This is a genomic window from Microvirga splendida (genome assembly GCF_016427565.1).
Lineage (GTDB): Bacteria > Pseudomonadota > Alphaproteobacteria > Rhizobiales > Beijerinckiaceae > Microvirga > Microvirga splendida.
On record NZ_JAELXT010000012.1, the window covers coordinates 1 to 56,216 of the forward strand.

At 65.9% G+C, this 56,216-nt stretch carries 53 protein-coding genes and 1 tRNA gene (1 of these 54 running past the window's edge); 23 read left to right on the top strand and 31 right to left on the bottom strand.

Going from position 1 to position 56,216, the window contains the following annotated elements; translation table 11 throughout:
- Positions 1 to 656 precede the first annotated feature (656 nt).
- From JAO75_RS12950 to JAO75_RS12975, 6 genes are all read left to right on the top strand, one after another.
- Positions 657 to 1,919 (top strand): GTP cyclohydrolase II, encoded by a 1,263-nt coding sequence (locus JAO75_RS12950; protein WP_199049563.1) that lies wholly within the window; start codon positions 657 to 659, stop codon positions 1,917 to 1,919.
- Between the two features lie 141 nt (positions 1,920 to 2,060).
- Complete coding sequence (locus JAO75_RS12955) at positions 2,061 to 3,314, top strand: DUF1688 family protein (RefSeq protein ID WP_199049564.1); 1,254 nt, start codon at positions 2,061 to 2,063, stop codon at positions 3,312 to 3,314.
- 36 nt (positions 3,315 to 3,350) lie between these two features.
- Entirely contained in the window at positions 3,351 to 3,980 is a 630-nt protein-coding gene (upp, locus tag JAO75_RS12960) for a uracil phosphoribosyltransferase (protein ID WP_199049671.1), read from the top strand.
- A 48-nt stretch (positions 3,981 to 4,028) separates the two neighbouring features.
- Positions 4,029 to 4,931 (top strand): 2-dehydro-3-deoxygalactonokinase, encoded by a 903-nt coding sequence (locus JAO75_RS12965; RefSeq protein WP_199049565.1) that lies wholly within the window; start codon positions 4,029 to 4,031, stop codon positions 4,929 to 4,931.
- Positions 4,932 to 4,996: 65 nt separating this feature from the next.
- A complete protein-coding gene (locus tag JAO75_RS12970; protein WP_199049566.1) occupies positions 4,997 to 6,379 on the top strand; it encodes a leucyl aminopeptidase family protein in 1,383 nt (460 codons plus the stop codon).
- A 235-nt stretch (positions 6,380 to 6,614) separates the two neighbouring features.
- A complete protein-coding gene (locus tag JAO75_RS12975; RefSeq protein ID WP_199049567.1) occupies positions 6,615 to 7,463 on the top strand; it encodes a C40 family peptidase in 849 nt (282 codons plus the stop codon).
- Positions 7,464 to 7,481: 18 nt separating this feature from the next.
- On the opposite strand, the gene JAO75_RS12980 is transcribed toward JAO75_RS12975, so the two are convergent.
- The 11 genes from JAO75_RS12980 to JAO75_RS13030 all read right to left on the bottom strand — a co-directional run bounded on the left by JAO75_RS12980 (position 7,482) and on the right by JAO75_RS13030 (position 17,318).
- Entirely contained in the window at positions 7,482 to 7,898 is a 417-nt protein-coding gene (locus JAO75_RS12980; RefSeq protein WP_199049568.1) for a GFA family protein, read from the bottom strand.
- Positions 7,899 to 7,926: 28 nt separating this feature from the next.
- Positions 7,927 to 8,868, bottom strand: a complete 942-nt coding sequence (locus JAO75_RS12985) for a 2-hydroxyacid dehydrogenase (protein WP_199049569.1) — start codon at positions 8,866 to 8,868, stop codon at positions 7,927 to 7,929.
- Complete coding sequence (deoA, locus tag JAO75_RS12990) at positions 8,865 to 10,187, bottom strand: thymidine phosphorylase (protein WP_199049570.1); 1,323 nt, start codon at positions 10,185 to 10,187, stop codon at positions 8,865 to 8,867. Before deoA ends, JAO75_RS12985 begins: the two co-directional genes overlap by 4 nt.
- 1 nt (position 10,188) lies before the next feature.
- Complete coding sequence (gene deoC / locus JAO75_RS12995) at positions 10,189 to 10,950, bottom strand: deoxyribose-phosphate aldolase (RefSeq protein WP_199049571.1); 762 nt, start codon at positions 10,948 to 10,950, stop codon at positions 10,189 to 10,191.
- On the bottom strand, positions 10,943 to 11,764 hold the full coding sequence (locus tag JAO75_RS13000; protein WP_281433517.1) for a purine-nucleoside phosphorylase: 822 nt from the start codon (positions 11,762 to 11,764) through the stop codon (positions 10,943 to 10,945). The genes deoC and JAO75_RS13000 overlap by 8 nt, the downstream gene beginning before the upstream one ends.
- 45 nt (positions 11,765 to 11,809) lie before the next feature.
- A complete protein-coding gene (locus tag JAO75_RS13005) occupies positions 11,810 to 12,214 on the bottom strand; it encodes a cytidine deaminase (RefSeq protein ID WP_199049572.1) in 405 nt (134 codons plus the stop codon).
- A 2-nt stretch (positions 12,215 to 12,216) separates the two neighbouring features.
- Positions 12,217 to 13,122, bottom strand: coding sequence for an ABC transporter permease (locus JAO75_RS13010; protein WP_199049573.1), 906 nt, complete (start codon positions 13,120 to 13,122; stop codon positions 12,217 to 12,219).
- A 4-nt stretch (positions 13,123 to 13,126) separates the two neighbouring features.
- On the bottom strand, positions 13,127 to 14,230 hold the full coding sequence (locus tag JAO75_RS13015) for an ABC transporter permease subunit (protein ID WP_199049574.1): 1,104 nt from the start codon (positions 14,228 to 14,230) through the stop codon (positions 13,127 to 13,129).
- Complete coding sequence (locus JAO75_RS13020) at positions 14,227 to 14,661, bottom strand: VOC family protein (RefSeq protein ID WP_199049575.1); 435 nt, start codon at positions 14,659 to 14,661, stop codon at positions 14,227 to 14,229. Before JAO75_RS13020 ends, JAO75_RS13015 begins: the two co-directional genes overlap by 4 nt.
- On the bottom strand, positions 14,661 to 16,184 hold the full coding sequence (locus JAO75_RS13025) for an ABC transporter ATP-binding protein (protein WP_199049576.1): 1,524 nt from the start codon (positions 16,182 to 16,184) through the stop codon (positions 14,661 to 14,663). Before JAO75_RS13025 ends, JAO75_RS13020 begins: the two co-directional genes overlap by 1 nt.
- Before the next feature lie 129 nt (positions 16,185 to 16,313).
- A complete protein-coding gene (locus JAO75_RS13030; protein ID WP_199049577.1) occupies positions 16,314 to 17,318 on the bottom strand; it encodes a BMP family lipoprotein in 1,005 nt (334 codons plus the stop codon).
- 153 nt (positions 17,319 to 17,471) lie between these two features.
- Between JAO75_RS13030 and JAO75_RS13035 the strand changes: the two genes are divergently transcribed.
- Positions 17,472 to 18,251: a HesA/MoeB/ThiF family protein gene (locus JAO75_RS13035; protein WP_199049578.1), complete on the top strand. Its 780-nt coding sequence runs from the start codon at positions 17,472 to 17,474 to the stop codon at positions 18,249 to 18,251.
- Between the two features lie 195 nt (positions 18,252 to 18,446).
- Here JAO75_RS13035 and pheT read toward each other — a convergent pair whose 3' ends face one another.
- The 6 genes from pheT to JAO75_RS13065 form a co-directional block, all read right to left on the bottom strand.
- On the bottom strand, positions 18,447 to 20,870 hold the full coding sequence (pheT, locus tag JAO75_RS13040; protein WP_199049579.1) for a phenylalanine--tRNA ligase subunit beta: 2,424 nt from the start codon (positions 20,868 to 20,870) through the stop codon (positions 18,447 to 18,449).
- Between the two features lie 120 nt (positions 20,871 to 20,990).
- Complete coding sequence (pheS, locus tag JAO75_RS13045; RefSeq protein WP_199049580.1) at positions 20,991 to 22,073, bottom strand: phenylalanine--tRNA ligase subunit alpha; 1,083 nt, start codon at positions 22,071 to 22,073, stop codon at positions 20,991 to 20,993.
- Between the two features lie 193 nt (positions 22,074 to 22,266).
- Entirely contained in the window at positions 22,267 to 22,635 is a 369-nt protein-coding gene (rplT, locus tag JAO75_RS13050) for a 50S ribosomal protein L20 (protein ID WP_190843054.1), read from the bottom strand.
- Between the two features lie 42 nt (positions 22,636 to 22,677).
- Complete coding sequence (gene rpmI, locus JAO75_RS13055) at positions 22,678 to 22,878, bottom strand: 50S ribosomal protein L35 (RefSeq protein ID WP_091138934.1); 201 nt, start codon at positions 22,876 to 22,878, stop codon at positions 22,678 to 22,680.
- A 200-nt stretch (positions 22,879 to 23,078) separates the two neighbouring features.
- Positions 23,079 to 23,600, bottom strand: a complete 522-nt coding sequence (infC, locus tag JAO75_RS13060; protein WP_246742485.1) for a translation initiation factor IF-3 — start codon at positions 23,598 to 23,600, stop codon at positions 23,079 to 23,081.
- A 137-nt stretch (positions 23,601 to 23,737) separates the two neighbouring features.
- Complete coding sequence (locus JAO75_RS13065; RefSeq protein ID WP_199049582.1) at positions 23,738 to 24,952, bottom strand: glycosyltransferase family 4 protein; 1,215 nt, start codon at positions 24,950 to 24,952, stop codon at positions 23,738 to 23,740.
- Positions 24,953 to 25,064: 112 nt separating this feature from the next.
- On the opposite strand from JAO75_RS13065, the gene JAO75_RS13070 reads away from it, so the two are divergent.
- Positions 25,065 to 25,820, top strand: a complete 756-nt coding sequence (locus JAO75_RS13070) for an alpha/beta hydrolase (RefSeq protein ID WP_199049583.1) — start codon at positions 25,065 to 25,067, stop codon at positions 25,818 to 25,820.
- Positions 25,821 to 25,839: 19 nt separating this feature from the next.
- Here JAO75_RS13070 and JAO75_RS13075 read toward each other — a convergent pair whose 3' ends face one another.
- The 3 genes from JAO75_RS13075 to argH form a co-directional block, all read right to left on the bottom strand.
- On the bottom strand, positions 25,840 to 26,106 hold the full coding sequence (locus JAO75_RS13075; RefSeq protein WP_199049584.1) for a BQ00720 family protein: 267 nt from the start codon (positions 26,104 to 26,106) through the stop codon (positions 25,840 to 25,842).
- Between the two features lie 25 nt (positions 26,107 to 26,131).
- Positions 26,132 to 26,566, bottom strand: a complete 435-nt coding sequence (locus JAO75_RS13080) for an Hsp20 family protein (protein ID WP_199049585.1) — start codon at positions 26,564 to 26,566, stop codon at positions 26,132 to 26,134.
- A gap of 181 nt (positions 26,567 to 26,747) precedes the next feature.
- A complete protein-coding gene (gene argH / locus JAO75_RS13085) occupies positions 26,748 to 28,148 on the bottom strand; it encodes an argininosuccinate lyase (RefSeq protein ID WP_425523183.1) in 1,401 nt (466 codons plus the stop codon).
- Between the two features lie 261 nt (positions 28,149 to 28,409).
- Here argH and JAO75_RS13090 point away from each other — a divergent pair, with 261 nt between their 5' ends.
- The 6 genes from JAO75_RS13090 to JAO75_RS13115 are packed head-to-tail and all read left to right on the top strand — an operon-like array spanning position 28,410 to position 34,686.
- Positions 28,410 to 29,957, top strand: coding sequence for an ABC transporter substrate-binding protein (locus JAO75_RS13090; RefSeq protein WP_246742486.1), 1,548 nt, complete (start codon positions 28,410 to 28,412; stop codon positions 29,955 to 29,957).
- 7 nt (positions 29,958 to 29,964) lie between these two features.
- Positions 29,965 to 31,020: an ABC transporter permease gene (locus JAO75_RS13095; RefSeq protein ID WP_199049587.1), complete on the top strand. Its 1,056-nt coding sequence runs from the start codon at positions 29,965 to 29,967 to the stop codon at positions 31,018 to 31,020.
- Complete coding sequence (locus JAO75_RS13100; RefSeq protein ID WP_199049588.1) at positions 31,020 to 31,952, top strand: ABC transporter permease; 933 nt, start codon at positions 31,020 to 31,022, stop codon at positions 31,950 to 31,952. Before JAO75_RS13095 ends, JAO75_RS13100 begins: the two co-directional genes overlap by 1 nt.
- The gene (locus tag JAO75_RS13105) at positions 31,949 to 32,785 is read left to right on the top strand and encodes an ABC transporter ATP-binding protein (protein WP_199049589.1); all 837 of its coding nucleotides are present in this window, start codon (positions 31,949 to 31,951) and stop codon (positions 32,783 to 32,785) included. The genes JAO75_RS13100 and JAO75_RS13105 overlap by 4 nt, the downstream gene beginning before the upstream one ends.
- 16 nt (positions 32,786 to 32,801) lie before the next feature.
- A complete protein-coding gene (locus JAO75_RS13110; protein WP_199049590.1) occupies positions 32,802 to 33,581 on the top strand; it encodes an ABC transporter ATP-binding protein in 780 nt (259 codons plus the stop codon).
- A gap of 37 nt (positions 33,582 to 33,618) precedes the next feature.
- Positions 33,619 to 34,686, top strand: a complete 1,068-nt coding sequence (locus tag JAO75_RS13115) for a dipeptidase (RefSeq protein WP_199049591.1) — start codon at positions 33,619 to 33,621, stop codon at positions 34,684 to 34,686.
- A 377-nt stretch (positions 34,687 to 35,063) separates the two neighbouring features.
- Here the strand turns inward: JAO75_RS13115 and JAO75_RS13120 are convergent, their stop codons facing one another.
- From JAO75_RS13120 to JAO75_RS13135, 4 genes are all read right to left on the bottom strand, one after another.
- A complete protein-coding gene (locus JAO75_RS13120) occupies positions 35,064 to 35,903 on the bottom strand; it encodes an ABC transporter permease (RefSeq protein WP_199049592.1) in 840 nt (279 codons plus the stop codon).
- A gap of 5 nt (positions 35,904 to 35,908) precedes the next feature.
- Positions 35,909 to 36,778 (bottom strand): ABC transporter permease, encoded by an 870-nt coding sequence (locus JAO75_RS13125; RefSeq protein ID WP_199049593.1) that lies wholly within the window; start codon positions 36,776 to 36,778, stop codon positions 35,909 to 35,911.
- Positions 36,775 to 37,857: an ABC transporter ATP-binding protein gene (locus JAO75_RS13130; protein WP_199049594.1), complete on the bottom strand. Its 1,083-nt coding sequence runs from the start codon at positions 37,855 to 37,857 to the stop codon at positions 36,775 to 36,777. Before JAO75_RS13130 ends, JAO75_RS13125 begins: the two co-directional genes overlap by 4 nt.
- Positions 37,858 to 37,926: 69 nt before the next feature.
- Complete coding sequence (locus tag JAO75_RS13135) at positions 37,927 to 39,000, bottom strand: extracellular solute-binding protein (protein WP_199049595.1); 1,074 nt, start codon at positions 38,998 to 39,000, stop codon at positions 37,927 to 37,929.
- A gap of 168 nt (positions 39,001 to 39,168) precedes the next feature.
- On the opposite strand from JAO75_RS13135, the gene pip reads away from it, so the two are divergent.
- Complete coding sequence (gene pip / locus JAO75_RS13140; RefSeq protein WP_199049596.1) at positions 39,169 to 40,110, top strand: prolyl aminopeptidase; 942 nt, start codon at positions 39,169 to 39,171, stop codon at positions 40,108 to 40,110.
- Positions 40,111 to 40,172: 62 nt separating this feature from the next.
- On the opposite strand, the gene JAO75_RS13145 is transcribed toward pip, so the two are convergent.
- A complete protein-coding gene (locus JAO75_RS13145) occupies positions 40,173 to 40,958 on the bottom strand; it encodes a 3-hydroxybutyrate dehydrogenase (RefSeq protein WP_199049597.1) in 786 nt (261 codons plus the stop codon).
- Between the two features lie 193 nt (positions 40,959 to 41,151).
- Here JAO75_RS13145 and pxpB point away from each other — a divergent pair, with 193 nt between their 5' ends.
- A complete protein-coding gene (gene pxpB / locus JAO75_RS13150) occupies positions 41,152 to 41,901 on the top strand; it encodes a 5-oxoprolinase subunit PxpB (RefSeq protein ID WP_199049598.1) in 750 nt (249 codons plus the stop codon).
- Positions 41,898 to 42,923, top strand: a complete 1,026-nt coding sequence (locus tag JAO75_RS13155; RefSeq protein ID WP_199049599.1) for a 5-oxoprolinase subunit C family protein — start codon at positions 41,898 to 41,900, stop codon at positions 42,921 to 42,923. Before pxpB ends, JAO75_RS13155 begins: the two co-directional genes overlap by 4 nt.
- A 29-nt stretch (positions 42,924 to 42,952) precedes the next feature.
- Here the strand turns inward: JAO75_RS13155 and JAO75_RS13160 are convergent, their stop codons facing one another.
- The 3 genes from JAO75_RS13160 to JAO75_RS13170 form a co-directional block, all read right to left on the bottom strand.
- Complete coding sequence (locus JAO75_RS13160) at positions 42,953 to 45,154, bottom strand: malate synthase G (RefSeq protein WP_199049600.1); 2,202 nt, start codon at positions 45,152 to 45,154, stop codon at positions 42,953 to 42,955.
- 150 nt (positions 45,155 to 45,304) lie between these two features.
- Positions 45,305 to 45,380, bottom strand: a tRNA-Ala gene (locus tag JAO75_RS13165).
- Between the two features lie 59 nt (positions 45,381 to 45,439).
- A complete protein-coding gene (locus JAO75_RS13170; protein WP_199049601.1) occupies positions 45,440 to 45,826 on the bottom strand; it encodes a TIGR02300 family protein in 387 nt (128 codons plus the stop codon).
- Between the two features lie 180 nt (positions 45,827 to 46,006).
- On the opposite strand from JAO75_RS13170, the gene aroA reads away from it, so the two are divergent.
- The 5 genes from aroA (at position 46,007) to JAO75_RS13195 (ending at position 49,638) form a co-directional block, all read left to right on the top strand.
- Positions 46,007 to 47,356 carry a 3-phosphoshikimate 1-carboxyvinyltransferase gene (aroA, locus tag JAO75_RS13175; RefSeq protein ID WP_199049602.1) on the top strand — a complete coding sequence of 450 codons (1,350 nt, stop codon included), beginning with the start codon at positions 46,007 to 46,009 and terminating at the stop codon, positions 47,354 to 47,356.
- 8 nt (positions 47,357 to 47,364) lie between these two features.
- A complete protein-coding gene (cmk, locus tag JAO75_RS13180) occupies positions 47,365 to 47,991 on the top strand; it encodes a (d)CMP kinase (RefSeq protein ID WP_199049603.1) in 627 nt (208 codons plus the stop codon).
- Between the two features lie 89 nt (positions 47,992 to 48,080).
- Positions 48,081 to 48,884 carry a DUF1194 domain-containing protein gene (locus JAO75_RS13185; protein ID WP_199049604.1) on the top strand — a complete coding sequence of 268 codons (804 nt, stop codon included), beginning with the start codon at positions 48,081 to 48,083 and terminating at the stop codon, positions 48,882 to 48,884.
- A gap of 12 nt (positions 48,885 to 48,896) precedes the next feature.
- Positions 48,897 to 49,274, top strand: a complete 378-nt coding sequence (locus JAO75_RS13190; protein ID WP_199049605.1) for a methylglyoxal synthase — start codon at positions 48,897 to 48,899, stop codon at positions 49,272 to 49,274.
- Positions 49,275 to 49,347: 73 nt separating this feature from the next.
- Complete coding sequence (locus JAO75_RS13195) at positions 49,348 to 49,638, top strand: hypothetical protein (RefSeq protein WP_199049606.1); 291 nt, start codon at positions 49,348 to 49,350, stop codon at positions 49,636 to 49,638.
- A 30-nt stretch (positions 49,639 to 49,668) separates the two neighbouring features.
- On the opposite strand, the gene hrpB is transcribed toward JAO75_RS13195, so the two are convergent.
- The 3 genes from hrpB to JAO75_RS13210 form a co-directional block, all read right to left on the bottom strand.
- The gene (hrpB, locus tag JAO75_RS13200; protein ID WP_199049607.1) at positions 49,669 to 52,134 is read right to left on the bottom strand and encodes an ATP-dependent helicase HrpB; all 2,466 of its coding nucleotides are present in this window, start codon (positions 52,132 to 52,134) and stop codon (positions 49,669 to 49,671) included.
- A gap of 38 nt (positions 52,135 to 52,172) precedes the next feature.
- On the bottom strand, positions 52,173 to 52,784 hold the full coding sequence (locus JAO75_RS13205; RefSeq protein WP_199049608.1) for an HAD family hydrolase: 612 nt from the start codon (positions 52,782 to 52,784) through the stop codon (positions 52,173 to 52,175).
- A 104-nt stretch (positions 52,785 to 52,888) separates the two neighbouring features.
- Positions 52,889 to 55,180, bottom strand: a complete 2,292-nt coding sequence (locus tag JAO75_RS13210) for an NADP-dependent malic enzyme (RefSeq protein ID WP_199049609.1) — start codon at positions 55,178 to 55,180, stop codon at positions 52,889 to 52,891.
- Positions 55,181 to 55,329: 149 nt separating this feature from the next.
- Here JAO75_RS13210 and mutS point away from each other — a divergent pair, with 149 nt between their 5' ends.
- Positions 55,330 to 56,216: the 5' portion of a DNA mismatch repair protein MutS gene (mutS, locus tag JAO75_RS13215; protein ID WP_199049610.1), read on the top strand. It continues 1,837 nt past the right edge of the window; the window shows 887 of its 2,724 coding nt (coding positions 1–887); its start codon is at positions 55,330 to 55,332; its stop codon lies off the right edge, out of view.

The following is a 56,216-nucleotide window of genomic DNA, read 5'->3' on the forward strand; positions in this document are numbered from 1 at the left end:
CCCATGGAGAACTTGGCCCATAGCGCGTCCCTCCATCCTGAGGATAATATCGCACCATCAAACCCTGGGATCAAACATCTCTAGCTCAAGTCAAGAAAACAGCGGAGATATGCCAAGCCTACGAGCCGCAATTAGCTGCAAAGCTAAAAGCCGATGTCAGTGCCGGTCTGGAAGCGCTCGATTCATCCAACAATACCTGCAACGCGAAATCGAGGGCCGATCTTCTGGCTGAGAAACGTTGCATGGACTCACAAAAGGCAACCAAAGCCAAGAATGAAATGTTTCAGAGGGCACAGGTCAATTATAACACTAATAAAAATAATCATACGTTATGCTCATGGTTGAAAGTATCTCTTGAATACTTCAATGATGCCGAAAGAACACAGAAGCTCTGTGAAGCCGCCTCGGGGACTGGCGAACCCTCCAAGGCGCCCGAGATTCGGAGCTGGATTCAGCAAACAAAAACAAAGCAGAAAGAATTGTGTAAATAATCTACATAATTAATGCCGAAATCCGTTCATTATCTACTACAGCCCTTTGCAACACTCCAAGCCATTGACGGCCCCGCAACTTTAGATCAGTCTTCCATAGATCGTATGGAGGCTCTCCGGCGGTCGGTCGAGGGAGTCTTCCCGTTCTCGCGTGGAAGATTGTTCATGAGCTCGCCCAACCGCTCGACCCATATCCGGCTCACCTCCCATCCCGAGCCGAACGCCGGCACCATCAAGCATCCGATCAAGTGGGGGTCCAAGGACCCGAAGGAGCGCGGGCCGATCATCGGCACCGTGACCAACCCGGCCGACCGCAACGTGATCGGCGCCCATGGCGGCTCCTATTCGCTCTACCGGGCGCTCGCCATCTCGGCCCGGGCGATGAACCCCCTGGCGCGGCCCGACCTGCACAACACGCATCCGACTGCCGAGATCGGCCCGCATCCGCAATGGTTCGAGCCGGGCAGGATCGTGTCCCTCGACCCCTGGGGTCACATGGTCGGAGAGGTCTTCCAGGACGATATCGCGAGCGGCGTCGACATCCGGCCCAGCATCGCCGTCACCAAAGCGCGCCTCAACATGCCCGAGATCCTGGCTGCCATGGGGGCGAAGCGGCTCAAGGCCGATGGCGGCTTCCTGCACGAATCCGGCGACATCTCGGTCACCAAGATCGCGGTCGATCCGGTCTGGCATCTCCCCGGCATCGCCGAGCGCTTCGGCTGCTCGGAGGGCGAATTGCGGCGCACCCTGTTCGAGCAGACCGGCGGCATGTTCCCGGAGCTCGTCACGCGGCCCGACATGAGCGTGTTCCTGCCGCCCATCGGCAACATCACGGTCTATGTGGTGGGCGACGTGGCGCGCCTGAGCGATGCGAAGACGCGCATCGCCTGCCGGGTGCATGACGAGTGCAACGGCTCCGACGTGTTCGGCTCCGACATCTGCACCTGCCGGCCCTATCTCGTGCATGGCATCGAGGAATGCGTGCGCGAGGCGCAGACAGGCGGCGTCGGCGTCATTGCCTATAACCGCAAGGAGGGCCGCGCCCTCGGCGAGGTCACCAAATTCCTCGTCTACAATGCGCGCAAGCGGCAGGAGGGCGGCGACCAGGCATCCACCTATTTCGAGCGCACGGAATGCGTGGCGGGCGTGCAGGATGCGCGCTTCCAGCAGCTCATGCCCGACGTGCTGCACTGGCTCGGCATCCGCCGCATCGACCGGCTCATGTCCATGTCGAACATGAAATACGACGCCATCACGGGCTCCGGCATCGAGGTTGTGGAGCGCGTGCCGATTCCCGCCGATCTGGTGCCGCCGGATGCGCAGGTGGAGATCGAGGCGAAGAAGGCGGCCGGCTACTACACCCCCGAGGGAGCGCCGGATGCCTCCGCACTGGATCAGGTGAAGGGCCGCGATCTGGAGCGGTTCTGACGCGACGAGCCATGACGCGGGTGCCGGCTTGCCGCCGGTGCCCGCTTCGTTTTTAACCTTATCCCGAACCGCCCTGCCCAGGGTTGATGTGTTGCCTGAAGACTGTGCTATCGCATCCCCACCGAGACGCCGGAGCCCTGAGTGACCGACCAGCCTGACCTGTCGCCCGACACCAAAGCCGCCCGCAGCCTGCTCTCCGCCGCCGCGGTGCGGGACCGCTCGCACCAGCTTCTGCAGGCGGGTCTCGAAGGCCGCCTCCAGCACTTCACGGTCGATCTCGAGCGGCTCGAGCCTTGCGCCGACGAGGTCGTGAGGACGATCCGCGAGGCCTATCCTTCCCTCGACATTCCCTTCCATGCCCGCTGGCGCCACTTCGCCGCCGGAGGGCATGAGCGCTGGGGCGCGGTGATGCATGGCGCAGCATGGGAGTCGGCGGCCGAGATGGGCCGCGCCGCCTTCGACCTCGCCATCGTGTCGGTGCTGCTCGATGCCGGCGCCGGCGCGCAATGGCGCTACGAGGAGGGCCGCACGGGGGAGACTTATATCCGCTCCGAAGGGCTTGCGGTGGCAAGCTTCGACATGTTCGTGAGCGGCGCCTTTTCCAGCCGGCCCGAGGATCCGTTCCGCGTCGATGCGGACGTGCTGATGACGCTGACGCCCGAAGATCTGGCCGAAGGCTTCCAGGTCTCGGGCGACAACCCGCTCGTCGGGCTGGAGGGTCGCGCCGCGCTGCTCAACCGCCTCGGGCGCACGGTTGCGACCAACCCCGACATTTTCGGCCAGGGCGACGATCCACGCCCCGGCGGCCTGTTCGACGTCATCGCTGCAACCGCCACGGACGACCGCATCAAGGCGACGGCGATCCTGGAGGCGCTGCTCACCTATCTGGGCCCGATCTGGCCGGGCCGCATCACGCTTGGCGGTGTCGACCTCGGCGACACATGGCGCCATCCGCTCGTCCAGACGCCGGATGCCACGAACGGGCTCATCCCGTTCCACAAGCTCTCGCAGTGGCTCTCCTATTCGCTCATCGAGCCGCTCGAATGGGCGGGCTTCTCCGTGATCGAGATCGACGGCCTCACGGGCCTGCCGGAATACCGCAACGGCGGCCTGTTTCTCGACACCGGCGTGATCGCCCTGAAGGATGCGGCCGATGCAGGCCGCGCCCATGCGGTGGATTCACCGCTCGTCGTGGAATGGCGGGCCTTGACGGTGGCCCTTCTCGACCGCATTGCCGAACCGATCCGCGCGAAGCTGGGATTCGCAGCAGCAGACTTCCCCCTGGCCAAGGCGCTCGAAGGCGGCACCTGGGCGACGGGGCGGCGGCTGGCGAAGGAGAAGCGCGGCGACGGCTCGCCCCCTCTCAGCGTGATCAGCGACGGGACGGTGTTTTAGATGAATCAGCATACGACGATCAAAGAGGGAAAAAACATGCAGGGCGTCACGGTGGTCGATCATCCGCTGGTTCAGCACAAGCTGACCCTGATGCGGGACAAGCAGCGTTCGACGAAGGGCTTCCGCCAGCTCCTCAACGAGATCGGCATGCTGCTCTGCTACGAGGTCACCCGCGACCTGCCTATGGAGCGCATCGAAATCGAGACGCCGATGACCACCATGGAAGGCGCGCAGATCGCCGGCAAGAAGCTGGTTCTCGCCCCGATCCTGCGCGCCGGCGTGGGCTTTCTCGACGGCATGCTCACCCTCGTGCCGGCCGCGCGTGTGGCGCATATCGGCCTCTACCGCGATCCGGAATCGCTCCAGGCGGTGGAATACTACTTCAAGGCGCCGTCCGATCTCGCCGACCGCATGGTGCTGGTGCTCGACCCGATGCTCGCCACCGCCAACTCGGCCGTGGCCGCCATCGAGCGCCTGAAGGAGCGCGGCGCCAAGGATCTGCGCTTCGTCTGCCTTCTTGCCGCCCCCGAGGGCATCGAGCGGCTGCGCAGCGCCCATCCGGACGTGCATATCTGGACGGCCGCCATCGACGAGCGCCTAAACGACCACGGCTATATCGTGCCGGGTCTGGGCGATGCCGGCGACCGTATGTACGGAACGCGCTAGAGCCCGCGCGACTTATCCCGTCATCTCTCGCAACGGGGATTATTGGCCTTGCGCTTCATCGTCGCTGACTGGGGAACCACCCGTTTTCGCGGCTATCTGATCGAGAACGAGACAGTTCTCGATCAGGTCTCGTCGGACGAGGGTGTTTCGGCCTTGCAAAAGGGCCAGCACCGTGACGTGTTCCTGCGCCAGTGCGGGCGCTGGCTGCAGGCTGAGCCCGATGCGCCGGTGCTGCTCGTCGGCATGGTTGGCAGCCGCGAGGGCTGGGTCGAGGCGCCTTACGCCACCTGCCCCGCCGGTCCTGCGGAGATCGCCCGGGCGCTCGTGCCGGTGGATTTGGGAGAAGGCCGCAAGGGCTACATCATTCCGGGCCTGTTCTGCGAGCCGGCTCCCGGCGCCGCCGACGTGATGCGCGGCGAGGAAACGCTGGTTCTGGGCGCAGGCATCGAAGACGGGCTGATCTGCTCGGCCGGCACGCATCCCAAATGGATTCTGATGCGGGGCGGCCGCATCGAACGCTTTGCCACCTACATGACCGGCGAAATGTACGCCATCTTACGTGAGCATTCCATGATCGGCCGCCCGGCCACCGAGCCGGAAGATCCCAAAGGCTTCGATCTCGGCCTCGAGGCCGCCGAGCGCAATGCCGGCGAGGCCCGCGTCGGCCTGCTGCACCTTCTCTTCAGCGCCCGCGCATCGGTGGTGTCCAACCGCATGCACAGCAGCCTGCTCGCGCCCTACCTGTCGGGCCTGCTCACCGGCGACGAGATCAACGGGGCGCTGGCCCAGTTCGGCCGCCCGGACTCCGTGACGATTCTCGCCGCGCCGGAGCGTGCGGAACTCTACGTCCACGCGCTCAAGCGCCACGGCATCAAGGCCGAGATCAAGGATACGCAGCAGGCCCTGATCGCGGGTCTCGCGCGGATTGTGCGCCAGCATGCGCTGGGCTGACATACACTCCATTCGCCCTTAAGACTCACCCGAACACTCGTCCTTGAACGCTAAGGTCAAGCCTCATGCCTCACCCCCTCCTCGCCTCCGCGAATGAATCCTCGAAGCCCATCTGGCTCGTGACCGAGCAGACATGGCCGGACATTGCGGGGCAGCTTCCGCAGTTGGCGCAGGGCTTTGCGAAGGCGCAGGGGTTTGCGGGCAAGGCCGGGAGCCACTGCCTGCTGCCGGATGCGGACGGCAATCTCCTGGGCGTCGCGTTCGGTCTCGGCGGCTCCGATGCAAAGAGCAACGATCCGTTCCTCCCTGGCAAGCTCCCGACCCTGCTGCCAGAAGACATCTACCGTTTCGAGACCGAAGCCCCGAACCCGACGCTCGCCACGCTTGCCTGGCTGCTCGGCGCCTACAGCTTCAACCGCTACCGCAAGCGCGGCGAGAAGGCCGTTCGCCTGGTGGTGCCGAACGGCGTGGATGCGGAGGATGCGGCGCGCATTGCCGATGCCGTGGTGGCAAGCCGCGATCTCGTCAACACGCCCACCAGCGATCTCGGCCCCGACGGCATTGAGGCGGCGGCGCGCCAGCTGGCGGAGCGCCATGGCGCTGCCTTCACCAGCATCGTCGGCGACGACCTGCTGGAGCGGAACTTTCCGATGATTCATGCGGTCGGCCGCGCGTCGATCACCCCGCCGCGCCTCATCGACTTCACCTGGGGCGACGCGAGCGCTCCGCGAATTACCCTCGTGGGTAAGGGCGTCGCCTTCGACACCGGCGGCCTCGACATCAAGCCCGCCTCCTCCATGCTGCTGATGCGCAAGGACATGGGCGGCGCGGCAGCCACGCTGGCGCTGGCCGACATGATTATGGGCGCCAAGCTCCCCGTGCGCCTGCGCGTGCTGATCCCCGCTGTCGAGAACGCGATTTCGAGCAATGCCTTCCGCCCCGGCGACATCCTGCCGAGCCGCAAGGGCATCTCGGTGGAGATCGGCAACACGGATGCGGAAGGGCGCCTCATCCTGGCCGATGCCCTCGCGCTCGCCGACGAGGAGAGCCCCGATCTCATCGTCGATTTCGCAACCCTCACGGGCGCCGCCCGGGTAGCCCTCGGCCCCGAGCTGCCGCCCTTCTACACCGACGACGACACGCTCGCCGCCGACATCGCCCGCCACGGCAGCGCCGTGAACGATCCCGTCTGGCGCCTGCCGCTCTGGTATCCCTACCAAGCCCAGCTCGATTCCAAGTTCGCCGACATGAACAACACCGGCGGACCCATGGGCGGCTCGATCACCGCGGCCCTGTTCCTGCGCCGCTTCGTGGAAGCCGCGAAGGCGCATGTGCATTTCGATATCTTCGCCTGGAACAACTCCACCCGGCCCGGACGGCCTGAGGGCGGCGAAGTGCAGGCAGCGCGCCTGATGTATGCTCTCCTAAGGGAACGTTACGCTTCCTAAAGCATGGCAACAGGCCCTGCTTGCACTGGTCGTTCGAACCTTCAACTATGCGGTTCCGAACGAACGGTGGATCCGGCATCACCCCGGCCCCGAACCTCGGCAGGATCGCCCATGTGTCGTGTTGCAGGGGCCATTCAAGCATATGTGACGCTATCGAGAGTTATACAGTAGCTGGCGCTTTGGCTGTGGAGATGCTAGGAAACTCGATCATTGCTCGCGCCAAGGAGCCGACTCGATGAGCTTTGAACGCCGTATTACCCCCGTCCGCGCCGATCTGGCTGATGAGCGCCTGCGTGGGCAGGTCGAGGCCGAGCGCTTCACGTCGGGTACGGTCAAGCGCACCATAGCTTCCTTCTGCCCCCTGCATCGCCACCCCTCGCAAGAGGCGCGCATGGATACGCAGGCGATCTTCGGCGAGAGCGTGACCGTCTATGACGAGCACGAGGGCTATGCCTGGGTGCAACTGCACGATGACGGCTATGTGGGCTATGTGCCGAGCGCGGCCCTCGGCCAAGTTGGGCCGGAGCCGACCCACAAGGTCAGCGCAATCCGTACCTTCATCTATCCGGGTCCCAACCTGAAGCTGCCCTATCAAGATTACCTGACCTTGAACTCCAGGGTCACTGTTACGGAAACTCAGGGAGAGTACGCGCAACTTGCCACGGGAGGCTGGGTCTTCGCGGCGCACTTGAGCGACCTTGATGCGTATCAGGCGGATTATGTCGGGATGGCCGAACGGTTCCTGCACACCCCTTACCTCTGGGGCGGCAAGACGAGCCTCGGTCTCGATTGCTCGGGATTGGTCCAGAGCGTGCTGACGGCAGCCGGCATCAAGGCTCCTCGCGACAGCGACATGCAGGAGCGCGATCTCGGCACGCCTGTCGAGGTGAAGCCGGACCTGAGCGGCCTGCAACGCGGAGACCTCGTGTTCTGGGACGGTCACGTGGGCCTGATGATGGACGAAGCGAACCTCATCCACGCCACCGGCTACAGCATGACCGTGATGATCGAACCGCTCGCGGTGGCCGAAGAGCGCATCCGTCTGAGGAGCTACGGCCCGATCAGCGCGATCAAGCGGCTGTAAGCGGACAGGTGCACGCCATTAATCGCGCTGACCGAAAGGTATGCCTTCGGGCTCCTGGGGCAGCGCGTCCGTAATCTCCACCCAGGGGGCCTTGGAGCCGACATGATAATGCATGCCGGCTTTCATGCATGGATCAGAGTCGAGTGTGCCGAGCCGAAACCCGAGCACATTCGGATCCGCCTCATCGCGCTTGTAGATGGGCGAACCGCAGCAGCCGGCGAAGAAGCGCTGAACACCTGGACTCGATTGCCAACTGCGCAGCAAATCCTCACCGGCGGTGAAAGTAAGCGCGGCGGCATCCAGGCCTGCGGTTGTCCCGAAGCTTGATCCTGAATGCTTACGGCACCGCCAGCAATGGCAATACGTGATGGGACCTGAGAGCTGACCTTTGATCTCGTAGCGGATTTGCCCGCAGGCGCATGAGCCTTTCAGCATCGACAGATCCTTCTCACAAGATCGCGTCTCAATATCCCCGCACCCGATCCACCACGGCGTCGAACGGCTCGCCCGCCTCATGGCGGCGGATCTGCTCGGCGATGTAGCGCGCCGTCGCCTCGGGCTCGCTCGTCGCCGAGTTGTGCGGCGTGACCGTGACGCGCGGATGCGTCCAGAGCGGCGATTCCTCCGGCAGCGGCTCCGTCTCGAATACGTCGAGGGTTGCGGCCCGCAAGGTTCCGTCTTCGAGGCAGGAGAGGATGTCGGCCTCCACCTGCAGCTTGCCGCGCCCCGCATTGATCAGGATCGGCCCGCCGAGCCTGCCGTCGCGGGCGAGCTTCTCGAACAGGGAGCGGTCGAGGATGCCCTGCGTATCGGGCGTGAGCGGCATGAGGGCAATCAGGATATCCGTGCGGTTCAGGAACGGCACCAGCCCCTCCTCGCCCGCATAGACCTGGAAGCCTTCCACATCCTTTGCCGTGCGGCTCCAGCCGGCCACATCGAAGCCCATCATCTTCAGCTTGCGGGCGGAGTCCTGCCCCAGCACGCCGAAGCCCATGATGCCGACGCGCACATCGCCTGCAATCGGCGGGGCGCGATCCGGCTTCCAGCGCTTCGCTTTCTGGTCCTCGTCGAAGCGGCGCTGATCGCGCAGGTACATGAGGCAGTGCAGCACCATGTACTCGCTCATGCGGTGGGTGAGATCGTCCTGCGCCACGCGCACGATGGGCACGTCCGGCAGGTCGGGATAGCTCATCAGGTGATCGACGCCGGCGCCGAGCGAGAAGATCGCCTCGAGGTTCGGCAGGCCCGAGAGGCTTCCAGGCTTTGGCCCCCAGGTCGCCACGTAGCGGATTGCGTCCCTATCGAATTCCTCGCCGAGCACGACAATGTCGCGATCCGGCAGGTACCGCTTGAAGCGCTCGACCCAGGGCTGCGTCTGCCAGGTGACGGCAACGAGAAGGCTCATGCCGTGGCTCCTATGCGCTCGAGAATGCTCGGGCCTGAAGCGGCTTGTGCATCACCAATGCGATAAGCAGCACGCACAGCGCGCGCCGCCGCTTCGGCCGCGTCTTCGCTGCGGGCATGCACGATCGCGAGCGGACGCGAGGCATCGACTCTCTCGCCGACGGCAGCGAGCTCTGTGAGCCCGACCGCATGATCGATGGGATCCTGCGGACGCGTACGCCCCCCGCCGAGTGCCACCACGGCCACACCGACGTCGCGCGTGGCGATGCTCTGCACGATGCCGGAGCCCTCCGGGTGAATGGAACGAACGATGGGCGCTGCCTGCAGATGCTTCTCGTGATTGTCGAGGAAGTCGGCGGGGCCGCCGAGGGCGGACACCATGCGCTGGAAGACCTCGGCGGCCTTGCCCGATGCAATCGCATGCTCGATCTTCGCACGCGCCTCATCGATATCGGCAGCGAGCTTGCCGAGCACGAGCATCTCGGCGGAGAGTTCCACCGTCACCTCGTGGAAGCGCTTCTCACGGCGACGGCCGGTCAGGTAATCGACCGCATAAGCCATCTCGACCGCGTTGCCGGCAGCCGATGCGAGCGGTTCGTTCATGTCGGTCAGCAGCGCGCTCGTGGGCAGACCTGCGCCGTTGGCGACGAGCACGAGGCTCTGGGCGAGCTTTCTCGCATCGTCCGCATTGTCCATGAAGGCGCCGGAGCCGAACTTCACGTCCATCACGAGGCCCTGGAGGCCGGCAGACAGCTTCTTCGACAGGATGGAGGCGGTGATGAGGTCGATGGATTCCACCGTCGCCGTCACGTCGCGGATGGCATAGAGGCGCTTGTCGGCCGGCGCGAGATCGGCCGTCTGGCCGATGATGGCGCAGCCCACGTCGCGCGTGACACGGCGGAACGTGTCGAGATCGGGTTGCGTGACATAGCCCGGAATGGAATCGAACTTGTCCAGCGTGCCGCCCGTGTGGCCGAGGCCGCGCCCGGAGATCATCGGCACGTAGCCGCCGCAGGCGGCGACCGCCGGTCCGAGCGCAAGGCTCACCGTGTCGCCGACGCCGCCGGTGGAATGCTTGTCGAGCACCGGGCCGGGCAGGTCCCAGGTCAGCACCGTGCCCGAATTCATCATGGCGCGGGTGAGCGCCACGCGCTCCGGCACGGAGAGGCCGCGAAAGAAGATCGCCATGGCGAAGGACGCCGCCTGGCCCTCAGTCACACGGCCTGCGGTCATTCCCTCGATGAACTGCTCGATGTGCTCCGCCTCGAGCGTGCCGCCGTCGCGCTTGCGGCGGATGATTTCCTGCGGAAGAAGGCTCATGCTAGTAGGCTCCGGTAGCGGCCGCGCCGGCCCGTCCTTCGATGGCGGCGATCAAGGTGTCGTAGACGCTGCTCGCGCCGATGCGGAATGTCTGGGGCGTAGCCCAGCCCTCTCCCATGATGCGCTCAGTGAGATCGAGATAGATCTTCGCATCGGCCAGGGTGCGGATGCCGCCGGAGGGCTTGAGGCCGACGGAACGCCCCGAAGCCTTGATGGCGTTGAGCATGATCTCGGCCGCTTCCGGCGTGGCGGAAACCGGCGTCTTGCCCGTGGATGTCTTGATGAAGTCGGCACCGGCCTCGATGGCGATGCGGCTTGCGGTTTCGATGAGCTTCGGATCCCTCAGCTCGCCCGTTTCGAGAATGACCTTCAGCAAAAGATCGCCATTGATGCGTTCGCGCACGGCCTCCACCATCTCACGCGCGGCTGCGAGATCGCCACGGCGCACGGCCTCGTAGGGCAGCACGAGATCGATCTCGTTGGCGCCGTCGGAGAGCGCCTCCTGCGTGTCGTCGGTGACGCGGCTCACATCCTCGCCGCCGGCGGGGAAATTCACCACCGTGGCGATGCGCACGGAAGAACCTTTGAGATTGGCCTGTGCGCGCTTGACGAATTGCGGCCACACGCACACGGCCGCCACCGGCCCGCGCGGATCGAGCGCCTTCTGGCACAGCGCGTCGATGGCCTGGTCGGTGCAGGTATCCGTCAGGTCCGTGAGATCGAGGCTGCGCAGGGCGCGCACGGCAATAGCCGCATCAGACATGGGGCAGCTCCGCAATGAAGGACCGAACGAGACGCTTGAACTTCTCGGAGGCTTCCGCCGCCGTGTCCTTGGTCTCCTGGTGCGAGGGCGATGCGCCCTCGATGCCGGCCGCCAGGTTGGTGACCACGGAAATGGCCGCGACCTTCAAGCCGTAATAGCGGGCGAGGATCACCTCCGGCACGGTCGACATGCCGACGAGATCGCCGCCGAGGATCTGCACCATCTTGATCTCCGCCGGCGTCTCGAAGCTCGGCCCCGACAGCCAGGCATAGACGCCTTCCGGCAGTTCGATCCCGGTCTTCTGCGCAGCACGCTGCAGCGTCCGTCGCAGGCCCTCGTCATAGGCGCCCGTGAGCGACACGAAGCGGCCTTCCGTGTGATCGCGCAGCAGCGGATTGGCGCCCGACAGGTTGAGGTGATCGCTGATCGCCACAAGGCTGCCGGGGCGGATGTCGGCCCGCACTGAACCCGCCGCGTTGGTGGCGACGAGAACCGGGATGCCGAGTTCCTTCACGAAGGCCACGGGCACGCGCATCGCGCCCGCATCACCCGTCTCGTAGTAGTGCGCGCGGCCTTGGAAGAGCAAAACGCGCTTGCCCTCGAGGGTGCCGGCCACGAGCTTGCCCGCATGCCCGGAGACGCCGCTTCTCGGGAAATGCGGGATCTCCGCGTAAGGCAGGCTCACCGCGTCGCTGACCTCGTCCACCAGAGTGCCGAGGCCCGTGCCGAGCACGAAGGCTGCATCGAAATGGCCGTCGAAGCCGCGGCTGCGCACGAAGGCGGCCGCTTCCTGAATCATCTGCTGCATCGTCATCTCAGGCCTGCCGGGCAGGCCTTCCTCTTATCAAAGCAAAACGCTTTACCGATCCGTCAAATTGTCGGGGCCGAAGGAGAACGGCAGCAGCTCGTCGAGCGTGAAGCTCCTGCGGATGCCCTCGGGTCCGGCAACGTGAACGGGCGTGTCGGGCGCGGCGAATTCGCGGATGCGCTGGCGGCATCCGCCGCAGGGCGTGCACAGAACATCGCCCTCCCCCATCACGACGATCTGCGCGATGCGGTTGCCGCCGGCGGCGATCATCGCCGAGACGGCGCCGGCCTCCGCGCAGGAGCCCACCGGGTAGGCGGCGTTCTCCACGTTGCAGCCGGTGAAGATCCGGCCGTCCGGCGTGGCGATCGCCGCACCGACCTTGAACCGGGAATAGGGCGCATAGGCCTTGGCCTGGATCGCCCTGGCCGCCTCGAACAGCGTGTCCAACGATACCATGCTCAGCGCTCCTTCACATAAGGAATGCCGGCCGCACGGGGCGGAATGGCCCTGCCGATGACGCCGGCGAGCAGGATGACCGTCATGAGATAGGGCAGCGCCTGGATGGCCTGCACCGGCACCTCGCCGATGCCCGGCAGCGACAGCCCTTGCAGCTGGTTGGCGCTGGCATCGAGCAGGCCGAACAGGAAGCAGGCGCCGAGCGCCGGCCATGCACGCCACTTGGCGAAGATGAGGGCGGCGAGCGCGATGAACCCGCGGCCTGCTGTCATGTTGGGCAGGAAGCCCGCTGCCTGCCCGACCGACAGATAGGCGCCCGCAAACCCGCACAGAACGCCCGCGATGACGACGGCGGTGTAGCGCAGCCCCGTCACGGAGATGCCCGCGGTATCGACCGCAGCCGGGTTCTCGCCGACAGCGCGCAGGCGCAGGCCGAAGCGGGTGCGGCCGAGCACGAACCATGTGACCGGCACGGCGAGCAGGACGATGTAGACAAGCGCCGAATGGCCGAAGAGAACGCTGCCGAAACGCTGATCGCCTTCGAGCGGCGGCGTGCGCCCGCCCTGGCTATACCAGGCATTGCCGATGATCGCCGTGAGGCCCGCAGCCAGCATGTTGATGGCGACGCCGGAGACGATCTGGTTGCCGCGCTGGCTGATGGACGCGAAGCCGTGAACGAGCCCGATGGCCACGGAGGCCGCGATGCCGATCAGCAGACCGGCCCAGGCGGAGCCGAGCGCATAGGCACCGGCCGCGCTCGCGAAAGCCGCCACCAGCATCTTGCCCTCGAGGCCGATATCCACCACGCCGGAGCGCTCGGACCAGAGGCCGGCGAGACAGGCGGCGAGAAGCGGGATCGAGAGCCGGAGGGCCGAGTCGAAGATCGTGACGAGAAGACCGAGATCCATGATCTTATGCCCTCGCCAGCTTCTGGCGCGTGAAGAGATGCGCCACCAGGCGCCGGAACAATCCGTCGAGCGCGCCCGCAAACAGGATGATGATGCCGCCGATCACCACCACCATGTCGCGGGTGATGGCCGGCTGCTCGAAGGCGAGCTCCGCGCCGCCCTGATAGAGAATGCCGAACAGCAGCGAAGCCAGGATGATGCCCACCGGATGCGCGCGCCCCATGAGCGCCACCGCGATGCCGACGAAGCCGTAGCCGGAGGTGAACTCCAGCAGCAGGCGATGCTGGTAGCCCATCAGCTCGTTGACCGCGAGGCCGCCGGCGAGCGCCCCGGACAGCACCATGGCGATGATGATGATGCGCGCCGGCGAGATGCCGGCATAGACCGCGGCGCTCGGGTTCGAGCCGACGACACGGATCGCAAAGCCGAGGCGCGAGCGGTAGATGAGTAGCCAGACGAAATAGGCCGCAGCCAGCGCCAGCACCAGCGTGAGGTTGAGCTGCGAGTTCGGGATCTCGACGCCGAAGGCGGCGAACACGTCGTGCATGAACGGGATGTACGACTGCTCGGGAAAGGCCCGCGTCTCCGGGTTCATGGATTGCGGCTCGCGCAGCACGTTCACGAGCAGGTAGACGATCAGCACGCTGGCGAGCCAGTTGAACATGATCGTCGTGATGACGATGTGGCTGCCGCGCTTGGCCTGCAGATAGCCCGGAATGGCGGCCCACATGGCCCCGAAGGCCGCAGCGCCCAGGATGCCGAGCGGGATGAGCAGGAAGCCCGGCAGGAAGGTGAAGTTGTTCAGCACCAGCGCGATGCCGAGGCCCGCGAGCGTCGCCTGTCCCTCGCCGCCGATGTTGAACAGCCCCGCATGGAAGGCGACCGCCACGGCGAGGCCGACGAAGATGAAGTCGGTCATGTAGAACAGGGTGAAGCCGAGTCCCTCCCCGGTGCCGAGGCTGCCCTGGAGCAGCCAGCGGGTGGCCGTCAGCGGGTTTTCGCCGATGGCGAGCACGACGAGGCCGGCAACGAGGAAAGCCGCCGTCACGGAGATGGCGGGCACGAGAACCGTATCGGCCCATCTGGGCAGGTCGAGGGGAGCACTCACGTCTGAGAATCCGGCAGGAACAGGTGGCCCTGTTCGTCGAGAGGGAAGGACGGGTTCCAGGCCACCTCCCAGAGGTGCCCGTCGGGATCGGCGAAATAGCCCGAATAGCCGCCCCAGAACACATCCTGCAGCGGCTTGACCGGGCGTGCGCCGGCCTTCACGGCCAGGGCGAAGACTGCGTCGGCCTCCTCCCTGGAGTGAGCGTTGTAGGCCAGCGTGATGGCGGCAAAGCCGGTGGGCCTGTCCTCGACGCCGGCATCCTTGGCGAGATCGGCGCGCCCGAAGAGGGCGAGCGCCAGACCGTTCGCCTGATAGAAGGCGACGCTGGGCTGGCTGGCGGAGGACGCCTTCCAGCCCCAGGCTTCGTAGAAGGCGCGGGACTTCGCAAGGTCGGCAACGCCGAGGGTGACGAGGGTCAGTCGCGGCTGCATCAGGCGGCCTCGTCCACGACGCCGGCCATGAGCAGGCCGAGCTCCTGCTCGTTGGTCTGGGAAGCCTTGCGCTCGCCCGTGATCTTGCCGCCGCACATGGTGAGGATGCGGTCGGACAGGTTCATGATCTCGTCCAGCTCCACCGAGACGAGCAGGATGGCGACGCCCGCGTCGCGCAGGGCGATCAGGCGGCTGTGGATGAACTCGATGGCCCCGATATCGACGCCGCGGGTCGGCTGACCGACGAGCAGCACCTTCGGGTTGCGCTCGATCTCGCGGGCGAGCACGATCTTCTGCTGGTTGCCGCCGGAGAATTTCGACGATGTCAGCCGCGGCGCCGGCGGGCGCACGTCGTACTGCTCCATCTTCTGCGCCAGATCCGCAATGAGGCGGTCGTGATCGAGGATGGGGCCGCGGCCGAGATGCGGCTCGTGGCTGAAGCCGAGGATGGCGCTCTCGAAAGCCGGGAAAGCCGGCACGAGCCCCATGCGCAGCCGGTCTTCCGGCACATGGAGCAGGCCGAGCTGGCGCATGCGGTGCGGATTGTGCCCCCTGGAACGGATCGCCTGGCCTTCAAGCCTGATCGAGCCCAGCACGGGCTGGCGCATGCCGGCGATGGCCTCGAGCAGCTCGCTCTGGCCGTTGCCCGCGACACCGGCGATGCCGACGATTTCGCCCGCCCGGACGGTGAAGGAGGCGTTGGCCACGCGCAGCACGCCGCGCGGATCGACGACGGAGAGGTTCTCGACCTCCAGCAGCGGCGCGCCGGGCGTCTTCTCCGCCTTCTCGACGCGCAGGAGCACGCGCCGGCCCACCATCAGCTCGGCGAGTTCCGGCGGCGAGGTTTCGGCGGTCTCGACGGTCGCCACCATCTCGCCGCGGCGCATGACCGAGACGCGATCCGTGATGGCCATGATCTCGCGCAGCTTGTGGGTGATGAGGATGACGGTCTTGCCCTGCTCCTTCAGGGAGCGCAGCAGGCCGAACAGCGCATCGGCCTCCGGCGGCGTGAGCACGGCGGTGGGCTCGTCGAGAATGAGGATATCCGCGCCGCGATAGAGCGCCTTCAGAATTTCAACACGCTGCTGCAGGCCCACGGAGAGGTCACCCACGGTGGCGTCCACGTCGATCTCGAGGCCGTAATCCTGGGCGAGCCGGGCCAGCTCCGCACGCACCTTGGCCTCGCCGGCCCGCAGCATGGCGCCGCCTTCGGCGCCGAGCATCACGTTCTCGACCACGCTCAGGGGCTCCACCAGCATGAAGTGCTGGTGCACCATGCCGATGCCGGCCTGGATGGCGTCGTCGGGAGAGCGGATGGCAATGGGCTTGCCGTTGACCCGGACCTCGCCGGAATCCGCCTCGTAGAAGCCGTACAGGATCGACATGAGCGTCGACTTGCCTGCGCCGTTCTCGCCGACGATGCCGTGGATCGTGCCGCGCGCGACGGAGAGGTTCACGTCCTTGTTGGCGTGAACGGCACCGAAGCTCTTGTTGATGGCAATGAGTTCAATGGCGGGGGACATCGGCCTCAAGGTGGGTTGTCCGGCAACGGAAAAATCGGGCGGGATCTTATCGGAAAATCCGCCGACCCCAAAAAGGAAACGGCCGCAGGCCCTCTCTCGAGGAGCCTGCGGCCGGAGCGATGCGTCAGATTACACCGGGCACTTGGAGTCCGACATGTAGTCGTGGACCTTGATGGCGCCGGACTTGATGTCGGCGGCGGCCTTGTCGGCGGCGGCCTTCATCTCGGGGGTGATGAGCGGCTTGTTGTGCTCGTCGAGCGCCCAGGCCACGCCGTCCTCCTTGAGGCCGAGCACGGACACGCCCGGCTTGAAGGTGCCCTTCTTGGCCTGGTCGAAGGCGTTGTAGGTGGCGACATCCACGCGCTTGACCATGGAGGTCAGCACCTTGCCCGGGTGCATGCCGTTCTGGTTCGAGTCGACACCGATGCCGAGCTTGCCCGCGTCGGCGGCCGCGCGCAGCACGCCCACGCCGGTGCCGCCGGCCGCATGGTAGATCACGTCGGCGCCGCGATCGATCTGGCCCTTGGCGAGCTCGCCGCCCTTCACCGGATCGTTCCAGGCCGCACCCGTGGTGCCGGTCATGTTCTGGAACACTTCGGTCTTCGGATCGGCGTGCTTGGCGCCCTGCACGTAGCCGCAGGCGAACTTGCGGATGAGCGGGATGTCCATGCCGCCCACGAAGCCGACCTTGTCGGTCTTGGAGGCCATGGCGGCCAGGAGGCCGACCAGGAACGAGCCCTCATGCTCCTTGAACACGACGGACTGCACGTTCGGCTTCTCGACCACGGCGTCGATGATGGCGAACTGGGTCTTCGGGAACTCCTCGGCGACCTTCTTCAGCGCGGTCTCCTGGGAGAAGCCCACGGCCAGGATCGGCGAGAAGCCGTCGCGGGCGAAGCGGCGCAGGGCCTGCTCACGCTGCGCGTCGTTCTGCGGCTCGAAATCGCGGTAATCGGTGCCGGTGTCCTTCTTGTACTTCTCGGCGCCGGTGTGGACGCCCTCGTTGAAGGACTTGTCGAACTTGCCGCCGAGATCGTAGACGATCGCGGGCTTGAAGGCCGGAGCCTGAGCGAAGGCAAAGGAAGCGGAAAAGGCGAGGCCCGCGAGCGCGAGGCCGAACTTGGTTACTGTCATCGGCTTTGTTCCCTGTTAGACGCCGGCTTATCGGCCGGTTGCCCCATGACGATGGCACGGCAAGGGTCACAACGCCAAGGCCTCTGTCAAGGCGGCATGTTATTTCCTTCACGGAAAGGTTGATAGCCTGCTCCGTTCCCGTAAGGTCACAGGATGTCCTTGAGCCCTGACGAAATCGACCGCTATGCCCGCCACCTCGTTCTGAGAGACGTCGGCGGGCCGGGGCAGCAGAAGCTGAAAGCCGCTCGCGTTCTCGTGATCGGCGCCGGCGGCCTGGGCGCGCCGCTGATCCAGTACCTCGCCGCAGCCGGGATCGGCACCCTCGGGATCGTGGACGACGACGCGGTGAGCCTCTCCAACCTGCAGCGGCAGGTGATCCACGGAACCCCGGATCTCGGCCGTCCCAAGGTGGAGAGCGCGGCGGAGGCGGTCCGGCGGCTCAACCCGCATGTGGCGGTGGAGGCCCATGCCACGCGCCTGACGCCAGGGAATGTCCGGGAGCTGGTCGGCCGCTACGACATCGTGGCCGACGGCTCGGATAATTTCGACACCCGCTATGCGGTGTCGGATGCCTGCTTCTTCGAGAAGAAGCCTCTGGTGACGGCTGCCTTGGGGCAGTTCGACGCCTCGCTCACCACGATCCGGGCGCACGAGACCGGCCCGGACGGCCGTCCGAACCCCACCTATCGCTGCCTCTTCCCCTCCCCGCCCCCGCTCGGCGCGATCCCGGCCTGCGCCGAGGCCGGCGTCCTGGGGGCGCTCGCCGGCGTCATGGGCAGCCTGATGGCCATGGAGGTGATCCGGGAAATCGTGGGCTTCGGCGAGAGCCTCGTCGGGCGGCTGCTCATGGTCGATGCCCGCTCCATGCGGTTCGACACATTCCGCTACGGATGGGACGAGGGGAACCCGTTGAGCGGCACAGGCGCGCCTTAACCCTCTCCCCTCTGCGGGAGAGGGTGACCTGCAAAGCAGGTCAGGAGAGGGGGGCGTGCCTATCACCGACGCCCCCTCTCCCGGCTCACTCCGTTCGCCACCCTCCCCCGCACCCAAGTCGGAAATTTCCGACTTGGGCACAAGGAATGTCCAGATCGGGAACACCCGATCTGGATGGGGGGAGGGTCACGCGTTCTACGAGCGCAGCACCGCGCCGGTCTTCTTCGACACCTCGCCGACGATCTTGGCGGACACCGCCTCGATCTCCACGTCGGTGAGCGTCTTCTCCGTGGGCTGGAGCGTAACAGCGATGGCCACGGACTTCTTGTCCGGGTCGATGCCGGTGCCCTCGTAGATGTCGAACACGTCGACGCCCACGATGAGCTGGCGCTCCGCTCCTTGCGCCGCCTTCACGATGTCGCCGGCCGCCACGTCGCGGCCGACCACGAAGGCGAAGTCGCGGGTGAGCGGCTGGAAGTCGGGCAGATTCAGCTTCGGCTTCATCTTGGTCGGCTTCGCCTTGGGCGGCGGCAGCGCGTCGAGATTGAGCTCGAAGGCCACCAGCGGACCCTTCAGGTCGAGGGCTTTCAGCACCTTCGGGTGAACCTCGCCGAAAGCGCCGACCACGTTCTTGGGCCCGAACTGCAGGGTGCCCGAACGACCGGGATGGAACCAGGCCGGCCCGCCGGCCACGATCTGGAGACCGCCCGAGGGGATGCCGAGCGCCGCCAGCAGCGCCAGCACGTCGGCCTTGGCGTCGAAGGCGTCGACGCTCTGCGCGCCGCCGTCCCAGTGACGGCCCACGCCTTCGGCCCGTGCCGTGCCACGGCGCACGGCCGCTGCCTTGATCGACTGGCCCTCAGGCTCGTCCGACGCGAAGGTCTGGCCGACCTCGAACAGAGCCACGTCGCCGAGGCCGCGATCCGCGTTGCGCTGCGCCGCCTTCAGGAGGCCGGGCAGCAGGGATGGGCGCATGTCGGAGAGCTCGGCCGCGATGGGATTGGCGAGCGCCAGCCGCTCATCGCCGCCGCCGAACAGCTCCGCCTCGCTCTTGGCGATGAAGGACCAGGTGACGGCCTCCACCAGACCGCGCACCGCGAGCGACCGGCGGGCTAGCCGCGTGCGCTTCTGGATCAGGGTCAGGATAGGCTTGGCAACCACGTCTTCGAGGCGGGGCAAGGGCTTGGGCTCGATGCGGTCGACGCCGGCGATGCGGATGACTTCCTCGACGAGATCGGCCTTGCCCTCGATGTCCGGGCGCCAGGACGGAGCCGTGACGCTGACGCGCTCGCCCGAGCCCTGCACCTGGAAGCCGAGCTTCTTCAGGATCTGCTCGGACTCGGAAGGCTGCACGTCGAGACCCGACAGGCGCGGCACCTCGCTCCAGGGGAACTCGATCACGCGCGTCGCCTCCGGCACCTTGCCGGCAATCACGGCCTCGGTCGGCTCACCGCCGCACAGGTCGATGACCAACTGCGTGGCGAGATCGAGCCCCGGCACGGTGAAGGCCGGATCGACGCCACGCTCGAAGCGGTAGCGCGCATCGGTGATGATGCCGAGCTTGCGGCCCGACTGCGCGATGTTCAGCGGATCCCACAGGGCGGATTCGATCAGCACGTCGGTGGTGGTCTCGTCCGATCCGGAATGCTCGCCGCCCATGATGCCGGCGATGGATTCCACGCCGCTCTCGTCGGCGATCACCACGTTGCCGGAATCGAGCTTGTAGGTGCGCCCGTCGAGGGCCAGCACCTCCTCGCCCTCCTTTGCCCGGCGAATGGTGAGATTGCCCTTCACCTTCTTGAGGTCGAAGACGTGCAGCGGACGGCCGCGATCGAAGGTGAAGTAGTTGGTGATGTCCACCAGGGCGTTGATCGGGCGAAGGCCGATGGCGAGCAGGCGGCGCTGCATCCAGTCCGGCGACGGGCCGTTCTTCACGCCGCGCACGAGGCGCAGCGCGAAGGCCGGGCAGAGCTTCGCGTCCTCGCCCGAGAAATCGAGCGTCACGGAGACCGGGCAGGCGCCCTTGCCCTGGACGGGCGTAACAGTGTCATTCTTGAGGGTGCCGAGGCCGGCGGCCGCGAGATCGCGGGCGATGCCGTGGATCGACGTGCAATCCGGGCGGTTCGGCGTCAGGTTGATCTCGATCACCGGATCGTCGAGCCCGGCATAGGCCGCGTAGGGCTGCCCCACCGGCGCATCCTCGGGCAGGTCGATAATGCCGTCGTGATCGTCGGAGATCTCAAGCTCGGAGCCCGAGCACAGCATGCCCTTGCTCTCGACGCCGCGGATGGTGCCGACGCCCAGCGTAATGTTCTTGCCCGGAATGTAGGTGCCGGGCGGCGCGAACACGCTCTTCATGCCGGTGCGGGCGTTGGGCGCGCCGCAGACGACCTGGATCGGGTCCCCCTCGCCCGTATCGACCATGCACACGCGCAGGCGGTCGGCATTGGGGTGCTGCACGGCGGAGACCACATAGGCGACCTTGTATGGCGCCAGCGCCTTCGCCTTGTCCTCCACACCCTCGACCTCGAGGCCGATGCGGGTGAGCGTCTCGACGATCTCGTCGAAGGAGGCCGAGGTCTCGAGGTGATCCTTGAGCCAGGAGAGAGTGAATTTCATGACACTGTTCCTTGAGTGTCATCCCGGACTGGCGGGGCCAGATCCGGGATCGTGATCAGAATGGGGTGCCTTCTCGTCTTGCGATCCCGGCTCTTCGCGATGCTTCGGCCGGGATGACGCTCAAGACGTGAGGCCGCTGACGAGGCTCGGGATGTCGAGCGGGCGGAAGCCGTAATGGTTCAGCCAGCGCACATCGGCCTCGAAGAAGGGGCGCAGGTCCGGCATGCCGTATTTGAGCATGGCGATGCGGTCGATCCCCATGCCCCAGGCGAAGCCCTGGTACTCGTCCGGGTCGAGCCCGCAATTGCGCAGCACGTTCGGATGGACCATGCCGCAGCCCAGGATCTCGAGCCAGTCGGTGCCCTCGCCGAAGCGGATCTCGCCGCCCTTGCGCGAGCACTGGATGTCGACCTCGGCGGACGGCTCCGTGAAGGGGAAGAAGGACGGGCGGAACCGCATCTTCACCTGATCGACCTCGAAGAAGGCCTTGCAGAACTCCTCCAGGATCCACTTCATGTGCGCGATGTTGGCCTGCTTGTCGATGACGAGGCCTTCCACCTGGTGGAACATCGGCGTGTGGGTCTGGTCGGAGTCGTGCCGGTAGGTCCGGCCCGGGATGATCACCCGGATCGGCGGTGCCTTGGAGGTCATGGTGCGGATCTGGACCGGCGAGGTGTGCGTGCGCAGCACCTTGCGCTCGCCCTTCTCATCGGGGGCAAGGAAGAAGGTGTCGTGCATCTCGCGGGCCGGATGGCCCTCGGGGAAGTTCAGCGCCGTGAAGTTGAGATAGTCGGTCTCGATATCCGGCCCCTCGGCCACGGAGAAGCCCATGTCGGCGAAGATCGCCGTCAGCTCCTCGATCACCTGGCTGATCGGGTGGATGCGGCCGCGGGATTCGGGAGCCTCGGGCGCCTGCAGCGTCACGTCGATGCGCTCGGCGGCAAGCCGGGCTTCGAGCGCTGCTCCGGCCAGCGTCTCCTTCTTGGCTGCGATGGCGCCCTGCACGGTGTCGCGCAGGCCGTTGATGAGCGGGCCACGTTCTTTCCGTTCCTCGGGCGTCATGGCCCCGAGGGTCTTCAGCAATTCGGAGACGGAGCCCTTCTTGCCGAGCGCGGACACGCGCACGGTTTCCAGGGCCGCTTCGTCGCCGGCGGCCTCGACCTGGGTGAGCAGGTCACGTTCGAGTTGGTTGAGATCGGTCATCGGTCCCTGGCCAGATGCAAGCGCCACATGAGAGGCGCCCTGAGTGAGGCGCGGCGCGGGAACCGTCAAGTCGTCCGAGCCGCGAAATGGCAACCGACAGCGCGGGGCCGTCAGCGCGGGTGGTCTCGGAGAAGGGGGAGAAGGCGGTGCGGCTGAACGAGCCAGCCGCACCGAAAGCTAGTCTATCCGGCTTTTAGGCGGCCTGCTGCGGCAGGGCGGCCTTGGCGCGCTCCACGTAGGCGGCGAAAGCCGCCGGCTCGTGGATGGCCAGCTCGGACAGGACCTTGCGATCGACCTCGATCCCAGCCTTGCCGAGACCGTCGATAAATCGGGAATAGGTCATGTCATGCATGCGGACAGCGGCATTGAGGCGCTGGATCCACAGAGCGCGGAAGGTGCGCTTCTTGTTGCGACGGTCGCGCGTCGCATACTGCATGCTCTTCTCGACCGCCTGCTTGGCAATGCGGATCGTATTCTTGCGGCGGCCGTAGAAGCCCTTGGCTGCCTTGAAAACCTTCTTGTGCTTGGCGTGAGATGTTACGCCACGTTTGACGCGGGCCATTTAAAAAACTCCTTCAAAATCCGGGATGTGGGAAGAAACGCCTCAGCCGTTGGGCAGGAAGTACTTCTTCACGTTGTACGCATCACCCTCGAACATGGTCGTGGTGCCGCGCAGGTTGCGGATCTGCTTGTTGGTCCGCTTGATCATCCCGTGGCGCTTGCCGGCCTGGGCGTAAACGACCTTGCCGGTGCCAGTGATCTTGAAGCGCTTTTTCGCGCCAGACTTCGTCTTCAGCTTGGGCATTTGGCTCTCCTTTGGACAGGCCTCGGGAGCGGTAGAACCGCCCCTCGGCCTTTTCATTGCTGCATTGAGCAAAACAAACCGCCACGGCAGCCCTAACGGCCGGGCGGTTCGATGAAGGCGGCCTTATGACAGAAGGCCGCCCAAAAAGCAATGGCCGCCGGTGCCCCGACGGCCATGAATTTCTCTGTTCAAGGAGCGCTTTAGCGCGGCGCCAGGACCATGACGACCTGACGGCCCTCGAAGTTCGGCTCCATCTCGACCTTGGCGATATCGCCCACATCGGCCTTGACCCGGTCCAGGACCTTCAGGCCCAGGGACTGGTGGGCCATTTCGCGACCGCGGAAGCGCAGGGTGATCTTCACCTTGTTGCCTTCCTCGAAGAAGCCCTTCATGGCCTTCATCTTGACCTCGTAATCGTGGTCATCGATGCCGGGACGCAGCTTGATTTCCTTGACCTCGACCGTCTTCTGCTTCTTGCGCGCCTCAGCGGCCTTCTTCTGCTCCAGAAAGCGGAATTTGCCGTAATCGAGGATCTTGCAGACGGGGGGGGTTGCGTTCGGCGAGATCTCCACGAGATCGAGGCCCGCGTCTTCAGCAACCTTCAGGGCATCGAAGAAGGGAACCACGCCCCGGTTCTGCCCTGCATCGTCGATCAGCTGCACTTCGCGGACACCGCGAATGTCTCGGTTGGCGCGCGGTCCGTCCTTTTGCGGCACCGGCATGGCTCTCATTGGTCTGCGAATGGCTCGTATCTCCTGTTGAGGGCTTAAGCTGAGGATTGGAGATCCCGGGGGATCCCTGCTGTGCATGCTCAGCCTTGCCACGAATGATTCGACATTTCGCGCAAACGCGCGGGAAGTCAACTTGTTCTATGGGTAAATCGGCCCTCCAGGAGGGCGGAATAGACATCCAGCGTGCCGGCCACCATGCGTTCGAGGGAGAAATGCCGCTCCACATGCGCCCTGGCTCTCGCAGCCAAGGCGATTCTCGCGCTGGCTCCGAGGCCGAGCGCAGCGCCGACCGCCTCGGCCAGCGCATCCGCATCGCCGGCCGGGATGCGCCAACCCGTCCGCTCGTGCGGCTGGACCGCCGGCGGGGCCAGCACCGTCTCCGGCACGGCCCCGAGATCGGAGACCACCACGGGCGTGCCCATGGCCTGCGCCTCCACGGCCGAGCGCCCGAAGGCCTCCGGCTCGGTGGACGGCACGGTCACGACGGAGGCCGCCAGGAAAGCCGCCGGCATATCGGTGCAATGGCCGACCCGGCGCACGACGCCCTTGAGCTTCTTCGCGTCGATCAGGCTGTCGAGATCCTTCACATAGGAGCCCCGCCCCTGCGGATCGCCGGCCAGGATATAGGCGACATCGGCGAGGCCTGCATCGCGCAGTTTGGCAGCGGCCTCGATCAGCAGCTTCTGGCCCTTCCACCCAGTCAGGCGGGCGGCGAGCAGCACGACCCGCTCATGGGGCGCCACCTCCCAGGCCTTGCGCAGGGCCTCGACCCGCTCCGGCGCCACAGCGCGGGGCGAGAAGACGGAGAAGTCCGTGCCCCGGTGGAGCACCCGGATCCGCTCGCCGGCCTGGGGATAGACCGAGCGGATCAGCTCGCCCGTGTAGTGTGAATTGGCGATGACCGCATCGCCTCGGGCCATCACGGAATTGTAGAGGACCTTCACCGAGGAGCGGCCGGAATAGCTGCCGTGATAGGTGGTCACGAACGGGATGTTGAGGGAGCGCGCCGCCCCCAGACCGACCCAGGCCGGGGCCCGCGAGCGGGCATGCACCAGGGAGACCCGCTCGTCATGGCAGATCCGCGCGAGCTTTCGCACGTTGAGAAGCATGGAAAATGGGTTCTTCGTCGCGGCCGGAAAGGGAATCCAGATGCCGCCCTTGGTCTGGAGCTCTCCGACAAGGCGACCGCCTTCCGTCGCCACCAGCGCCCTGGCACCGGCATGAACCAGCCCCTCGGCGATGTCCACGGTGGTGCGCTCCGCCCCTCCCGCCTCGAGTTCGGGGACGATCTGAAGAATGGTCCGGCCCGCCAGCGGGTGCAGGTGGGAGGACGGAAATGCCATCCCTCCGCCGGGTCGCGATGAAAAACTCACGGAAGTCAGAGCCTTCTCAAAAGAATCGTCCCAAAGAATCGTCTATGACGCTTGCTTCAAAGCAGTTGAGGATGAGTTAACCATGCCGCAAAGCGTCACGGTCGGCCAGGATGCCCGCCCTATCGCCGTTCTCGCCCGGGAGGGCAAGGGCCCGCCCGTGGTCTGGCTCGGAGGCTTCATGTCGGACATGCGGGCCACCAAGGCCACCGCCCTCGACGAATGGGCCGAACGGAACGGCCGCGCCTTCGTGCGCTTCGATTACAGCGGCCATGGCGAATCGGGCGGCGCCTTCGAGGAAGGCACGATCTCCCGCTGGCTCGAGGATGCGCTCGCGGTCATCGAGCGCTTCGTCCGGGAGCGGCCGGTTCTCGTCGGCTCGTCGATGGGCGGCTGGATCAGCCTTCTGGCGGCCCGCCATCTCATGGACAGAGGGCCGGACCTCGCCCCCGCCGGCATGGTGCTGATCGCGCCTGCCGTGGACATGACCGAGCGGCTGATGTGGGAGCGCTTTCCCGAAGACCTGAAGCGGAGCATCCAGGAGACGGGCGTCTTTCACCGCCCTTCCGCCTATTCCGACGATCCCTACCCCATCACCTTGGGGTTGATCGAGGACGGCCGCGATCACCTGTTGCTCGACCGGCCGATCCAGACCGGCTGCCCGGTGCATATCCTGCAGGGGATGGAGGATCCCGACGTGCCCTGGAGCCATGCGATGGAACTGGTGGAGCACCTGCCGGGAGACAGCGTATCGCTCACGCTGATCAAAGACGGAGACCACCGGCTCTCGCGACCGGAGGACATAGAGCGGTTGATCGCAGCCGTCGCGGCCATTGCTTGAGAGTGATTAGGTGGTGAGCCTAGTGCAGGCTCACCATCGTCAGGTCATGCGCCCAGGCGTTGGCCACGGCCGCATCGTGGTTGTCGGTCAGCAGGATGGGTTCGCCGCTGGCGGACAGGAGCGCGAAGAGGCGCATGCCGGGCTCGAGCTTGGGAGCCTGGGGAAACAGCCGGGCGACCTCGTCGGACTCGATGGGCTTCACATAGGCCATCTGCCCCAGGCCCAGAGCGGCGAGCTCGGCCATATCGAGGACCGGCTCGTGATGGTTCTTGATCTCGAAGTTCATGGACATCTCCTTTCAGTCGATGCCGTCACACATTGTCCGGAGCGCTGATGTCGATCTTGCGGACGATCCGCTCCGGCTCGGGCCGGACGAGATCGATCGACAGCAATCCGTTGGACAAGTCCGCGCCCATGACCTCCATGCCGTCGACGAGGAGGAAGGTACGCTGGAACTGACGCGCGGCGATGCCGCGATGAAGGAAGTGCCTTGTCTTGTCGTCGGACTGGCGCCCCCGGATGACGAGCTGGTTTTCCTCCAGGGTCACCTCCAGCTGATCGCGGGTGAAACCGGCCACGGCCAGGGTGATGCGGAGGCGCTCGGGGGCGCTTTCCGTGCGAGCCAGACGCTCGATGTTGTAGGGCGGGTAGCCGTCCCCTGCCGCCTTGGCGACCCGATCGAGCGCCTGCTCGATCTCGTCGAAGCCTAACAGAAACGGATGCCCGAAGGGCGACTGACGCGACATGTTCGAAGCCCAAGGTTAGAGGCACTTCGGTTGGTTCTGAGCCCGCCGATGCGGCACTCAAGTGGCTCGCAAACGAGCCGCTGTCAGCAATATGGATACGGCGTCCCGGCCGATCAAGACCCTGGCCAAGCCGCCCGGACAAGGGCCGGCTGTCACGGTAAACAGAGCGTGAGGAGCGGGCTTAGACCCGCCCGCGCCACCAGGCAACCTGCTCGGCCACCCGCACGGGTGACGTGCCGCCGAAGCTCGTCCGGGAGCGGACGGAGTTCTCGACGCCCAGCACGTCGTAGATGCCCTGGTGGATCTTGGGCTCGACCGCCTGCATGGCTTCGAGCGGCAGCTCCTCCAGGGTGCAGCCGCGGCTCTCCGCCTCGGACACGATGCGCCCGGTAATGTGGTGGGCGTCGCGGAAGGGGATGTTGAGGCTGCGCACGAGCCAGTCGGCAAGATCCGTCGCCGTGGAGAAGCCGGCGCCGGCCACGGCGGCCATGCGCTCGGGCACCGGCTCCAGGTCTCGGATCATGCCGGTCGTGGCGGCGAGCACGATCTCGAGGGTGTCGGCCGCATCGAAGACCTGCTCCTTGTCCTCCTGCATGTCCTTGGAATAGGCGAGCGGCAGGCCCTTCATGACGGTGAGCAGCGACACCAGAGAGCCGATGACCCGCCCGGACTTGCCGCGCACCAGTTCGGCGGCGTCCGGGTTGCGCTTCTGCGGCATCATGCTGGAGCCGGTGGTCCAGCGGTCTGGCAGGCGCACGAAGCCGAAGGGCGCTGACATCCAGATGATGATTTCTTCCGCAAGACGTGACAGATGCATGGCGCAGATGGAAGCCGCCGCCATGAACTCGATCAGGCTGTCCCGGTCGGACACGGTGTCGAGCGAATTGCGGGTCGGCCCGTCGAAGCCCAGCGCCTTAGCGGTCATATGCCGGTCGATGGGGAAGGACGTCCCGGCGAGCGCGCCGGCGCCGAGCGGGCACTCGTTCAGGCGCCCGCGGGAATCCCGGATGCGGCTGCGGTCGCGGCCGAACATCTCCACATAGGCCATAAGGTGGTGCCCGAAGGTCACCGGCTGGGCGCTCTGGAGATGGGTGAAGCCCGGCATCACGGTGGCGGCATGGGCCTCGGCCTTGTCGAGGAGGGCCTTGATCAGACTGGTGAGCTGCTCGTCCGTCCGGTCATGGGCCTCGCGCACCCAGAGGCGGATGTCGGTGGCCACCTGGTCGTTGCGGCTGCGGGCCGTATGGAGGCGGGCTGCCGGATCGCCGACGATCTCGCGAAGCCTGCTCTCCACGTTCATGTGGATGTCCTCCAGCGCCGTGGAGAAGCTGAAGGAGCCGGACTCGATCTCGCCCAGCACACGCTGGAGCCCCTGGTGGATGGCGTCCCGGTCGCTCTCGGCGATGATGCCCTGCCTGGCCAGCATGGTGCTGTGGGCGATGGAGCCCTGGACGTCCTGGGAGGCCAGCCGCTTGTCGAAATCGATGGAGGCGTTGATGGCTTCCATGAGCGCGCTGGGCGAGGACGAGAACCGCCCGCCCCACATGGAGTTGGCACCCGGTTTCTTGGCTTCTTCAGACACTGTGCTTCATCCGATCGAGAGGGTCCAGGAGCCTTTGCCACACTTTACCTCTTCAGGCCAAGCCGGATCGCTGCCCGGCCGCTGGGCAGGCTGAACAAAGGCCTTGCACACTTTGCCAGTTTAAAACCAGTTACTAGACTCGACATCGCTTGTATGATTTGCATTCATACTGGCGCAACAAAAAGCGCTCAGAGCGCTCCAAGGGAATGGCCAATGAAACGACTTCCGAAAATTCTCCTATCCGCTGCCCTGGTTGCCACCATGGCAACCTCTTTTACTGCCGTTAAGGCAGCCACCCCGCCGGACACCCTGGTCCAGGCCTGGCAGATCGACGATATCATCACGCTCGATCCGGCCGAGGTGTTCGAGTTCACTGCCGCCGAACTCATGGGCAACACCTATGAGCGCCTGATCAACTACGATCCCAAGGACGTGTCGAAGATCTACGGCGAGGTAGCCGAGTCCTGGACCGTCTCTCCCGACGGCAAGACCTTCACCTTCAAGATCAAGCCCGGCAAGAAGTTCGCCTCGGGCAACCCGCTGACTGCCGAGGATGTCGTGTTCTCGCTCCAGCGCGCAGTTCTGCTCGACAAGTCCCCAGCCTTCATTCTCGGCCAGTTCGGCCTGACGAAGGACAACGTGAAGGACAAGATCAAGCAGACCGGCCCCATGGAACTCACCATGGAAGTAGACAAGGCCTATGCCCCCACCTTTGTTCTCTATGCGCTGACGTCCACGGTTGCCTCCGTGGTCGACAAGAAGCTCGTGATGCAGAACGAGAAGGACGGCGACCTGGGTTATAATTGGCTCAAGACGCATTATGCCGGCTCCGGCCCGTTCTCGATCCGCGACTGGAAGGCGAACGAGGTCGTCGTTCTCGAGCGCAACCCGAACTACGTGAAGCCGACTCCGCTCGCCCGCGTGATCGTCCGTCACATCAAGGAGACGGCCACACAGCGCATCCTTCTCGAGAAGGGCGACGTCGACATGGCTCGCAACCTGAACCCTGAAGAACTCACGGCCGTTGCGAAGAATCCCGACATCGAGGTCGAGTCCGGTGCGAAGGGTGGCGTCTGGTATCTCGGCCTCAACCAGAAGAACCCGAACCTGGCGAAGCCCGAGGTCCGCAAGGCGCTCAAATATCTCGTGGATTATTCGGCGATTGCCGACACGATCATGAAGAACAAGGGCGAGGTTCACCAGTCCTTCCTGCCGAAGGGCTTCCTCGGCTCGGTGTCCGACACGCCCTATAAGCTCGACGTAGCGAAGGCCAAGGAGCTTCTGGCCAAGGCCGGTCTGAAGGACGGCTTCACGGTCACCATGGACACCCGATCGACCGCCGAGGTGACAGGCATCGCGCAGGCACTGCAGCAGACTTTCGCTCAGGCCGGCGTGAAGCTCGAAATCATCCCGGGCGACGGCAAGCAGACCCTGACCAAGTACCGCGCCCGCCAGCACGACATCTATATCGGCCGCTGGGGCGCGGACTATCAGGACCCGAACACCAATGCCGATACCTTCGCGGCGAACGAGGACAACTCGGACGACGCCAAGGCGAAGCCGCTGGCCTGGCGCAATGCCTGGGATCCGGGCCCGCTGACGGCCAAGACCCGCGCCGCCGTGCTGGAGCGTGACAGCGAGAAGCGCGCTCAGATGTACAAGGAACTGCAGCAGTCGGTTCTCGATGACGGTCCGTTCGTGGTGTTCCTGCAGGAAATCGAGAACGTGGCCATGCGCAAGAATGTCGACGGCTTCATTCTCGGCCCGTCCTTCGACACCAACAGCTACGCTCAAGTCACGAAGAAATAATCTCTCGATGACATCTTCAACCGCGATCGGAAGCGGAGGGCACGATGCCCTCCGCTTCTACCTTACAAAGACCGTTCAGTTCATTGCCGTGCTGGCGACGACCCTCTTCGGGCTGGTTGCCGTCACCTTCTTCATCGGGCGCGTGGTCCCCATCGACCCCGTTATCGCCATCGTCGGCGACCGGGCCTCGCCGCAGGTTTATGAGCGCGTGCGCCAGGAACTCGGCCTCGACCTGCCGCTCCTGCAGCAATTCTGGATCTACCTGAAGAAGGCTGCGACAGGGGATTTTGGCAACTCGGTCCTCACCACCAATCCGGTGATGACGGACATTGCCAACGTCTTTCCCGCCACGCTGGAACTGGCGACGCTCGGCACCCTGATCGGTGTGGTGTTCGGCATTCCTCTTGGCATTCTCGCTGCGGTCAAGCGCGGCAGCCTGATCGACCAGTTCGTGCGCCTGCTCGGCCTCGTCGGCTATTCGGTGCCGATCTTCTGGCTTGGCCTCATGGGCCTGCTGCTTTTCTACGCCAAGCTCGACTGGGTGGCGGGACCGGGCCGCCTCGACGTGACCTATTCCTATCTCTACACGCCAGTCACGAACATCGTGCTCCTCGACACGGCCATGCAGGGCCAGTGGGACGCGTTCTGGGACGCGCTCTGGCACATCATCCTGCCCGCCTCCCTGCTGGGCTATTTCTCGCTGGCCTATATCAGCCGCATGACGCGCTCGTTCATGCTCAACGAGCTGGCGCAGGAATACGTGATCGCAGCCCGCGTGAAGGGCCTGTCCGAGATGCGCGTGATCTGGCGCCATGCCTTGCGCAATGCCGCCGTACCCCTCGTGACCGTGATCGCGCTCTCCTACGCGAATCTGCTCGAAGGCTCCGTGCTCACCGAGACGGTCTTCGCATGGCCGGGGCTCGGCCAGTACATCACCAATTCCCTTCAGAATGCGGACATGAACGCAGTGCTCGGCGGAACCCTCGTGATCGGCGCCACCTTCGTGGTGCTCAATCTCGTGTCCGACCTGCTCTACCGCCTGCTCGATCCGAGGACCCGCTGATGGCCGGAGCCCCTCCCTTCCCTCAACCGTCGGGCCTGCAGGCCTGGCTCCTTTCGGCTGAGCCGAATTCCCGCTGGCAGGCCCGCCTCGGCCGCGGCTATCTCGGCTGGCGTTCCTTCACGAAGAACCCGCTGGCGGTGCTGGGGCTTGCCATCGTCATCCTGCTGGTGCTCGTGGCCGCCTTCGCCGATTTCATCGCGCCCTACTCGCCCATCGTCGGCGGCGACCTGCGCACGGAACGCCTGCTGCCACCGAGCGAAACCTACTGGCTCGGCACGGATGACCAGGCGCGCGATATCTTCTCGCGCATCATCTACGGCTCGCGCATCACGCTCTTCGTGGTGATCCTGGTGTCGATCATCGCAACGCCCGTCGGGCTTCTGGTCGGCACCGTCTCTGGCTATCTCGGCGGCTGGGTCGACACGGTCCTGATGCGGATCACGGACATCTTCCTGGCATTCCCGCGCCTCGTTCTGGCGCTTGCCTTCGTGGCAGCCTTGGGACCGGGCATCGAGAACGCCGTCATCGCCATCGCCATCACCTCCTGGCCGCCTTATGCGCGCATCGCCCGGGCCGAGACCCTGATGATCCGCAACAGCGACTTCATCGCCGCCGTGAAGCTGCAGGGCGCATCGACACCCCGCATCATCATGGGTCATGTGGTGCCGCTCTGCGTCTCCTCGCTGATCGTGCGCGTGACCCTCGACATGGCGGGCATCATCCTGACCGCAGCGGGCCTCGGCTTCCTCGGCCTCGGCGCGCAGCCGCCGATGCCGGAATGGGGCGCCATGGTGGCCACGGGCCGCAACTACCTCATCGATCAATGGTGGGTCGCCGCCATGCCGGGCATCGCCATCTTCGTGGTGAGCCTCGGCTTCAACCTGCTCGGCGACGGCCTGCGCGACGTTCTCGATCCGAAGGCCGCCAAATGACGAAGCCGCTTCTCGACGTCGAAGACCTGCGCGTCCGCTTCCACCTGCGCACCGGGACGGTGGAAGCCGTGCGGGGCGTGTCGTTCCAGCTCGGCCGCGAGCGCCTCGGCATCGTGGGCGAGTCGGGCTCCGGCAAGTCGCAGACGGGCCGCGCCATCCTCGGCCTCACCCCGCCTCCCGGCGAGGTGACGGCGAAGCGCCTCGCCTTCGACGGCATCGACCTGCAGAAGGCCTCGAAGCGAACCCTGCGCGACCTTCGCGGCGGGCGGATCAGCATGGTGATGCAGGATCCGAAATACTCGCTGAACCCGGTCATGACCATCGGCGAGCAGATCATCGAGGCCTATCAGGCGCACAGGAAGGCCAGCAAGGCCGAGGCGCGCGACAGGGCCCTCGCCATGCTGGAAGCCGTGAAGATGCGCGATCCGACCCGCGTGTTCTCCCTCTATCCGCACGAGGTTTCCGGCGGCATGGGGCAGCGCGCCATGATCGCCATGATGCTGGTCACCGATCCGGACCTTCTGATTGCCGACGAGCCGACCTCGGCGCTCGACGTGACGGTTTCGATGGAGGTGCTGCGCATCCTCGACGAGCTCGTCACCGAGCGCGGCATGGGCCTCATCTTCATCTCGCACGATCTCAAGCTCGTGTCCTCCTTCTGCGACCGGGTGCTGGTGATGTATGCCGGCCGCGTGGTCGAGGAGCTGGAGGCGAAGAACCTTCGCGACGCGCAGCATCCCTACACGCAGGGCCTCATGCGCTGCCTGCCGACGCTGGCGGACGACGTTCGCCCGCTCCCCACCCTGAACCGCGATCCCGCATGGGCATTGTGACCTGGGCGATGTAACGATGCTCGATATTCAAAACCTCAAAGTCGTGTTCGGCACCGGCCGCCTTCGGGTCGAGGCCGTCAAGAACGTCAGCTTTCACGTTGAGCAGGGCGCGGCCTACGGCCTCGTGGGCGAATCCGGCTCCGGCAAGTCGACGGTGCTGCGCGCCATCTGCGGCCTTGCGCCGATCACCGGCGGGCGCGTCACTGTGAATGGAGAGGCCGTCACGTCGCCGCGCAGCAAGGCGTTCTATCGCACGGTGCAGATGGTGTTCCAGGACCCCTACGCCTCACTGCATCCGCGCCACACGGTGGACAGCACCCTCTCCGAGCCGCTCGCGATCCATGGCGAGAAGGATGCGGAATCGCGCATCCTGCAGGCCCTGCGCGAGGTGGGCCTCGGCCCGTCCTTCCGCTTCCGCTACCCGCACCAGCTCTCGGGCGGCCAGCGCCAGCGCATCGCCATTGCCCGCGCGCTGATCCTGCGCCCGAAGGTGCTGCTCCTCGACGAGCCGACCTCGGCGCTCGATGCCTCAGTGCAGGCCGAGATCCTGAACCTGCTCGACGACCTTCGCCGTCGCCTGGGGCTCACCTATATTCTGGTCAGCCACGATCTCGCGGTCGTGGCGCATCTGTGCGAGCGTTTGCTTGTGATGCAGCACGGCGAAGCCGTGGAGGAGACCACGGCCGCTGCCCTGCGCTCCGGTGCGGCCTCGAACGAGTACACGCAGTCCCTGATTCAGGCGAGCCAGGGCTTCACGCGCGCTGCGCCGCAACCGGCCCAGGCTCCCGCCGCTTAAGCACGTTTCTTCCACCAACCCTTTTTGATGTGAACCGATGTCCCGCTCTTCTCTGATGCCTGTCTTCGATGGTCACAACGACGTGCTGCTCCGCCTGATGCGCGGCAAGATCCAGCCCGAGCAGGCTTTTCTCGAGGGAGACAATATCGGCCACCTCGACTGGCCACGCATGAGGGAAGGCGGCTTCGTCGGCGGCTTCTTCGCCGTCTACGTGCCGTCCGAGAGCGTCGGCATTGATGTGGATGAGCTGATGACTCATGCGCAATACGACGTGCCCCTCCCCTCGCAGCTCGCGCTCCCGACAAGCCAGCAGGTAACGGTGCACATGGCCTCGCTGCTGATACGCATCGAGCGCGCCTCGAAAGGCGAGGTGAAGATCTGCCGCACGGCCGCCGACATCCGCCACTGCATCGATGCGGGCAAGCTCGCGGCAATCCTGCATATCGAGGGCGCGGAAGGGATCGACCCCGACCTGTACATGCTCGATGTGCTCTACGAGAGCGGCCTGCGCTCCATCGGACCGGTCTGGAGCCGCCCGAATATTTTCGGCCACGGCGTGCCGTTCCGCTATCCCTCGACGCCCGATACGGGCCCCGGCCTCACGGATCGCGGCATCGAGCTGGTGCGCGCCTGCAACCGCCTGAGGATCATGATCGATCTCTCCCACCTGAACGAGAAGGGCTTCTGGGACGTGGCGCGGCTATCCGACGCGCCGCTCGTGGCTACCCACTCCAATGCCTGGGAGATCTGCCGGCATTCGCGCAACCTCACGGACAAGCAGCTCGGCGCCATCCGCGAGAGCCGCGGCATGGTGGGTGTGAACTTCGCCACCTCGTTCATCCGCCCCGATGGCATGCGCAGCGAAGATACGCCCCTTGAGGAGATGATCCGCCACATGGATCACCTGATCGAGCATGTTGGCGTGGACGGCGTGGGCCTGGGCTCCGACTTCGACGGCGCGACGATTCCTGCCGAGATCGGCGACGTGCGCGGCCTGCCCCGCCTCGTCGACGCCATGCGCCGCCACGGCTACGACGAAGCGACCCTGCGCAAGCTCTGCTACGAGAACTGGATCAACGTCCTGGAGCGCACCTGGGGGCGGTGAGTCCGGCAGCTCAAATGGGAACAATCAGCTACCTTCTGAGCACCCATCCCCTGATCGGGCGCTGGCGGTCGGATGAGGATGACGCTCGTTCCGAATACGTGATCTCGGCAGTACCTGAAGGCCTCAAAGTCACCGGCCGCGACTTTATCGATGACGAGGAGTTTCACATTTCAAATGTGAAATGGACCGACGATAGTGTTGATTTTGATACTTATATGCCATCGACAGGCCGGCGAGGACATCTTGCTCTAAAGATCACTGGGTCTTCTCATGGAGCGACACTGACCTACACGTTCATAGATACGTGCCCTGCATACAGACTTAATGAAGGGTGATCCTTAGCGCCTCAACCCTTCATCAAGTGTGTCACCTTTCCTCTACCGCTCCGCCTTCGAGGTCAGCGCGAACACGCTCGCGATGCCGCCGACACCGAGCATGAGCAGCAGGCTCACCGCATTGATCGCCGGCGATGCGCCCTCGCGCATCTGGCCGTACATGGTGATCGGCAGCGGCGACTCGGAGCCCACGAGCATCAGGGTCGTGTTGAAGTTCTCGAAGGACATCAACAGCGCCACGAGGCCGGCGCCGATGAGCGCGGGGCTTAAGAAAGGCAGCGTGACGGTTCTCAAGACTCTTGCGCGGCTGGCACCGAGATCGAAGGCGGCTTCCTCCAGCGAACGATCGAACTTGCGCAGGCGCGCGGCGATGATGAGCGTCGCGATGGTGAGGATGAACGAGAGTTGGCCCAGCACCACCAGCGGCAGGCCGGGGCGCAGGAAATCGAGATCGGTCTGAAGCCAGTCCTCGAGCCCGTTCGCCATGCGTGAGAAGAAGGCTAGGATCGAGATGCCGAGCACCACGCCGGGAATGACCAGGGGCCAGAGCATCATCATGGCCACGAACGTCTTGCCGCGAAACTCGGCGCGCTCCAGCACCCAGGCGTTGACCGTGCCGAGCAGCACGGCCAGCAGCGCCACCGGAATGGCGACCCTGAAGCTGTTGCCGATGCTATCGAGCCAGATCGGGTCCACCAGCACGCCGGGTTTGCCGGTGACCGCGCCGGAGCCGGTGAACCATTCCAGCGTGAAGCCGCGCCAGGGCGGCGACGGGAACGGGCTCGCGTTGAAGGCGAAGATCGCCACGACGAGAAGCGGCGCGAACAGGAAGAGGTAGAACGCCGCGATATAGAGCTTCCAGGCAAGGGACAGACGGTTCATGGCGCCTAAGCCTGTTTCAGGGTGGTGCCGAGGCTCTGGCCGGTGAGGCGCAGGCCCAGCCACACGATGGCGGAGGACAAGAGCAGGAGCAGCATGCCGAAGGCCGCACCCTGGGGCCAGTTGAAGCGCGTGATGAACTGCGCGTAGATTTGCTCGGTGAACCACAGGCCGTTCTTTCCGCCAAGGAGCACCGGCGTCGCGAAGTTGCCGATGGTGAGCATGAACACGATGATCGAGCCTGCCACGATGCCGGGCATGGCGTGGGGAATGACGATGCGGCGCAGAACGGTCCAGCGGCTGCCGCCGAGATCGTAGCCGGCCTCGACGATGGCGGGCTCCAGGCTCTCCAGGGCATTGGCGAGCGGCACGATCATGAACAGCAATCCGCCATAGACGAGGCCGAGGATGACCGCGCCGTCGTTGTAGAGGAACTCGACCCGCTGCTCGGTGAGTCCTGTCGCCAGGAGCACGTAGGAGATCACGCCGGTCTCGCGCAGCAGGATCATCCAACCGAGCGTGCGCACCAGTTCCGACACCCAGAACGGCAGCAGGCAGAGCAGGAGCAGCATGGCCTTGAGGCGGCCCTGCGCCACGCGGGCGATGTAAAGCGCGATGGGAAAGGCGAGCACCAGGGTGAGCGCCGTCACCAGGATCGACATGAATGCCGTGCGCGCGAAGGTGCGCCAGTAGAGCGGCTCGGTGAAGAACTCGAGGTAGTTGCCGAGCCCGAAGGCATAGACCCGCGGCGCTACGCGCTCGCTGAAGGAGAGGACGAGGATCTCCACATGCGGCAGCACGATGAGCAGCCCGAGCCATAGAACGGCAGGGGCGAGCAACAGGAAGAGCGTGAGGCGCTGCGCCGGCTTTGCGGTCATGCGGCGAAGACCTTCATGGCATCCGCCGTCCAGCCCAGATGCACCGGCGCGCCGACATGGATGCCGGCGAGCGGGCCTGCCTGGGGCAGCACGGCCCGTACCGGCTGCTCGAAACCGGCGGTGTCGATCAGCAGGCTCGAAGCGGCCCCGTCGAAGAGCACGGCCGAGACCCGGCCCTCGAAGCGGTTGGGCAGGGTGCTCAAGGATGCGGGATCCTGCGCCAGCGCCACGGCCTCGGGACGCACGAAGGCGAGCGCCCCACTGGCGGCCCTGCCCTGCCCCTGCACCACCGCACCGGAAGGCAGCCGCACCGCGATGGCGCCACCGGAGGCGGGCGCCGCCTCGCCCTGCCAGCGGTTCGTCTCGCCGACGAAGCTCGCCACGAAGGGCGTTTCGGGATTGTGATAAAGCTCGCGCGGGCTTCCCACCTGCTCGAACCGGCCCTGGTTCATCACGGCGATGCGGTCGGACATGACGAGGGCCTCGGACTGGTCATGCGTGATGTAGGCGAAGGTAGTGTTGAACGTGCCCTGCAGCTGCTTCAACTCGATCTTCATGTGCTCGCGCAGCTTGAGATCGAGCGCGCCGAGGGGCTCGTCGAGCAGCACGAGGGTGGGCTCCAGCACGAGGCAGCGGGCAATCGCCACGCGCTGGCGCTGACCGCCGGAGAGCGCCGTCACACGGCGCTCTCCGAACCCTTTGAGACCCACGCGATCCAGCATGCGGCTCGCGCGCTCCTCGGCTTCCGCGCGGGAGACGCCGCGGCAGGTGAGCCCATAGGCCACGTTCTCGCCGACGCTCATCATGGGGAAGAGCGCGAGGCTCTGGAACACCATGTTGACCGGGCGCTTGTTGGCCGGAACGCCGAGCATCGACTGACCGCGGATGCGGATGTCTCCGCTCGTCGGATGCTCGAAGCCCGCGATCATGCGCATCAGGGTGGTCTTGCCGCAGCCGGAGGGGCCGAGGATCGAGAAGAACTCGCCGGGAGCCACGCTGAAGCTCACGTCATCGACGGCGGCGTGAGCACCGAAGCGCTTGGTGACGTTGACGATGTCGAGATCGGTCGAAGAGGCCATGACGCTGCCGATACAAAAGTGTCGTCCCCCGGCGTGAGCCGGGGGACGGTGAGACATGACGATGGGTTCTTACGAACCGGCCTTCAGGCGGTCGAGAACCTTGCCCTCGATCTCCTCGAGGCCGGCCGGCACGGCCGGGTACCAGCGGATGTTGTCGATGGCGGCCTTCGGGAAGCTCTCGGCGAACTGATCCTTCAGCTTGCCCTGCATGAGCTTGTCGGCGCCGTTCGAGGCCGTGAAGTTGCCGGCAGCGGCGGCGACCTTTGCGGCGATCTCAGGACGCATGTTGAAGTTGATCCACTTGTAGGCGGCATCGTCGTTGCGGCCCTTGGAGGGGATCGCGAAGGTGTCGACCCAGCCCAGCGCGCCGGACTTCGGAGCGATGAACTTCATGTCCGGGTTCTCGGCGTTGAGCTTCCAGCCGCCCGTATCCCAGGCCATGGCGGCGACGATCTCGCCGGACCGCACGGCGTTGAGGAGTTGATCGGAGCCCTCCCAGAAGAACTTCACGTTCTTCTTGCACTCGGCGAGCTTGGCGCCGACCTTGTCCATCATGGCCGCATAGGCCTTCGGGTCGCTGTAGGCCGCGAAGGGATCCATGCCGTTGGCGAACGCGAAGGCGATCAGCGCCGGGCGCTTGGCGCGGAAGCTGGTCTTGCCGGCGAGAGCGGGATCGCAGAGATCGTTGTAGTCAGCGACCTTGGGAGCAGCCTTGGTGTTCACCACGAGGCCGTCCGTGCCCCAGATATGGGGAACGCCGTAGACCTTGCCGTCCACGGTGGTGTTCTTCTTGGTCGCTTCCAGCATCGAGCCGATGAACTGGTCCGACTTGAGCTTCGACATGTCGAGCGGCTTGTAGATGCCGAACTCCGCCTGCGGACCGGCGATGCGGTCCTGGCTCGGCTGGGCGAGATCGAAGCCAGCTCCCTGCGTGGCGCGCAGCTTGGAGATCATCTCCTCGTTGTTCGAGGTCGTCACCTCGACCTCGATGCCGGTTTCCTTCGTGAACTGGTCGATGACCTCCTGCGGCGCATAGCCCGACCAAGTCAGGAGCCGCAGCTTCTCGGCGGCGTGAGCCGATCCGGCGACCATGAGAGCGGCAAGAGCCGTAGCCAGCTTCAGGCTGGCGCGTTTCGTCAACATTCTCGTCCTCCAATGTGGTTGGGCTTTGCCCTTGTTCCCCAGTTGCAAAACTATATGACAGTTGCACGACGCGCTAGGGGTCTGAAGCCGGCTCATGAATGAACGGCCAGGCTGACAGGGGCCGCTCCCCCGGCTATGGATGGTCTCCCTCCGCAGGAATGCTCGGCCATGCGCACCTTCTACCCCGAAATAGAACCCTACGATCACGGCATGCTCGACGTGGGCGACGGGCACCACGTCTATTGGGAATTGTGCGGCAATCCGAACGGCAAGCCGGTGGTCTTCCTCCATGGCGGGCCCGGCGGCGGCTGCACACCGACCCAGCGCCGGCTGTTCGATCCGGAAAAATACCGCATCCTGCTGTTCGATCAGCGCGGCTGCGGCCGCTCCACGCCCTATGCGAGCCTGGAGGCCAACACCACCTGGCATCTCGTGGCCGATATCGAGCGCCTGCGCGAGATGATCGGTGTGGACAAGTGGATGGTGTTCGGCGGCTCATGGGGCTCGACCTTGGCGCTCGCCTATGCCGAGACCCATCCCGAGCGCGTTACGGAGCTCGTGCTGCGCGGGATCTTCACCTTACGTCGCTCGGAGCTGCTCTGGTACTACCAGGAGGGCGCCTCGTGGATCTTCCCCGACAAGTGGGAGGATTTCCTCGCGCCGATCCCTGAGGCCGAGCGCGGCGACCTGATGGCGGCCTACCGCAAGCGCCTGACCGATCCGGATCCGGCCGTCCAGGCGAAAGCCGCCCGTGCCTGGAGCCTGTGGGAGGGCGAGACGATCACGCTGCTGCACAACCAGGGCTACAGCGACATCTTCGGCGACGAGCATTACGCCATCGCCTTCGCCCGGATCGAGAACCACTACTTCGTCCACGAGGGCTGGTTCGAGGACGGACAGCTCATCCGCAACGCCGATCGCCTCAAAGGCATTCCGGGCGTGATCATCCAGGGCCGCTACGACATGGCCACGCCGCCCAAGACCGCATGGGACCTGCACAAGGCCTGGCCCGAGGCGCAGTTCATCATGGTGCCGGATGCCGGCCACGCGGTGAGCGAGCCGGGCATCACGCATCATCTCATTGAGGCGACGGATGCGTTTGCGAGATAGCAGCGCCTGACCAAATCGTCATCCCGGACGGCGCAGCCGATCCGGGATGACGGGAGAGCAGGTTACTTCGCGGTCCAGCCGCCATCCATCGACAGGTTGGCGCCCGACATCTGGCTTGCTGCATCGGAACACAGGAATACGGCGAGCGCCGCCACCTGGTCGACGGTGACGAACTGCTTGGTGGGCTGGGCTTCGAGAAGCACGTCGTTGATCACCTGCTCCTTTGTGAGCCCGCGCGCCTTCATGGTGTCGGGAATCTGCCTTTCCACGAGGGGCGTCCATACATAGCCGGGGCTGATGCAGTTCACGGTGATGCCGTGCGTGGCGACTTCCAGCGCCACCGTCTTGGTGAGGCCTGCGATGCCGTGCTTGGCCGCCACATAGGCCGACTTGAACGGGGATGCCACAAGGGAGTGAGCCGAGGCCGTGTTGATGATGCGGCCCCACTTGCGCGCCTTCATGCCGGGAACGGCGGCCCGGATGGCATGGAACGCGGAAGTCAGGTTGATGGCGATGATCTGATCCCATTTCTCGACCGGGAACTCCTCCACCGGCGAGACGAACTGGATGCCTGCGTTGTTGACCAGGATATCCACGCTGCCGAAGGTGCGCTCGCCGAGACGCACCATCTCCTCGATCTCGTCGCTTTTCAGCATGTTGGCCGGCGAATAGACCGCCTTCACGCCGAACTCGCTCTCGATGCCCGCGCGGGTCTTTTCGATCTCGGCCTCGTCGCCCAGCCCGTTGAGGACGATGTTGGCGCCTTCCTTGGCAAGTGCCCGGGCAATGGCCAGGCCGATGCCGCTGGTCGAGCCGGTGACGACGGCAGTCTTCGATGTCAAGGTCATGGTCTTCTCCGCATGGGCCTGGGCTCAGGCATCAGATGAGGCGTGGAATAGCACGAAGGACAAGGCTAAGGTGAGCCTAGCAAAAAGGAGCATGGAAGACCGACCTCCTGCGCCGCTTTGCCCATGTGCCGGGCGCATGTCCACCGCCCCTCACCGGCCGTTGTCTGTCTCGCCTCGATATGAGATGGATCGAATGCCGTTTCGACAACGCAATGGGGGCGTGGTGCCAACACCCAAGATTCTTCCCTGTGGCGACAGCGCCCTGACCGTCGAGTTCGGGAGCACGATCGATCCGGACATCAACGGCATGGTCCTGGCCCTCGACGAGATCGTCCGCGCCCGGGCGCCGGCCGGCCTGATCGAGACCGTCCCGACCTATCGTTCGCTGACGATCCAGTTCGACCCGGTGGCGACCGACTACGACGCCCTGATTCGGCTCCTGAACGATGAAACGAAGGGTATCGCCCCTCGCAACGCGGTTGGCCGCCGCTGGCGCGTGCCGGTGGTGTATGGCGGCGAGTACGGGAGCGACCTGGAGGAGGTGGCGGAGATCCACGGACTGACACCCGCCCGGGTGATCGACATCCATTCCTCGGCCGTCTACCGCATCTACATGATCGGCTTCCTGCCGGGCTTCACCTATCTCGGCGGCCTCGACAAGCGGATCGCCACGTCCCGCAGGCTTCATCCCCGGGCCAAGATCCCTGCCGGCACGATCATGATCGGCGGCGAGCAGGCCGGCATCGCCCCTATGGACATGCCGAGCGGCTGGCACAATCTCGGCCTCACCCCCGTGCGGCCCTACGCACCGGAGCGGGATCCGGTGTTCCTGTTCGCGGCCGGCGACGAGATCGTCTTCGAGCCCGTCGATGCCTCGCGCTGGGAGGCGATGGAGAAAGCCGTTAAGGCCGGCGAGCCGGTGGCCGAGGAGGTGCGCGCATGACCGACCTCGTGGTGAAATCCTGCGGGCCCATGACCGCCCTGCAGGATCGCGGCCGCATCGGCTATCAGGGCTTCGGCGTCTCCCCCTCCGGCGCCATGGACCGCCGCGCCCTGGCGATGGCGAATGCGCTCGTCGGCAATCCTGCCGACACAGCGGCCATCGAGTTCGTCAATCTCGGCGGTGCTTTCATGGCCGCGGGCGGCGACCTGCACCTTGCAGTCGCGGGTGCGGGCGCGTCCGCCAGCGTCGACGGCACGCCCGTCCCACCCCTGACATCGTTCGTGCTGAAGGAGGGCCAGACTCTGGAAGTGGGGCATCCGCGCACCGGCACCTTTGCGTATCTGGCGGTGGCCGGCGGCCTCGCGGTCGAGCCGCAGCTGGGAAGCCTCTCGTTCCATCTGCGCTCCCGTCTCGGCGGCCTCAAAGGATCGCCGCTCCAGGCGGGAAACCACCTGCCCTGCCGGCCGGAGCATCAGGCGGGCGAGCCGATGCAGCTCACAATCGACATCGTCGAGGAGACCGGCCCGCTGCGCGTCATGCTGGGGCCGCAGGACGATTACTTCACGCCGGAAAGCATTTCCTTGCTTCTGGAAAGCGAATTCACCATCAGCCCCCAGGCTGACCGGATGGGCTTTCAGCTCACCGGCCCCAAGCTCGAGCATGCCAAGGGCTTCAACATCGTGTCCGACGGGATCGTCGACGGCCATATCCAGGTGCCGGGCAGCGGCCAGCCCATCGTGCTGATGCGCGACCGGCAGACGGCGGGCGGCTATCCGAAGATCGCCACGGTGATCAGCGCCGATCTCGGCCGCTTCGCGCAGATGCGCCCGGGCGCAAAGGTGCGCTTCAGGGCCGTGGAGCGGGACGAGGCCGTGGCGGCGGCGCGGCAGCTCAAGGACTGGATCGCCTCATTGCCGGCACACCTCATCCCCGTGCGCTACGCCCTGACCACGGAGCATCTTCTCAGCCGCAACCTGATCGGCGGCACGGTCGACGCGCTCTCCACGGCATCGCACGATTGAAAAGGGCGCCTCAGGGCGCCCTTCTCGTTTCACACCGTCCTGACGCCGCTCTCACCCTGGCTGTCCGGCGCACCGGACGCCTTCGCCTCGCGGCGCCGCTCGTGCAGCACGTATTCCGTATAGCCGTTGGGCTGCTCGGCGCCCTTGAAGACCAGATCGCAGGCGGCGCGGAAGGCGGGACCGTCGAAGTCCGGCGCCATCGGCTGGTAGAGCGGATCGCCGGCATTCTGCCGGTCCACCACATCGGCCATGCGGCGCAGGGTCTGCATCACCTGATCCTCGCTGACGATGCCGTGACGCAGCCAGTTGGCGAGGTGCTGGCTCGAGATGCGTAAGGTGGCGCGGTCTTCCATGAGGCCGACATCGTGAATGTCCGGCACCTTCGAGCAGCCGACGCCCTGGTCGACCCAGCGCACCACGTAGCCCAGGATGCCCTGGCAGTTGTTGTCGAGTTCCTGCTGCACGGCGTCGGGCGCCCAGTTGGACTGCGACACCGGAATGGTCAAGATGTCGGAGAGGTTCGCGCGCGGACGCGTCTTGAGCTCTTCCTGGCGGGCCGGCACGCTCACCTGATGGTAGTGCAGCGCGTGCAGCGTGGCGGCCGTCGGCGACGGCACCCAGGCGGTGGTGGCACCCGACTGCGGGTGGCCGATCTTTTGGGCCAGCATGTCGGCCATCTTGTCCGGCGCGGCCCACATGCCCTTGCCGATCTGCGCCTTGCCGGGCAGGCCGCAGGCGAGGCCCACATCCACGTTGTTGTCCTCGTAGGCCTTGATCCACGCGGTCGACTTCATGTCGTTCTTGCGGATCATGGGGCCTGCTTCCATCGAGGTGTGGATCTCGTCGCCCGTGCGGTCGAGGAAGCCCGTGTTGATGAACACGATGCGCTCGGAAGCCGCCCTGATGCAGGCCTTGAGGTTGACGGTGGTGCGCCGTTCCTCGTCCATGATGCCCATCTTCAGGGTGTTGCGGGAGAGACCCAGCATGCTCTCCACGGCGGCGAAGAGGTCGTTGGCGAATGCCACCTCGTCCGGCCCGTGCATCTTGGGCTTCACGATGTAGACCGAGCCCGCGCGGCTGTTGCGCAGGGAGCCCGCGCCCTTGAGATCGTGAATCGCGATGAGCGACGTGATGGCGGCGTCGAGGATGGTCTCGGGGATCTCCTCGCCGGCCTCGTCGAGCACCGCATCGGTGAACATGTGGTGGCCCACATTGCGCACCAGCATGAGGCTGCGCCCGTGCAGGCGAAGCTCGCCGCCGTTCACGGCCGTATAGACCCGGTCCGGATTGAGGCGGCGCTCGACGGTGCGTCCGCTCTTCTCGAAGCTCTCGACAAGGTCGCCTTTCATCAGCCCGAGCCAGGTGCGGTAGACCTGCACCTTGTCCTCGGCATCCACCGCCGCGACCGAGTCTTCCAGGTCCATGATGGTCGAGACGGCCGATTCCATCACCACATCGGCGATGCCCGCCGGGTCCTCGGACCCGATGGGGTGCGAGCGGTCGATGCGGATGTCGAGATGCAGGTTGTTGTGGCGCAGCAGCACCGACGAGGGGCTTCCCGCCTCGCCCTGGTAGCCGACGAACTGGGCCGGATCGGCGAGCCCGGTCTCGGTGCCGTCCTTAAGCGTTACGATGAGGGCGCTGCCCTGGATGGTGTACGAGACCGCATCCCCGTGGCTGCCGCCGGCGAGCGGCGCCGCCTTGTCGAGCACCTCGCGGGCGCGGGCCACGACCTTGGCGCCGCGGGCCTTGTTGTAGCCCCCGGAGCGGGTCGCGCCGTCCTCCTCCGGGATCGCATCGGTGCCGTAGAGGGCATCGTAGAGGCTGCCCCAGCGGGCGTTGGCGGCGTTCAGCGCATAGCGGGCATTCGACACCGGCACCACGAGCTGCGGCCCGGCGATGCGGGCGATCTCGTCGTCCACGTTCTGCGTGCCGACCGCAAAATCCTCGGGCTCCGGCAGCACGTAGCCGATCTCGCGCAGGAACCGCTCGTACGCGGCCTGGTCGAAGGCTTGGCCTTTCCGGGTGCGGTGGTACTCGTCGATCCGCGCCTGGAGCCTGTCGCGGACGGCGAGCAGCTCGCGGTCGCGCGGGGCGAATTCCTTCACGAGGCCCGCCAGCCCCTTCCAGAAGGCCTCGGCCGATACGCCGGTATAGGGCAGCGCCTCCCGTTCGATGAAATCGTGAAGAACCGGGGCGACCTGGAGGCCGTTCGTCTGGATGCGCGTCATCGTTCCCGCTTTCGGTGGATGTGGAGATCCTGCCCTTAGCTTAAGGCGGGGAGACTAAAAATGAAGATGAGCGCCCTTTCCATGAGACAAAGGGCTGATAACGGACTTGCCCAACAAAAAAGCCGCCCGAGGCGGCTTTTTGGAAGGATTTGGTGGAGCCAGGCGGGATCGAACCGCCGACCTCTTGCATGCCATGCAAGCGCTCTCCCAGCTGAGCTATGGCCCCTTTGAAATCCGCGGCGTTGGGGCGCCGCGGCGTCTCTATAGTCGTGTCTCTTGCGAGGTTCAAGCCTCTTCGTCGTCTTCCAGATCGCTGTCGATCAGGTCGGACACGTCGTCGTCGCCTTCTTCCTCGTCCTCGAGGAAGGTGTCGTCATCGGCAACGTCGTCGGCCACGTCGATGTCGTCATCGACCGGGATGTCCTTCTCGTTCTCGTCGGCTTCGACCTCGTCGAGGGACACCATCTCCGGACCGGCGGCCTCGAGCTCGGTCTCATCGTCGTCGGCCACGGCGGCGGCACGGGCGGCCACGGGAGCGGCCACGCGGGTCAGGGCGGTTGCCTGGAACACGGTGCCGCATTTCGGGCAGACGGCCGGGTCCTTGTTGAGATCGTAGAATTTCGCGCCGCAGCTCATGCACTGGCGCTTCAAGCCGAGTTCCGGTTTGGCCACGGGTGATTGCCTTGGATAAGTGTGAATGGTTGGGAAGGCTCCGTTAGTCGGCAGGGCATGGCTTGTCAAATAGGAAATTGCAGCAACCGGAGCCGAGCCCGACCCAGCTTGCGCGTGACGGCGGGAAAACCCCGTGTTAGGAGCCCGCCCTGACGAGAAGGCTCTGAGGAACTCACCACAATGTCGCACGCGCACGGAACGCCGTCCCCGGTCGCCAGCAGGTCCGGAACGCCCCTGAAAGGGCGCATCCGTGTGCCCGGCGACAAGTCGATCTCCCACCGCTCCATGATCTTCGGGCTCCTGTCCATCGGCGAGACCCGGGTCGAGGGCCTCCTAGAGGGCGACGACGTGCTGCGCACGGCCGAGGCCTGCCGGGCGCTCGGCGCCACCATCACCCGCGAGGGCCCGGGCCGCTGGCACATCGTCGGCGTCGGCATCGGAGGCCTGACGGAGCCCAAGGACGTTCTCGATTTCGGCAATGCGGGCACCGGCTCGCGCCTGATGATGGGCGTGGCCGGCAGCCACCCGATCACCTCCACTTTCGACGGCGACGCTTCGCTGAGGAAGCGCCCCATGCGCCGCATCCTCGATCCGCTCGCCCGGATGGGCATCACCGTGGTGAGCGAGGCCGAGGGCGGCCGGGTGCCCCTGACCCTGCGCGGCCCGCGAGAAACCATTCCGATCACCTACGAGACCCCGGCCGCCTCGGCCCAGATCAAGTCGGCGATCCTGCTCGCCGGCCTCAACTCGCCGGGCAGGACCACCGTGATCGAGCGCGAGGCGACCCGCGACCACACGGAGCGGATGCTGCGCCATTTCGGAGCGAGCGTGGAGGTCGCCCCTCACGGCACCGATGGCCGCGCCATCACCCTGCAGGGCCAGCCGGAGCTGCGCGGCACCGACATCGTCGTGCCGACCGACCCCTCCTCAGCGGCCTTCCCCCTGGTGGCGGCCCTGATCACCCCCGGGTCGGACGTGGTGCTTGAGGGCGTGATGATGAACCCGCTCCGCACCGGCCTCATCACCACGCTGATGGAGATGGGGGCTGCCATCGAGCGCCTGAACGAGCGCAACGAGGGCGGCGAGACCGTGGCGGACCTGCGCGTCCGGCACAGCCGCCTCACCGGCGTCACGGTTCCCCATGCCCGGGCGCCGGCCATGATCGACGAGTACCCGATCCTGGCGGTCGCGGCCTCCTTCGCCGAAGGCACGACCCGCATGCAGGGGCTTCATGAGTTGCGCGTGAAGGAATCCGACCGGCTTGCGGCCGTGGCGGCAGGCCTCGAGGAGGCCGGCGTCGCGCATGAGATCGAGGGCGACGACCTGATCGTCCATGGCTCCGGCGGCAAGGTCCGGGGCGGCGGCAATCCGGTGGCCACCCATCTCGATCACCGCATCGCCATGTCGTTCCTGGTCATGGGCTTGGCGACGAGCGAACCGATGACGGTCGACGACGGCGCCATGATCGTGACCAGCTTCCCCACCTTCATCCCGCTCATGCGGGAGCTCGGCGCCACGATCCAGGATTGAGCCCGCCCATGATCATCGCCATCGACGGCCCCGCCGCTTCCGGCAAGGGCACCCTGGGCAAGCGCCTCGCCGAGCATTACGGCTTCGCCCATCTCGATACCGGCCTGCTCTACCGGGCGGTCGCCCGCGTCCTCATGGACCGGAACGTCCCCCTGGCGGACCGGGATGCGGCTGCGGAAGTGGCGCAGAACCTGGATGTCTCGCACCTGGAGGACGATTCCCGTCTTCGGGGCGCCGCCATGGGCGAGGCCGCCTCCGTGGTCTCCGCCTATCAGCCGGTGCGCGACGCGCTGTTGGCCTTCCAGCGCGGGTTCGGGGCCGGGCAACCTGGGGCCGTGCTCGACGGACGGGATATCGGGACGGTGGTCTGCCCGGATGCGGACGTGAAGCTCTTCATCACCGCCGCCCCCGAGGAGCGGGCGCGCCGGCGCCACCTCGAACTCCTGCGGCGCGGCGAGCAGGCGGAATACGAGACCATTCTCGACGACATCCGCCGCCGGGACGAGCGCGACATGAACCGCAGCACGGCCCCGCTCAAAGCCGCCACTGACGCGGTGACTCTCGACACAACGCATCTCGATGCCGACGCGGCCTTCCAGGCCGCCCTCAAGATTGTGGAAGGCAAGCATTCTTAAGCTCCCCTCTGGACCAGGAGCAGCCTTGCCTTACTTCCAGAAGCTGGCACCCCTTTCCGACCAATCCGGCTCCCGCACAGGAGATTCCGATGGTTCGCTCCAGCTTCATCCGCTTTGCCGCAGCATTTGCCTGCCTGTGGGGACTTCTCGCCCTCCCGGCTCAGGCCCAGACCGAGACCGAAGTCGATCTCGCTCTCGTGGTCGCGGTCGACATCTCCTTTTCCATGGACACGGACGAGCAGGCCCTGCAGCGGGAAGGCTTCGCCCAGGCCTTTCGCTCCAAGCTGGTTCATGACGCGATCCGCGGCGGAATGCTGGGGCGCATCGCCGTGACCTATATGGAATGGGCGGGCTCGCCGGATCAGAAGGTGATCATTCCCTGGACGGTGCTCGACAATTCCGAGAGCCTGATGGCCTTTGCCGACAGGATCGCCTCCACGCCCCTGCGGCGGGCGCAGCGGACCTCGATTTCCGGCGCCATCGACTTCAGCGTGAAGCTCCTGGACGAAAGCGGCCTCAACGCCACCCGGCGCGTGATCGACGTATCGGGCGACGGCCCGAACAACCAGGGCCGGCTCGTGCTGGAGGCCCGGGAAGCGGCGCTCGCCAAGGGCATCACCATCAACGGTCTGCCGATCATGCTGCGCCAGGCCGGCTACCTCGACATCCCGGATCTCGACGTCTATTACAAGGATTGCGTGATCGGCGGCCAGGGTTCGTTCACCGTTCCGGTGCGGGAGCGCGACCAGTTCATCGAGGCGATCAAAACGAAGATCCTGCTTGAGATTGCCAATCTGATGCCCGACCAGCCCCTGATCAGCCGCATCCAGTCCCCTCCGCGCACCAACTGCATGGCCGGCGAGATGCAGTGGCGTGACCGCTGGAGCAATTGAGCTGTCTCTCCCATGAAGCAATTGACGCTGGCGCTCGTGGCCCACGACGCCAAGAAGGACGACATGGCCGCGTTCGTGGCCCTGTACGAGGAGGATCTTCGCCCCTTCTCCCTCTTTTCCACCGGCACAACGGGTGCTCGGGTGATGGAGCGCTGCCCTGCCCTGTCGGTCACCCGGCTCAAGAGCGGTCCGCTGGGCGGCGACCAGCAGATCGGCGCTATGATCGCCGAGGGAAGGATCGATGCCCTGTTCTTCTTCGTCGATCCGCTCTCGCCGCATCCGCATGACGTCGACGTGAAGGCGCTGATGCGCCTTGCCCTCGTGTACGACATTCCGATGGCGCTGAACCGCGCCACGGCGGGACGGCTGATCGAGTCGTTCCGAGACTGAGTCAGTGCGGCTTCGCGCGCTGCGTCGGCGGATCCGGCTTCCCGCATTCCTCGATCGATTGGAAATGAACGAGATGGCCCGACTTTCAGCAGAAGAGCGCAAGCGGCAGGCGCAGGCCCGCAGGGAGGCGTACGAGAAGGAACGTCGCGACTACTGGGAGATCCTGATCGAGGGCACGCGGGACGGGCATGAGAAGACACGGCTGCTGTTCGATCAGCGGCAGGAGAACCTCTACCGGCGGCTCGACGACCTTGAACTGAACCTGAGGGACGAAATCCGCGAGCACGCGCGCACCACCCGGGTCTGGCTCGTCTCGCTCAATGCGCTGGTCGTGATCCTGATCCTCGTGTTCCTCTGGCTTTGAGAAAGCAGAGCCGGGCCTCCAAGTCGAACGCTACGTTCCCCGCGGCTTCGCGCGGCGCGTCGGCGGCGCGGTCAGCGGATCTTCGGGCCAGGGATGCTTCGGGTACTGCCCGCGCATGTCGGCGCGCACGGCAGCCCAGGATCCGCGCCAGAATCCCGGCAGGTCGCGGGTGATCTGGATCGGGCGCTGCGCCGGCGAGAGCAGGTGCAGGATGAGCGGCACGCGTCCGGCCGCGAGGGTCGGGTGCTTGTCGAGACCGAACAGCTCCTGCACCCGCACGGCGAGAACAGGCCCCTCCTCGACTCCATAGTCAATCGGGATCTGCGAGCCGGTCGGCACCTCGATGTGGGTCGGCGCCTCCGTGTCGAGACGCCGCTGCAGGTTCCATGGCAGGAGACCGCGCAGGGCTTCGCTCAGCAGGTCGGGCCCGATCTCGTTAAGGCCGCTCCTGCCGACAAGATGCGGCGCAAGCCACGCATCCGCCGTGCCGGTCAGCGCCTCGTCGGACAGGTCAGGCCATTCCTCGCCCTCGGCCTTGCGCAGGAACATGACGCGCTCGCGCCATTGCGCCAGGGCCTTGGACCAGGGCAGCGCGTCGAGGCCCAGCGACACGAGACCTTCGGCGAGCGCACGCGCCGCCTCTTCGGTTTGCGGAACTTTCAAAGGTCGCTCGTTCAGGAGAAGAGCACCCAGGCGTCGGACGCCGCGCGCCCGCAGGGCCCGTGCCTGCCGGTCGAACGTGACCTCATCGCGCTGCTCGATGGCATCGCCGAAATGTTTCTCGATCTCTTCCGGCGTGATGGCCGCCGCTGCGAGGATGCGCGCCGAGGCCGCGCCGCCGGCGATCTCAGCCACGGCCAGATAAGGCTCCTTGGCCAATCGCTCGTGGGCTTCAAGCGACGCGCCGCGTCCGTTGGCCATCAGATACTCGCCCGGTTTGCCGCGGGCCTTGGCGACGCGGTCCGGATAGGCCAGCGTCAGCAGCGCCCCGATGGAGCGTGGCTCGCCCTTTGCCGGGCCGTTGCTGCCCCTTGCCCAACCCTCCGCCATGCGCCGCATGTCCTCGGCCCGCTTGGAGCGGTCGCGGCGGAAGCGCTCGACGCGGTCCGTGAGATCAACCGCATCACCGCCGAGGCCGCGCTCGACGAGAACAGCCGCCACATCCGCTGCATCGCGTGCCTGCCCGCTCTCACCGGCGATCAGCACCATGCGGGCCAGGCGCGGCGGCAGGGGCAGGTCGCGCAGGCGGCGCCCGACTTCCGTGATGCGGCCTTCGCCATCGAGAGCGCCGAGCTGCTGCAGCAGCGTTCTCGCTTCCTTCAAGGCGGGCGCGGCCGGCGGATCGAGGAAGGCGAGCGACGTGGGATTGGCGACGCCCCAGGCAGCGCAATCGAGCAGCAGGGGCGCGAGGTCTGCGGAGAGAATTTCCGGCCGGCCGAAGGGCTCCAGCGCACCCGTTGCCGCTTCCTCCCACAGGCGGTAGCAGACCCCTGGCTCGGTGCGGCCCGCGCGGCCCCGGCGCTGATCGGCGGCGGCGCGGGAGACGCGCACCGTCTCCAGGCGCGTGAGGCCGATATTCGGCTCGTAGACCGGCACGCGGGCGAGCCCCGAATCGATCACCACGCGCACGCCCTCGATGGTAAGCGAGGTTTCCGCGATGGAGGTGGCGAGCACCACCTTGCGCCGTCCGGGTTTGGCGGGGCTCACCGCGAGGTCCTGCTCGCCGCGCTCCAGGGCGCCATAGAGCGGCGCGATATCGACCACAGGGTCGGCGACGCGCTCGCTTAAGATGGTCTCGACCCGGCGGATCTCCCCCTGCCCCGGCAGAAACACCAGGATGGAGCCACTCTCGGCGCGCAGCGCACGCGTGACCGCATCCGCAGCCTGCTCTTCGATGCGGCGGTTGGGATCGCGCCCGAGATAGCGGGTCTCGACCGGATAGGCACGGCCCTCGGATTCGACGACGGGGGCTTCGCTCAGGAGCTTCGCCACCCGGGCGCCGTCCAGGGTCGCGGACATGACGAGAAGGCGAAGGTCCTCGCGCAGGCCGCTCTGTGCGTCGAGCGCCAGCGCGAGGCCGAGATCCGCATCGAGGGAGCGTTCGTGGAACTCGTCGAACAGAACGGCCGCGATACCCTCCAGGGACGGATCGTCGAGGATCATGCGGGCGAAGACGCCCTCCGTCACCACCTCGATGCGCGTCCTGCGGCTGACCTTGGAGCCGAGGCGCACGCGAAGGCCCACCGTGTCGCCCACCGCTTCGCCCAGGGTCTGCGCCATACGGGCCGCAGCAGCGCGGGCGGCGAGGCGCCGGGGCTCCAGCACAATGATCTTGCCCCCGTTCACCCAGGGCTCGTCGAGCAGCACCAGCGGCACGCGCGTGGTCTTGCCCGCGCCGGGCGGCGCGACGAGAACAGCATTGGGCCGCGCGCGCAGGCTCGCCGTCAGGTCGCCGAGAACGGCATCGATGGGCAGGGAGGTGTCGAAAGCACGCATGACGCCTGATGGCTCAAGCTGCCGGAGAGAGCAAGCGGTCAGACCGGAAAGCCATAGTTCCGAAGCTCTGCCGCCAGATCGATCCCTTCGACGCAGTGGATCGCGTGCATGCCCACATTGCGGGCCGCGTCCACATTGGGCCCGGAATCGTCGATGAACACGCAATCCTGCGCCACGAGCCCATAGCGGTCGAGCAGGAGGTGGTAGATGGCGGGGTCGGGCTTCAGCAGGCGCTCGTCGCCCGACACGATCACGCCGTCGAAGCCGGCGAGGAACGGAAAGCGCTCCTTCGCCAGGATGAATTTGGGGCCGGAGAAATTCGTGATGCAGTAATTCGGCACGCCCGCCTCGCGCAGGCGGAGCAGCAGGGCCACATGGTCCTCGAACACGCCGGAGACGGTCTCGCTCCAGCGGTCGTGGAAGGCGCGGATATGCGGCTCGTGCTTCGGATGATCCTTGACGAGCAGGGCCACCGCCTCGTCCCAGTCGCGCCCCCGGTCCTGCTCCACGTTCCAATCATGGGTGCAGACGTTCGACAGGAACCACTCCATCTCCGCCTCGTCGTCGAAGATGGTGCGGTAGAGATTGCGCGGGTCCCAGCGCAGCAGGACATTGCCGATATCGAACACGACTGTGGTCGGCTTGCTCATGATGGGGCGTTTTCCTTCACGGTTTCCGCCCAAGCGTTTAGCGCGCGGGACGCCACCGCGCTACTCTCAAGAACAGGAGGTCCCAGGTTTGAGGCGCGCCGCGCCTAGCCCCCGATGTTGTAGGCAGCCAGCGCCGCCATGTTGACGATGTCGTTGTCGGTGGCGCCCAGCGACACGATCTGCACCGGCTTGTCGAGGCCCACCACGAGCGGGCCCAGCACCATGGCGCCGCCGAGTTCCTGCAGCATCTTGGTGGAGATCGACGCTGAGTGGAACGCCGGCATGACGAGCACGTTCGCCGTATCGGTCAGGCGGCTGAAGGGATACTGCGCCATGACGTCCCGGTTGAGCGCCACATCGGCCGCCATCTCGCCGTCATACTCGAAATCGACCCGCATGCCGTCCAGGATCTTCACCGCCTCCTGGATCTTCTCCGCCCGCTCCGCTTTCGGGTGCCCGAAGGTCGAGAACGACAGGAGCGCCACGCGCGGCTCGTAGCCGAGGCGGCGCGCGACGCCTGCGGACTCGATGGCGATCTCGGCGAGCTCCTGCGCATTCGGCATCTCGTGGATGGCGGTGTCGGCCACCAGCACCGTGCGGCCGCGGGCAAGGCAGAGCGAGGCGCCGATCACGCGATGGCCGGGCTTGGCATCGATCACGTGCCGGATGTCCGCCAGAGCCGTCGAGTAGTTGCGCGTCGCGCCCGTCACCATGGCGTCCGCATCGCCGAGCGCCACCATGGAGGCTCCGAAGTGGTTGCGGTCCTGGTTGATCATGCGCTGGCAGTCGCGGAACAGGTAGCCCTTGCGCTGCAGGCGCTCATAGAGGAACTGCGCATAGGTCGCGTTGCGCGACGAAAGCCGAGCGTTGTGGATCTCGATGCCCTCGCGGCCTCCGAGATCGATGCCGGCCTGCACCGCCGTCTCGTGGATGCGGTCCTCACGCCCGACCAGGATGGCCTTGCCGAGGCCCTGGTTGACGAAGGACAGGGCGGCGCGGATCACCTGCTCCTCCTCGCCCTCGGCGAAGACCACGCGCTTGGGGAACTTGCGCACCCGCTCGAAGATGCGGTTGAGCGTTCCCGCCACCGGATCGCGCCGGGCGGAGAGTTGCGCCTTGTAGGAGCGCATGTCGACGATGGGACGGCGGGCGACGTCGGTATCCATGGCGGCCCTCGCCACCGCCATCGGGATCGTATGGATCAGACGCGGGTCGAACGGCACGGGGATGATGTAATCCCGCCCGAAGCGCGGGCGGGTGCCCTGGTAGGCCGCCGCCACCTCGTCGGGAACGTCCTCGCGGGCGAGTTCCGCCAGCGCCTGCGCGGCCGCGATCTTCATCTCCATGTTGATCGTGGTCGCCTGCACGTCGAGCGCGCCGCGAAAGATATAGGGAAAGCCCAAGACGTTGTTGACCTGGTTCGGGTAGTCGGATCGGCCCGTTGCGATGATCACGTCGTCGCGGATGCGCGCCACTTCTTCCGGCGTGATCTCTGGGTCGGGATTGGCCATGGCGAAGATGATCGGATTGGGCGCCATGGAGCGGATCATGTCGTCCGTGAATGCGCCCTTGGCCGAGAGGCCGAACACCGCATCGGCGCCGTTGAGCGCATCGGCCAGGGTGCGGGCGTCGGTCTCGGCCGCATGGGCCGACTTCCACTGGTTCATGCCCTCGGTGCGGCCCTTGTAGATCACGCCCTTGGTGTCGCAGAGGATGACGTTGTTGGGCGCAAAGCCCATGGCCTTCAGAAGCTCCGTGCAGGCGATGCCGGCAGCGCCCGCGCCGTTCACCACGAGCCGGGTCTTCGCCATGTCGCGGCCGGTGAGATGCAGGGCGTTGATGAGGCCCGCCGCCGCGATGATCGCCGTGCCGTGCTGGTCGTCATGGAACACGGGAATATCCATGAGCTCCCGCAGGCGCTCCTCGATGATGAAGCACTCAGGAGCCTTGATGTCCTCGAGATTGATGCCCCCGAAGGAGGGGCCGAGATAGCGCACGCAGTTGATGAAGTTGTCCGCATCCTCCGTGTCGACCTCGAGGTCGATGGAATCCACATCCGCGAAGCGCTTGAAGAGCACCGACTTGCCCTCCATCACCGGCTTGGAGGCCAGCGCCCCGAGGTTGCCGAGGCCCAGGATCGCCGTGCCGTTGGAGATCACCGCCACCATGTTGGACCGGGTGGTGTAGTCGAAGGCGAGCGACGGGTTCTCGGCGATGGCGAGCACCGGCACCGCAACCCCCGGCGAATAGGCGAGCGACAGGTCGCGCTGGGTCGCCATGGGCTTGGTCGGAACGACCTCGAGCTTGCCGGGGCGACCTTGGGCGTGGAACTGCAGCGCCTCCTGGTCCGTGAAGGTGGGGCGTTTGCGGCGGTTCGGGCGCTGATCGTCGGTCATGGGGATCCGATTCTTGTGATGCAGGGCGTTTCCTAAGGGGGATGCGACCTTAAGACATAGGATGCGCCCTCCTCAAGACTTGTCCACATTCGTCCTTTGGACCCGAGGTCCCGGATGAAAGGCGCTCCGGGCTTTGCTAAACAGGGCGGATGTCATCCCAAGCCGCCTACCGCCCCTCCGAAGATCCCGAAGCGACTGCCGCAGCGTCCAAGAGCGCGCAGGACAGCCGCGTCACCCCCATGATGGCGCAGTACATCGAGATCAAGGCCGCCAACCCGGATAGCCTGCTGTTCTACCGGATGGGCGATTTCTACGAGCTGTTCTTCGAGGATGCGGAAATCGCCAGCCGGTCGCTGGGCATCGTGCTCACCAAGCGCGGCAAGCATCAGGGGCAGGACATCCCCATGTGCGGCGTGCCGGCGGAACGGGCGGACGACTACCTCCAGCGCCTCATCGGGCTCGGCCACCGGGTCGCCGTCTGCGAGCAGACCGAGGATCCGGCCGAGGCGAAGAAACGCGGCTCCAAGTCGGTCGTGCGCCGCGACGTGGTGCGGCTCGTCACCCCCGGGACCATCACCGAGGAGCGCCTGCTGGAGCCCGGCCGGGCCAATTACCTTCTCGCCATCGCCCGGCGCCGAGCCTCGGACACGCAATGGTGCTACGGCCTCGCCGCCGTCGACATATCCACAGGCCATTTCGTGCTGAGCGAGACGGACGGCACCGGCCTCTCGGCCGAGATCGCCCGCTTCGAGCCGCGCGAGATCCTGGTGCCGGACGTGATCCACGACGATCCGGAGCTGAGGGGCTTCTGGCAGGAGACGCGGGCCTCGATCACGCCCCTGTCCCGCGACGGGCTCGACCCGGCCTCGGCCGAGCGTCGGCTGAAGGGTTACTTCGGGGTCGCGACGCTCGATGCCTTCGGAGCTTTCGGCCCGGCCGAGATCACGGCGGCGGGCAGCGCCCTGTTCTATATCGAGAAGACCCAGATCGACAGCCGCCCGGCGCTCAACCCGCCCTCCCGCGACACCTCCGGCGC

Bases quoted from the DNA above. Each gene is read 5' to 3' on its own strand.
- JAO75_RS12970 (WP_199049566.1), top strand. From the start codon at position 4,997: ATGCCTCACCCCCTCCTCGCCTCCGCGAATGAATCCTCGAAGCCCATC.
- JAO75_RS13010 (WP_199049573.1), bottom strand. From the start codon at position 13,122: ATGGATCTCGGTCTTCTCGTCACGATCTTCGACTCGGCCCTCCGGCTC.
- pxpB (WP_199049598.1), top strand. From the start codon at position 41,152: ATGCCGTTTCGACAACGCAATGGGGGCGTGGTGCCAACACCCAAGATT.
- JAO75_RS13035 (WP_199049578.1), top strand. From the start codon at position 17,472: ATGTCCTTGAGCCCTGACGAAATCGACCGCTATGCCCGCCACCTCGTT.
- upp (WP_199049671.1), top strand. From the start codon at position 3,351: ATGCAGGGCGTCACGGTGGTCGATCATCCGCTGGTTCAGCACAAGCTG.
- JAO75_RS13030 (WP_199049577.1), bottom strand. From the start codon at position 17,318: ATGACAGTAACCAAGTTCGGCCTCGCGCTCGCGGGCCTCGCCTTTTCC.
- JAO75_RS13065 (WP_199049582.1), bottom strand. From the start codon at position 24,952: ATGGCATTTCCGTCCTCCCACCTGCACCCGCTGGCGGGCCGGACCATT.
- JAO75_RS13190 (WP_199049605.1), top strand. From the start codon at position 48,897: ATGAAGCAATTGACGCTGGCGCTCGTGGCCCACGACGCCAAGAAGGAC.
- JAO75_RS13090 (WP_246742486.1), top strand. From the start codon at position 28,410: ATGGCAACCTCTTTTACTGCCGTTAAGGCAGCCACCCCGCCGGACACC.
- JAO75_RS13130 (WP_199049594.1), bottom strand. From the start codon at position 37,857: ATGGCCTCTTCGACCGATCTCGACATCGTCAACGTCACCAAGCGCTTC.
- pheS (WP_199049580.1), bottom strand. From the start codon at position 22,073: ATGACCGATCTCAACCAACTCGAACGTGACCTGCTCACCCAGGTCGAG.
- JAO75_RS13025 (WP_199049576.1), bottom strand. From the start codon at position 16,184: ATGTCCCCCGCCATTGAACTCATTGCCATCAACAAGAGCTTCGGTGCC.
- cmk (WP_199049603.1), top strand. From the start codon at position 47,365: ATGATCATCGCCATCGACGGCCCCGCCGCTTCCGGCAAGGGCACCCTG.
- JAO75_RS13075 (WP_199049584.1), bottom strand. From the start codon at position 26,106: ATGAACTTCGAGATCAAGAACCATCACGAGCCGGTCCTCGATATGGCC.
- JAO75_RS13205 (WP_199049608.1), bottom strand. From the start codon at position 52,784: ATGAGCAAGCCGACCACAGTCGTGTTCGATATCGGCAATGTCCTGCTG.
- JAO75_RS13115 (WP_199049591.1), top strand. From the start codon at position 33,619: ATGTCCCGCTCTTCTCTGATGCCTGTCTTCGATGGTCACAACGACGTG.
- pheT (WP_199049579.1), bottom strand. From the start codon at position 20,870: ATGAAATTCACTCTCTCCTGGCTCAAGGATCACCTCGAGACCTCGGCC.
- JAO75_RS13095 (WP_199049587.1), top strand. From the start codon at position 29,965: ATGACATCTTCAACCGCGATCGGAAGCGGAGGGCACGATGCCCTCCGC.
- JAO75_RS13160 (WP_199049600.1), bottom strand. From the start codon at position 45,154: ATGACGCGCATCCAGACGAACGGCCTCCAGGTCGCCCCGGTTCTTCAC.
- JAO75_RS13020 (WP_199049575.1), bottom strand. From the start codon at position 14,661: ATGCAGCCGCGACTGACCCTCGTCACCCTCGGCGTTGCCGACCTTGCG.
- JAO75_RS12980 (WP_199049568.1), bottom strand. From the start codon at position 7,898: ATGCTGAAAGGCTCATGCGCCTGCGGGCAAATCCGCTACGAGATCAAA.
- JAO75_RS12985 (WP_199049569.1), bottom strand. From the start codon at position 8,868: ATGAGCCTTCTCGTTGCCGTCACCTGGCAGACGCAGCCCTGGGTCGAG.
- JAO75_RS13125 (WP_199049593.1), bottom strand. From the start codon at position 36,778: ATGACCGCAAAGCCGGCGCAGCGCCTCACGCTCTTCCTGTTGCTCGCC.
- JAO75_RS13135 (WP_199049595.1), bottom strand. From the start codon at position 39,000: ATGTTGACGAAACGCGCCAGCCTGAAGCTGGCTACGGCTCTTGCCGCT.
- JAO75_RS13145 (WP_199049597.1), bottom strand. From the start codon at position 40,958: ATGACCTTGACATCGAAGACTGCCGTCGTCACCGGCTCGACCAGCGGC.
- aroA (WP_199049602.1), top strand. From the start codon at position 46,007: ATGTCGCACGCGCACGGAACGCCGTCCCCGGTCGCCAGCAGGTCCGGA.
- JAO75_RS13105 (WP_199049589.1), top strand. From the start codon at position 31,949: ATGACGAAGCCGCTTCTCGACGTCGAAGACCTGCGCGTCCGCTTCCAC.
- infC (WP_246742485.1), bottom strand. From the start codon at position 23,600: ATGCCGGTGCCGCAAAAGGACGGACCGCGCGCCAACCGAGACATTCGC.
- JAO75_RS13110 (WP_199049590.1), top strand. From the start codon at position 32,802: ATGCTCGATATTCAAAACCTCAAAGTCGTGTTCGGCACCGGCCGCCTT.
- JAO75_RS13005 (WP_199049572.1), bottom strand. From the start codon at position 12,214: ATGGTATCGTTGGACACGCTGTTCGAGGCGGCCAGGGCGATCCAGGCC.
- JAO75_RS13100 (WP_199049588.1), top strand. From the start codon at position 31,020: ATGGCCGGAGCCCCTCCCTTCCCTCAACCGTCGGGCCTGCAGGCCTGG.
- JAO75_RS13000 (WP_281433517.1), bottom strand. From the start codon at position 11,764: ATGACGATGCAGCAGATGATTCAGGAAGCGGCCGCCTTCGTGCGCAGC.
- rpmI (WP_091138934.1), bottom strand. From the start codon at position 22,878: ATGCCCAAGCTGAAGACGAAGTCTGGCGCGAAAAAGCGCTTCAAGATC.
- rplT (WP_190843054.1), bottom strand. From the start codon at position 22,635: ATGGCCCGCGTCAAACGTGGCGTAACATCTCACGCCAAGCACAAGAAG.
- hrpB (WP_199049607.1), bottom strand. From the start codon at position 52,134: ATGCGTGCTTTCGACACCTCCCTGCCCATCGATGCCGTTCTCGGCGAC.
- JAO75_RS13185 (WP_199049604.1), top strand. From the start codon at position 48,081: ATGGTTCGCTCCAGCTTCATCCGCTTTGCCGCAGCATTTGCCTGCCTG.
- JAO75_RS13070 (WP_199049583.1), top strand. From the start codon at position 25,065: ATGCCGCAAAGCGTCACGGTCGGCCAGGATGCCCGCCCTATCGCCGTT.
- JAO75_RS13195 (WP_199049606.1), top strand. From the start codon at position 49,348: ATGGCCCGACTTTCAGCAGAAGAGCGCAAGCGGCAGGCGCAGGCCCGC.
- JAO75_RS13155 (WP_199049599.1), top strand. From the start codon at position 41,898: ATGACCGACCTCGTGGTGAAATCCTGCGGGCCCATGACCGCCCTGCAG.
- JAO75_RS13210 (WP_199049609.1), bottom strand. From the start codon at position 55,180: ATGACCGACGATCAGCGCCCGAACCGCCGCAAACGCCCCACCTTCACG.
- deoA (WP_199049570.1), bottom strand. From the start codon at position 10,187: ATGAGCCTTCTTCCGCAGGAAATCATCCGCCGCAAGCGCGACGGCGGC.
- JAO75_RS13080 (WP_199049585.1), bottom strand. From the start codon at position 26,566: ATGTCGCGTCAGTCGCCCTTCGGGCATCCGTTTCTGTTAGGCTTCGAC.
- pip (WP_199049596.1), top strand. From the start codon at position 39,169: ATGCGCACCTTCTACCCCGAAATAGAACCCTACGATCACGGCATGCTC.
- JAO75_RS12975 (WP_199049567.1), top strand. From the start codon at position 6,615: ATGAGCTTTGAACGCCGTATTACCCCCGTCCGCGCCGATCTGGCTGAT.
- deoC (WP_199049571.1), bottom strand. From the start codon at position 10,950: ATGTCTGATGCGGCTATTGCCGTGCGCGCCCTGCGCAGCCTCGATCTC.
- JAO75_RS12950 (WP_199049563.1), top strand. From the start codon at position 657: ATGAGCTCGCCCAACCGCTCGACCCATATCCGGCTCACCTCCCATCCC.
- JAO75_RS13120 (WP_199049592.1), bottom strand. From the start codon at position 35,903: ATGAACCGTCTGTCCCTTGCCTGGAAGCTCTATATCGCGGCGTTCTAC.